General features: G+C 38.7%; 52 protein-coding genes and 1 riboswitch (2 of these 53 only partly in view). Of the genes, 16 read left to right on the top strand and 36 right to left on the bottom strand.

Annotated elements, in window-relative coordinates; genetic code table 11:
• The 11 genes from AC04QZ_RS12815 to AC04QZ_RS12765 all read left to right on the top strand — a co-directional run.
• Positions 1 to 1074, top strand: partial view of an ATP-grasp domain-containing protein gene (locus tag AC04QZ_RS12815; RefSeq protein WP_478358061.1) — the 3' portion only. 21 nt of this gene lie to the left of the window's left edge; only the last 1074 of its 1095 coding nucleotides appear in the window; its start codon lies beyond the left edge, outside the window; it ends in the stop codon at positions 1072 to 1074.
• 29 nt (positions 1075 to 1103) lie between these two features.
• Entirely contained in the window at positions 1104 to 2204 is a 1101-nt protein-coding gene (locus AC04QZ_RS12810; protein WP_029274724.1) for a carboxylate-amine ligase, read from the top strand.
• A 7-nt stretch (positions 2205 to 2211) separates the two neighbouring features.
• Complete coding sequence (locus AC04QZ_RS12805; protein ID WP_478358060.1) at positions 2212 to 3039, top strand: type 1 glutamine amidotransferase; 828 nt, start codon at positions 2212 to 2214, stop codon at positions 3037 to 3039.
• Positions 3040 to 3050: 11 nt separating this feature from the next.
• Complete coding sequence (locus AC04QZ_RS12800) at positions 3051 to 3737, top strand: hypothetical protein (protein ID WP_478358059.1); 687 nt, start codon at positions 3051 to 3053, stop codon at positions 3735 to 3737.
• 14 nt (positions 3738 to 3751) lie between these two features.
• Positions 3752 to 4939, top strand: a complete 1188-nt coding sequence (locus AC04QZ_RS12795; RefSeq protein WP_478358058.1) for a hypothetical protein — start codon at positions 3752 to 3754, stop codon at positions 4937 to 4939.
• A 213-nt stretch (positions 4940 to 5152) separates the two neighbouring features.
• A complete protein-coding gene (locus tag AC04QZ_RS12790; RefSeq protein WP_082458743.1) occupies positions 5153 to 5311 on the top strand; it encodes a FeoB-associated Cys-rich membrane protein in 159 nt (52 codons plus the stop codon).
• 12 nt (positions 5312 to 5323) lie between these two features.
• Positions 5324 to 5911: a Crp/Fnr family transcriptional regulator gene (locus AC04QZ_RS12785; RefSeq protein ID WP_086548890.1), complete on the top strand. Its 588-nt coding sequence runs from the start codon at positions 5324 to 5326 to the stop codon at positions 5909 to 5911.
• A 151-nt stretch (positions 5912 to 6062) separates the two neighbouring features.
• Positions 6063 to 6593 (top strand): YceI family protein, encoded by a 531-nt coding sequence (locus AC04QZ_RS12780; RefSeq protein WP_086548889.1) that lies wholly within the window; start codon positions 6063 to 6065, stop codon positions 6591 to 6593.
• 78 nt (positions 6594 to 6671) lie between these two features.
• Positions 6672 to 7541 carry a pirin family protein gene (locus AC04QZ_RS12775; RefSeq protein ID WP_478358057.1) on the top strand — a complete coding sequence of 290 codons (870 nt, stop codon included), beginning with the start codon at positions 6672 to 6674 and terminating at the stop codon, positions 7539 to 7541.
• 902 nt (positions 7542 to 8443) lie between these two features.
• The gene (locus tag AC04QZ_RS12770; protein WP_478358056.1) at positions 8444 to 11848 is read left to right on the top strand and encodes a trifunctional glycoside hydrolase family 18/polysaccharide deacetylase/glycosyltransferase family 2 protein; all 3405 of its coding nucleotides are present in this window, start codon (positions 8444 to 8446) and stop codon (positions 11846 to 11848) included.
• Positions 11849 to 12021: 173 nt separating this feature from the next.
• On the top strand, positions 12022 to 12480 hold the full coding sequence (locus AC04QZ_RS12765; protein WP_478358055.1) for a hypothetical protein: 459 nt from the start codon (positions 12022 to 12024) through the stop codon (positions 12478 to 12480).
• A 6-nt stretch (positions 12481 to 12486) separates the two neighbouring features.
• On the opposite strand, the gene ispF is transcribed toward AC04QZ_RS12765, so the two are convergent.
• Together ispF and porV are read right to left on the bottom strand one after the other, a co-directional pair.
• The gene (ispF, locus tag AC04QZ_RS12760) at positions 12487 to 12966 is read right to left on the bottom strand and encodes a 2-C-methyl-D-erythritol 2,4-cyclodiphosphate synthase (RefSeq protein ID WP_478358054.1); all 480 of its coding nucleotides are present in this window, start codon (positions 12964 to 12966) and stop codon (positions 12487 to 12489) included.
• Between the two features lie 22 nt (positions 12967 to 12988).
• On the bottom strand, positions 12989 to 14176 hold the full coding sequence (gene porV, locus AC04QZ_RS12755) for a type IX secretion system outer membrane channel protein PorV (RefSeq protein WP_086548885.1): 1188 nt from the start codon (positions 14174 to 14176) through the stop codon (positions 12989 to 12991).
• A gap of 637 nt (positions 14177 to 14813) precedes the next feature.
• Between porV and AC04QZ_RS12750 the strand changes: the two genes are divergently transcribed.
• Entirely contained in the window at positions 14814 to 16496 is a 1683-nt protein-coding gene (locus tag AC04QZ_RS12750; RefSeq protein ID WP_478358053.1) for an SUMF1/EgtB/PvdO family nonheme iron enzyme, read from the top strand.
• A gap of 185 nt (positions 16497 to 16681) precedes the next feature.
• On the opposite strand, the gene AC04QZ_RS12745 is transcribed toward AC04QZ_RS12750, so the two are convergent.
• The 28 genes from AC04QZ_RS12745 to pckA all read right to left on the bottom strand — a co-directional run bounded on the left by AC04QZ_RS12745 (position 16682) and on the right by pckA (position 42885).
• Positions 16682 to 17182: an acyl-CoA carboxylase biotin carboxyl carrier protein subunit gene (locus AC04QZ_RS12745; protein ID WP_478358052.1), complete on the bottom strand. Its 501-nt coding sequence runs from the start codon at positions 17180 to 17182 to the stop codon at positions 16682 to 16684.
• Between the two features lie 3 nt (positions 17183 to 17185).
• Entirely contained in the window at positions 17186 to 17770 is a 585-nt protein-coding gene (locus tag AC04QZ_RS12740; protein ID WP_478358348.1) for a DUF4159 domain-containing protein, read from the bottom strand.
• A gap of 125 nt (positions 17771 to 17895) precedes the next feature.
• On the bottom strand, positions 17896 to 18600 hold the full coding sequence (locus tag AC04QZ_RS12735; protein ID WP_478358051.1) for a 16S rRNA (uracil(1498)-N(3))-methyltransferase: 705 nt from the start codon (positions 18598 to 18600) through the stop codon (positions 17896 to 17898).
• An 8-nt stretch (positions 18601 to 18608) separates the two neighbouring features.
• On the bottom strand, positions 18609 to 20033 hold the full coding sequence (locus tag AC04QZ_RS12730; protein WP_478358050.1) for a hemolysin family protein: 1425 nt from the start codon (positions 20031 to 20033) through the stop codon (positions 18609 to 18611).
• Positions 20033 to 20584, bottom strand: a complete 552-nt coding sequence (locus AC04QZ_RS12725) for an inorganic diphosphatase (protein ID WP_025146339.1) — start codon at positions 20582 to 20584, stop codon at positions 20033 to 20035. The genes AC04QZ_RS12730 and AC04QZ_RS12725 overlap by 1 nt, the downstream gene beginning before the upstream one ends.
• Before the next feature lie 2 nt (positions 20585 to 20586).
• Positions 20587 to 21246, bottom strand: coding sequence for a DedA family protein (locus tag AC04QZ_RS12720; protein ID WP_478358049.1), 660 nt, complete (start codon positions 21244 to 21246; stop codon positions 20587 to 20589).
• A 47-nt stretch (positions 21247 to 21293) separates the two neighbouring features.
• Positions 21294 to 22664, bottom strand: coding sequence for an NADH-quinone oxidoreductase subunit N (locus AC04QZ_RS12715; RefSeq protein WP_478358048.1), 1371 nt, complete (start codon positions 22662 to 22664; stop codon positions 21294 to 21296).
• Positions 22665 to 22667: 3 nt separating this feature from the next.
• Complete coding sequence (locus tag AC04QZ_RS12710; RefSeq protein WP_478358047.1) at positions 22668 to 24131, bottom strand: complex I subunit 4 family protein; 1464 nt, start codon at positions 24129 to 24131, stop codon at positions 22668 to 22670.
• Positions 24132 to 24151: 20 nt separating this feature from the next.
• Complete coding sequence (gene nuoL, locus AC04QZ_RS12705; protein ID WP_478358046.1) at positions 24152 to 26056, bottom strand: NADH-quinone oxidoreductase subunit L; 1905 nt, start codon at positions 26054 to 26056, stop codon at positions 24152 to 24154.
• 13 nt (positions 26057 to 26069) lie between these two features.
• A complete protein-coding gene (gene nuoK, locus AC04QZ_RS12700; protein ID WP_086548877.1) occupies positions 26070 to 26399 on the bottom strand; it encodes an NADH-quinone oxidoreductase subunit NuoK in 330 nt (109 codons plus the stop codon).
• Complete coding sequence (locus tag AC04QZ_RS12695) at positions 26399 to 26902, bottom strand: NADH-quinone oxidoreductase subunit J family protein (RefSeq protein WP_478358045.1); 504 nt, start codon at positions 26900 to 26902, stop codon at positions 26399 to 26401. Before AC04QZ_RS12695 ends, nuoK begins: the two co-directional genes overlap by 1 nt.
• Positions 26903 to 27062: 160 nt before the next feature.
• On the bottom strand, positions 27063 to 27566 hold the full coding sequence (locus AC04QZ_RS12690) for a NuoI/complex I 23 kDa subunit family protein (RefSeq protein WP_047800899.1): 504 nt from the start codon (positions 27564 to 27566) through the stop codon (positions 27063 to 27065).
• Positions 27567 to 27568: 2 nt separating this feature from the next.
• Positions 27569 to 28606 (bottom strand): NADH-quinone oxidoreductase subunit NuoH, encoded by a 1038-nt coding sequence (gene nuoH / locus AC04QZ_RS12685; protein ID WP_478358044.1) that lies wholly within the window; start codon positions 28604 to 28606, stop codon positions 27569 to 27571.
• Positions 28606 to 29616, bottom strand: coding sequence for an NADH-quinone oxidoreductase subunit G (locus AC04QZ_RS12680; RefSeq protein ID WP_029274750.1), 1011 nt, complete (start codon positions 29614 to 29616; stop codon positions 28606 to 28608). Before AC04QZ_RS12680 ends, nuoH begins: the two co-directional genes overlap by 1 nt.
• A 72-nt stretch (positions 29617 to 29688) precedes the next feature.
• The gene (locus AC04QZ_RS12675; protein WP_478358043.1) at positions 29689 to 30228 is read right to left on the bottom strand and encodes an ORF6N domain-containing protein; all 540 of its coding nucleotides are present in this window, start codon (positions 30226 to 30228) and stop codon (positions 29689 to 29691) included.
• A gap of 60 nt (positions 30229 to 30288) precedes the next feature.
• Positions 30289 to 31656: an NADH-quinone oxidoreductase subunit NuoF gene (gene nuoF / locus AC04QZ_RS12670; RefSeq protein ID WP_029274753.1), complete on the bottom strand. Its 1368-nt coding sequence runs from the start codon at positions 31654 to 31656 to the stop codon at positions 30289 to 30291.
• Between the two features lie 75 nt (positions 31657 to 31731).
• Positions 31732 to 32247, bottom strand: a complete 516-nt coding sequence (locus AC04QZ_RS12665; protein WP_086548873.1) for an NADH-quinone oxidoreductase subunit NuoE family protein — start codon at positions 32245 to 32247, stop codon at positions 31732 to 31734.
• On the bottom strand, positions 32240 to 33454 hold the full coding sequence (locus tag AC04QZ_RS12660; RefSeq protein WP_057931425.1) for an NADH-quinone oxidoreductase subunit D: 1215 nt from the start codon (positions 33452 to 33454) through the stop codon (positions 32240 to 32242). The genes AC04QZ_RS12665 and AC04QZ_RS12660 overlap by 8 nt, the downstream gene beginning before the upstream one ends.
• A 3-nt stretch (positions 33455 to 33457) precedes the next feature.
• Positions 33458 to 33958, bottom strand: a complete 501-nt coding sequence (locus AC04QZ_RS12655) for an NADH-quinone oxidoreductase subunit C (RefSeq protein WP_478358042.1) — start codon at positions 33956 to 33958, stop codon at positions 33458 to 33460.
• Positions 33958 to 34500, bottom strand: a complete 543-nt coding sequence (locus AC04QZ_RS12650) for an NADH-quinone oxidoreductase subunit B (RefSeq protein WP_057931427.1) — start codon at positions 34498 to 34500, stop codon at positions 33958 to 33960. The genes AC04QZ_RS12655 and AC04QZ_RS12650 overlap by 1 nt, the downstream gene beginning before the upstream one ends.
• A gap of 226 nt (positions 34501 to 34726) precedes the next feature.
• Positions 34727 to 35098, bottom strand: a complete 372-nt coding sequence (locus AC04QZ_RS12645; RefSeq protein WP_029274758.1) for an NADH-quinone oxidoreductase subunit A — start codon at positions 35096 to 35098, stop codon at positions 34727 to 34729.
• An 82-nt stretch (positions 35099 to 35180) separates the two neighbouring features.
• The gene (locus tag AC04QZ_RS12640) at positions 35181 to 36896 is read right to left on the bottom strand and encodes a tetratricopeptide repeat protein (protein ID WP_086548871.1); all 1716 of its coding nucleotides are present in this window, start codon (positions 36894 to 36896) and stop codon (positions 35181 to 35183) included.
• A 79-nt stretch (positions 36897 to 36975) separates the two neighbouring features.
• On the bottom strand, positions 36976 to 37878 hold the full coding sequence (locus tag AC04QZ_RS12635; RefSeq protein ID WP_478358041.1) for a PstS family phosphate ABC transporter substrate-binding protein: 903 nt from the start codon (positions 37876 to 37878) through the stop codon (positions 36976 to 36978).
• 237 nt (positions 37879 to 38115) lie between these two features.
• Positions 38116 to 38934 carry an energy transducer TonB gene (locus AC04QZ_RS12630; RefSeq protein ID WP_086548868.1) on the bottom strand — a complete coding sequence of 273 codons (819 nt, stop codon included), beginning with the start codon at positions 38932 to 38934 and terminating at the stop codon, positions 38116 to 38118.
• Positions 38935 to 38953: 19 nt separating this feature from the next.
• Positions 38954 to 39460 (bottom strand): ExbD/TolR family protein, encoded by a 507-nt coding sequence (locus tag AC04QZ_RS12625; protein ID WP_086548867.1) that lies wholly within the window; start codon positions 39458 to 39460, stop codon positions 38954 to 38956.
• 3 nt (positions 39461 to 39463) lie between these two features.
• Positions 39464 to 40078: a biopolymer transporter ExbD gene (locus AC04QZ_RS12620; protein WP_086548866.1), complete on the bottom strand. Its 615-nt coding sequence runs from the start codon at positions 40076 to 40078 to the stop codon at positions 39464 to 39466.
• A 79-nt stretch (positions 40079 to 40157) separates the two neighbouring features.
• The gene (locus AC04QZ_RS12615; protein WP_086548865.1) at positions 40158 to 40988 is read right to left on the bottom strand and encodes a MotA/TolQ/ExbB proton channel family protein; all 831 of its coding nucleotides are present in this window, start codon (positions 40986 to 40988) and stop codon (positions 40158 to 40160) included.
• A gap of 298 nt (positions 40989 to 41286) precedes the next feature.
• A complete protein-coding gene (pckA, locus tag AC04QZ_RS12610; RefSeq protein ID WP_478358040.1) occupies positions 41287 to 42885 on the bottom strand; it encodes a phosphoenolpyruvate carboxykinase (ATP) in 1599 nt (532 codons plus the stop codon).
• 318 nt (positions 42886 to 43203) lie between these two features.
• Here pckA and AC04QZ_RS12605 point away from each other — a divergent pair, with 318 nt between their 5' ends.
• The 4 genes from AC04QZ_RS12605 to thrC all read left to right on the top strand — a co-directional run bounded on the left by AC04QZ_RS12605 (position 43204) and on the right by thrC (position 49153).
• Positions 43204 to 43419 (top strand): hypothetical protein, encoded by a 216-nt coding sequence (locus AC04QZ_RS12605; RefSeq protein ID WP_478358039.1) that lies wholly within the window; start codon positions 43204 to 43206, stop codon positions 43417 to 43419.
• 936 nt (positions 43420 to 44355) lie between these two features.
• Positions 44356 to 46809 (top strand): bifunctional aspartate kinase/homoserine dehydrogenase I, encoded by a 2454-nt coding sequence (gene thrA / locus AC04QZ_RS12600; protein WP_478358038.1) that lies wholly within the window; start codon positions 44356 to 44358, stop codon positions 46807 to 46809.
• Positions 46810 to 46824: 15 nt separating this feature from the next.
• Entirely contained in the window at positions 46825 to 47757 is a 933-nt protein-coding gene (locus AC04QZ_RS12595; protein WP_478358037.1) for a homoserine kinase, read from the top strand.
• Positions 47758 to 47845: 88 nt separating this feature from the next.
• Positions 47846 to 49153 carry a threonine synthase gene (thrC, locus tag AC04QZ_RS12590; protein ID WP_478358036.1) on the top strand — a complete coding sequence of 436 codons (1308 nt, stop codon included), beginning with the start codon at positions 47846 to 47848 and terminating at the stop codon, positions 49151 to 49153.
• A gap of 347 nt (positions 49154 to 49500) precedes the next feature.
• Here the strand turns inward: thrC and AC04QZ_RS12585 are convergent, their stop codons facing one another.
• The 6 genes from AC04QZ_RS12585 to AC04QZ_RS12560 all read right to left on the bottom strand — a co-directional run.
• A complete protein-coding gene (locus tag AC04QZ_RS12585; protein WP_478358035.1) occupies positions 49501 to 49914 on the bottom strand; it encodes a tail fiber domain-containing protein in 414 nt (137 codons plus the stop codon).
• Between the two features lie 78 nt (positions 49915 to 49992).
• The gene (locus AC04QZ_RS12580) at positions 49993 to 50295 is read right to left on the bottom strand and encodes a hypothetical protein (RefSeq protein ID WP_478358034.1); all 303 of its coding nucleotides are present in this window, start codon (positions 50293 to 50295) and stop codon (positions 49993 to 49995) included.
• Between the two features lie 45 nt (positions 50296 to 50340).
• Positions 50341 to 51732 carry a pyridoxal phosphate-dependent decarboxylase family protein gene (locus AC04QZ_RS12575; protein ID WP_478358033.1) on the bottom strand — a complete coding sequence of 464 codons (1392 nt, stop codon included), beginning with the start codon at positions 51730 to 51732 and terminating at the stop codon, positions 50341 to 50343.
• A 126-nt stretch (positions 51733 to 51858) separates the two neighbouring features.
• Positions 51859 to 52812 carry a methylenetetrahydrofolate reductase [NAD(P)H] gene (metF, locus tag AC04QZ_RS12570; protein WP_025146299.1) on the bottom strand — a complete coding sequence of 318 codons (954 nt, stop codon included), beginning with the start codon at positions 52810 to 52812 and terminating at the stop codon, positions 51859 to 51861.
• 73 nt (positions 52813 to 52885) lie between these two features.
• Positions 52886 to 56602: a methionine synthase gene (gene metH / locus AC04QZ_RS12565; RefSeq protein WP_478358032.1), complete on the bottom strand. Its 3717-nt coding sequence runs from the start codon at positions 56600 to 56602 to the stop codon at positions 52886 to 52888.
• A 121-nt stretch (positions 56603 to 56723) separates the two neighbouring features.
• Positions 56724 to 56828: riboswitch (SAM riboswitch) on the bottom strand.
• Positions 56829 to 56944: 116 nt separating this feature from the next.
• Positions 56945 to 57671, bottom strand: the 3' portion of a protein-coding gene (locus tag AC04QZ_RS12560; RefSeq protein WP_086548854.1) for a Bax inhibitor-1/YccA family protein. The gene runs 29 nt beyond the window's last position; the window shows 727 of its 756 coding nt (coding positions 30–756); its start codon lies beyond the right edge, outside the window — the gene reads right to left on this strand; it ends in the stop codon at positions 56945 to 56947.

The following is a 57671-nucleotide window of genomic DNA, read 5'->3' as shown; positions in this document are numbered from 1 at the left end:
TTTGGACAGGAACGCTCTTTTCCTGAAGCCGTAATCGAAAGAATCAATCAAAAAGCAGAAAAAGGCATTACTGCCGAAGCTGTTAAAATCGACAAAATATTTCAGAATGCACCATTAGGTTATTCGGTCATTATCGATCGCATTTCGCAGGATGTACCATTCTACCGTGCATCATTAAAAAATGCCGCAATTACCGGAACTGCCGTAATCAACAATCCATTTTGGTGGAGTGCTGATGAGAAATTTTTCAATAATGCACTGGCTGAGCAAATTGGTGTACCCGTACCCAAAACTGCTTTAATCCCATCACGGGAACACCCTACAGGAACCACTGGAGAATCTTTCTCGAACTTAACCATGCCTTTAGATTGGAATGCCATTTTTGAATACACTGGCTTTCCTGCCTATATGAAGCCTTACGATGGTGGGGGCTGGAGAGATGTTTATAAACTGCATGATAAAGAAGATTTTTTTGATAAACATAGCGGCACACAACAACTGGTGATGCTTTTGCAGGAAGAAATTATTTTCGAAGAATATTTCAGGTGTTATTGCATAGGTGGAAAATACGTGCGTATTATGCAGTACGATCCACGGAACCCACATCATTTGCGCTATGCAACAGAAGGTAAATCGCCAGATCCAAAACTGCTTAAAACCGTAGAAGAATACACCTTAAAACTATGTAAATATTTAGGATACGATTTCAATACGGTTGAATTCGCTGTTCGGGATGGCGTGCCTATTGCGATTGATTTCTGTAACCCCGCACCAGATGCCGACATTAAAAGCGTTGGTCAGGAAAATTTTGACTGGGTAGTAGAAGCCACAGCCAATTATGCCATTGAAAGGGCTAAAGCGCAAAAAGACGGACAAGATAACTTAACCTGGGGCGAATACATTAAATCGTCGGTTGGTGGTAAACCGCTAATGGCTAAGGCTGCACCAAAGGTGGCTAAAGCGGCAGCGCCAAAGAAAGTTACTGTTACGGAAAAGGCTAAAGCTACACCAAAGAAACCGGCAACAGCAGAAAAAGCACCAGCAAAGCCTAAAAAAGCTGCACAAAAAAAATAATTGGGATTTAAATTTTAATCAATATCAGGATGAACGAGTTTACGCTGGGCATAGAAGAAGAATACATGGTAATTGATCCCGTTACCAGAGAGCTTACTTCTCACGACCAAAAAATTGTAGAGGCTGCACAAAAAATCCACAAAGACCAGGTTAAGGCCGAAATGCACCAAGCTGTAGTAGAAGTTGGAACTGGCATTTGCAAAACAACCACCGAGGCACGTAAAGAGATTTCTCAGCTACGTTATACCGTATCACAACTCGCTGGCGAACAGGGCTTAAGAATTGGCGCTGCTGGCACTCACCCCTTTTCGCACTGGGAAAAACAGTTAATTACTGAACATCCACGCTATAATGAGATTGTAAACGAACTGCAGGAAGCCGCACGCTCTAACCTCATTTTTGGCCTGCATGTACATGTAGGTTTCCAGTCTCGTGAACTGGCCATTCATATTGCCAACCAGGTGAGGTATTTTTTACCGCACGTTTTTGCTTTATCAACCAATTCTCCTTTTTGGGAATCACGAAATACAGGTTACAAATCTTTCCGCACTAAAATTTTCGATAAATTTCCCCGCACCGGTATTCCGGATATTTTTAACAGCATCGAGGATTATGATAATTATGTAAAACTGCTCATCAAAACCAATTGCATGGACAATGCAAAAAAAATCTGGTGGGATATTCGTGTCCATCCGTTTTTTGATACCGTTGAATTCCGCATTTGCGATTGCCCGATGTTAATTGATGAAACCATGGCTTTTACTGCATTATTTCAGGCTTTATGTGCCAAACTGTACAAATTACGGTTGCAGAACATGGAATTTATCAGTTATTCGAGAGCATTAATTAACGAGAATAAATGGCGGGCTGCACGCTATGGAATTGACGGAAATCTAATCGATTTTGGAAAAGAAATGGAAGTAAACTGCCGCAATCTTATTTTAGAATTACTGGATTTTGTGGATGATGTAGTAGATGATTTAGGCTGCCGTGATGATATTAATTATGTGCATAAAATCCTCGAACATGGCACAGGCGCAGACCGGCAGTTGGCAGTTTACCAACAAACTGGTAACTTTGAGGCGGTGGTAGATTATATTACTACTCAAACACTTATAGGCGCAAAGTAATTTTATAATGGATAAAAGTAGCTTAAAGGTGGCCGTTATTGACATGAATAACGGTGCACCTAATCAGGGTATGCGGGGGATTCAGGAAATTTTATCCCGTTTTAAAAACGAAAACAATATCGATTTAAGCTTTGATATTTTTGATTTAAGGCAAAAAGGAGAAATACCAGGCATCGGATATGATGCTTATATTTCTAGTGGCGGGCCAGGAAGTCCGGTTGAAAGTAAGGGTGAACAATGGGAAAATGATTTCTTTCACCTCCTAGATCAGATAGAAGCTTTTAACCATAAAAACGACGAAAGAAAAAAGTATGCCTTTTTGATCTGCCATTCCTTCCAGTTGGCTTGCAGAAAATATGAATTGGGCAATGTAACCGAAAGGCGCTCGAATGCTTTTGGTATTTTCCCCATCACCTTAACAGAAGATGGAGAAAAAGACGAAATTTTTAATGGCATCACCAACCCTTTCTTTTCAGTCGATAGCAGAGACTGGCAGGTTATCGAACCAGATTTTGCTGCTTTCGAGAAAAAAGGCGCTAAATTATTGGCCATCGAAAAAGAACGTAAACATGTCGATTTAGAACGCTGTATGATGTCGATCCGCTTCTCTGATGAAATTATCGGCACACAGTTCCATCCAGAAGCTGATCCGGTAGGCATGAAAATGTATTTGCTTCAGGAGGAAAAGAAAAAGGCTATTGTTGATATGCATGGCGAACAAAAATACCTGGATATGTTAAACAGTTTAGACGATCCGGCAAGGATTGTGCTGACGCAAAGTGTTATTTTACCTAATTTCTTACAAAAAGCAATTGGGAATTTACAAGAGGCATAGAACTAACACTCATGAAAGCGGTAGAAGACTATAAGCTACAAGATATCGAATTACGGGATGTAGAAGATACACTAGGCTACATAGCAAAAGCTTTTGAACTCAATTTGTCATCTGATGCTTTTTCAGAAACAAAAACATTTGGAGATATCTGCCAGGTTTTCCAAGATAACATTGCTTATCAGAATGAAGAAAGTTGTACCTCTCAACAAGCCTTTTATAAGATCCGAAGTGCCATCGCTGTTTCACAAAAAATTGATAGAGAAAGTATTACCCCTAGGACTCGCCTTGATGAAGTTTTTCCTAGGATTGGTCGTAGGAAGAAAATAAAAGCATTTCAAAAAGAACTAGGTATACCAGTTAATTTTTTAACAATGAAAACTTGGCTAATATTTTTAATTATTGGTGGTTTTATAATCTCATTGGTAGCTTTTTTCTTTAATTGGAAATTTGCTTTGACAGGGATTTTGACTTGTTTGATTTTTAACTGGATAGCAATGAAGCTCCGTCAGGAGATTGAATATATCTCAATTGGTAAACTCACTATGAAAATTACAAGAGATCATTATATGCAAGTGAGAAGAAATCCTAACACCATCAATAGAAATGAAATAGTAAAAATAATTCAATGCAGTTTTATGTCAGATTTGGATTTAAAACTGACGGAACTACATAAGGACGCACTACTTGGCAAAATCTAAACAACACATTATACATGATACCTTCACAACGCCAAAAATATAACCAGCAGTTTACCGAAGAGAAGTATCAAAACTTCCTTGCCGAATTGCAAAATGGCTATCCACCAATTCCATTTCGTGTGGCAGAAACGCCAGTTTTTTTACCTAAAGCGTTAAAAGAAAAACTGATTGCAGCGGGTGAAGAAATCATAAAATTAATAAAGCAACCTAACTTTAAGGAACTCACGCAAAAATCAATTCCTGTAAGCTGGAATGTGCCCAATGAAAATGAACAGCCTCACTTTTTAACCTTCGATTTTGGCATATGTAAAAATGAAGGGGGAGAACTTGTTCCCATGTTAATCGAAATGCAGGGATTTCCTTCCTTATATGGCTTTCAGCATCATCTGGCCAAAACGTTTCAAAGCAGTTTCGAAATTGACCATTCGGTTAATTATTTTTTAAACGGATTTACCGAAGAAAAGTACATCAACCTGCTTAAAGAGGTTATTATTGGTAAGCATCAGCCAGAAGAAGTGGCCTTAATGGATGTAGATGCACTTAACCAGAAAACGGCTATCGATTTTTTGGTTACCCAAAACATGCTTGGTATTAAAATTTTGGCACTGGAAGACATTAAAAAAGCAGGCAAACAACTCTTTTACGAAGAAGATGGCAAAAAGATCCTGTTAAAAAGGATTTATAACCGCCTGATTTTTGATGAAGTGGCCGACAATACTGAAATTTTCAAAAACAGTTTCGATCCGCGTGAGGAGCTGGACGTGGAATGGGTAACGCACCCCAACTGGTTTTACCGCATCAGCAAGTACACCATGCCATTTCTAAAAAGCGAATTTGTACCTGAAACACGTTTTTTAAATGAGTTAAATACAATCCCTAAAGATTTAGAAAACTACGTACTTAAGCCTTTATTCTCTTTTGCTGGCATGGGCGTAATTATCGATGTTAGCGAAACAGACATTAGCAATATAAAAGATCCCGAAAACTGGATTTTACAAAGAAAAGTAAATTACGAGCCAGCCGTACAGGCGCCTGATGGTGGTGTAAAGGCAGAAGTAAGAATGATGTACTTATGGCCCGATGGAGGTGAGCCTCAGCTTTGCATCAATCTGGCCAGGTTAAGCAAAGGCAAAATGATTGGCGTTCGTTACAATGCAGATTTCGACTGGGTTGGCGGTACTGTTGGCTTTTTGGAAGAATAGTTCTTGTTTTCTTAACCACAGAGATTACACAGATATGCTCCTTCCGTGATTCCGTGGCAAACAAAAAAGTTCGTAGATACATGAATTATAACGAAAGGAATAATAATTCATCTATTCAAGATAAAAAACCCGGTTGCCGCGGTGATAAAACCGTATCTCAATAATTTACATTCATCTGAACACCGTACTCCTAAAAGCACTTATATTTGCATTATGGATATTCAAACGATTTTAGTCTTTTTACTTTTTGCGGTAGCATTGGTATATGTTGGCCGTTTGGTTTTTAAATCTCTACAGGTAAAAAAAGATGGATGTGGTGGTAATTGCAAATGTGGTGTAGATTTTTCCGATATTAAGCCCGTAAAAAAATAACATCCCACCTTTATGATTCATCAGTTCCAAAAATACTTACAGGAAAAAATAGAAATAACTGATGAACAGTTCGAAAGCATATCATCTGTTTTAAAGGTTAAAAAATTCGAGAAAAACGAAATATTGCAATATACCGGCGATAATTTCAAACACGGATATTTTGTAGGCAAAGGTTTGTTGCGTGCGTATTCAATTGACGCGAAAGGCAAAGAACACATTCTCCAGTTCGCCCCCGAAAACTGGTTGGTTTCTGACCGCAACAACATGAACAATGAGCCATCAATATTTTTTATCGATGCCATTGAAGCAACCGAAGCGGTGTTAATGCCCAACAATTTTATGGAAGAAGCAGCCAGACAAGTACCCTGCTTACAGCCCATGCAAATTAAATTGCTCAACAATTCGATCCGCTTTATGCAGAAAAGAATCAACATGTTATTAAGTGCAACGGCGGAAGAAAGATACCTCGATTTTATTAAACTTTATCCTAACCTTACGCTCCGTGTGCCGCAATGGATGATCGCATCTTATCTGGGCATTACGCCTGAATCGTTAAGCCGTGTAAGAAAGGAGCTGGCTAATAAACACTTCAGACCATAGATTGAATGTTTTTGTTAAATCCTAACATTCAATCCTTCCCTCAATAACGCAATCATTTCATCTGTCATTACTTACCATACATCAATCTGTAGTCGAAACCTGCGCTGTACTTTTGTGTTGTAAATATTAAACATCTCAAAAAACAAAAGATATGGCAACTACAAAATGGACATTAGATCCAACCCACAGCGAATTACAATTTAAAGTAAAACACTTAATGATTACTACTGTAACCGGTAGTTTAAAATCTTTCTCAGCAGAATTATCATCTGAAGGTGATGAATTTGAAAATGCAGAAATTTCTTTCAAAGGCGACATCAATTCAATCGATACCGGAAATACTGACCGTGATAATCACTTAAAAAGTGGAGATTTTTTCGACGCTGAAAAATTTGCACACATCGAATTTAAATCTAGTTCAGTAGAAAAAGATGGCGGCGACTATATTGTTAAAGGCGATTTAACCATTAAAGGCGAAACCAAACCAGTAAAATTAACTGCAGAATTTGGTGGTATTGCTACCGATCCATGGGGAAATACCAAAGCAGGTTTTACTTTAAGCGGAAAAATTAACCGTTCCGAATTCGGTTTAACCTGGAATGCTGCATTAGAAACTGGTGGCGTAATGGTAAGTGAAGAAGTTCGCATTTTAGGCGAATTACAGTTTGTAAAAAGTGTATAAGCATAGCGCAAAGGGAAATTAAGCATGGGGTTATAGCTCCATGCCCTATGCACCATGCCTTATTTAAATTTGAAGGTCGTGGAAACAAAACAAATAGAAAAAGTACTAAAAGCGCCAGCGCCACATATGGTTGGCGATGGCTTTAGGGTACATAATTTTTTCCCAAGCGGATATAAAATCAATATGAGCCCGTTTTTCTTAATGGATTATGGCTCAAAGATCGAATTTTCTGCAAGGAAGGAACCCAGGGGCGTAGGTGTTCATCCACATCGGGGTTTCGAAACCGTAACAATAGCTTATCATGGTGCGGTTGCGCATCACGATAGTTCCGGAAACAGCGGTGTGATTTACCCGGGTGATGTACAATGGATGACTGCTGCAAGTGGTATATTACATAAAGAATATCACGAAGCACAATACAGCTTAGCCGGCGGTCCATTTCAAATGGTGCAGCTTTGGGTTAACCTGCCAGCCAAAGATAAAATGGGCAAACCCGGCTATCAGGAAATTAAACAGGCTGATATGGCTCATCTTGACCTTCCCGAAAATGGAGGAAAAATTGAAATTATAGCCGGTAACTATCAAGGCATAAAAGGTAATGCAAAAACCTTTACCCCTATTGAACTCTATAATGCCAGACTGAATAAAGGTGGTGAAACTACTTTTAACTTTCCTGAGCATTTTAACACCGGATTTATGGTGATTGAAGGCTCGATTATAATAAACGGATCGGAAACCGTGGTAGCCGATCAATTTGTCTACTTCAAAAATAAAGGTGAGGAGATTAAGGTCAATGCTTTAGAAAACAGTGTGATTTTGATTTTAAGCGGTGAACCTATAAATGAACCCATTGCTCAATACGGACCGTTTTTAATGAACACCCAGGATGAAATTCACCAGGCCATTGAAGATTATAACCAGGGTCGATTCGGTTATTTAGAAGAATAAAAAGAAAATCGTCCATCCATCATATAGATAAAAAAGCCAGCAAATTTTAAAAAATGCTGGCTTTTTTTTGTAGATATATTTTGAAGGATAACTCAATTTCATTAAGTAAGCATAAATGTTGTTAGTCTGAGCCTGTCCGAGACCTCTAATAGTTGAAAACAAAAAACATTTATCCATCGACTGGCTACCAATGACAGATCCTCTGCACGCTGCTATCCGGCATAGCAGATTTTCGCAGGAAAAAGCACGGAAATCTTTGCTTCCACTTTCATCCCATCACAGCCCAAGGCAGAATCAAGCGAGTGTTGTGGGATGAGTGAGGCCAGAGCCTAGAGGCTGCCGTAATAAAGATTTTCGTAGGTTTTTACAAGAAATTGCGCAGCAATCTTTTATACCTATAAAAGCAACATTATCAGATAAAAAACGATGCAAGCCTTTCAGTTATGCCTTTGTAGTTGTTGTTTTTAAGGCAGGCATGCTTTCGCTGCGCTCAGGTTTGTTACTTTTTCATCAAGGAAAAAGTAAGAGCCATTTGGTGGCTAACCGACGCAAGACTGAGCAGAGGGCAAACTTATAGCAAGCACTTTAAGATTACCAATGGCGATTTTACGAAAAACCAGTCATCCCAACTCCCTTATTTTCCTAAAGCTGACCTCTCAGAATGACCATGCTTTTTTCGTTTTCCTCATGTCTCCGTTTCAATTTATGCAAGATAACCTTACTACCTTAAATTCGTAATGATGTAAAGATCCAGAAGACATCCTATTGCCTTGATAAATAGAGAGATAAAATCAGTATTTCAAAACAAGCCAAACGATCAATCATCTTAACCATTCCAATTTAGCATTCATACAATCTTCATATTCGTTAGTGACATTTGATTAATAAATCAGAAAAGAAAAATGTCCGGAAAACAAATATTTCAAACTGAGACTAAAAGACGCTGGCACACCTTTACCTGGGTAAGCCGCACATTTTTTTTAGTTTTCATAGGCGCAATTATCTGCGTGGTGTATACCTTATCATCGGTACAGGCACCAAATTTGCCTTTTATAAATACCAATACACCCTTAACAGAAAAACAATTAGAGAAGTTAAAAAAATCGCAACAGTATCGGGATTTCACGATCGAAAAGTCGAAGCTTCAAAAAATTAAAAGAGACCGGGAGCATCGTATTCTAACCCATCGCGGTAACAGCAAACGCATAAATATGGCTTTTTATGTGAGCTGGGCTTCCACAGTGGGCAAATCATTACCTGATCTTAAAAGGAACATCGGCCATTTGGATATGGTGGCTACAGAATCTTTCTTTTTAAACGGCGATTCTATTGTTGATAAAGCAGATACTGCTGCCTTGAAAGTAATCCATAAAGCCAAAAAGTCGGCTATTGCAGTGGTTTCAAACTACAATAAAGATCATTGGGATGGTGCAGCGGTAAGGCGGTTATTAAATGATCAGCCCGCGCAGCAAAAGCTCATCTATGATTTGATTGCCATTACCAAAAAATATGGTTACAGAGGAATTAATATCGATTTTGAAGAACTGAACCTCGAGAACAGCGACAGTTTTAATGCTTTCATGAAAAACCTTTATAGCCAGTTTCATGCAGAAAAACTGATTGTTTCTCAGGATATTTCACCAGAAAACGATGATTATAAACCCGAAATTCTTCAAAAATATAACGATTATATTGTATTGATGGCTTATGATCAGCATACCGAGCAAAGTAATGCGGGCGATATTTCTCATCAGGAATGGGTGGAAGAAAAACTGGATGACATTTGCAGTAAAGTTGATGCCAGCAAAGTAATCCTGGCCCTGGCTTGCTATGGTTACGACTGGCCAAAAAATAGTGTGGGTAAATCAGTAACCTACGAAGATGCCATGACCAGTGCTGTTAATTATAAAAGTAAAATAAACTACGATCCGGCTTCTGCCAACTTAAACTATACTTATAACGATGGCAGTGGAATAAAACATGAGGTTTACTTTACTGATGCGGCAACCTATTTCAATTTAATCCGCAAGGCTGATGACTGGGATATTGCTGGCATAGCCTTATGGCGTTTAGGCTCTGAAGACAAACGTTTATGGTCTTTTATTTCTAATGACCTTAGTCTGGATACATTAAAGAAAAAACCATTCGATTTACGCAAAATTGCCTCATTAAACATGGGAGGCATCTCCTACTTGGGCGATGGCGAAATTCTGGATCTGATTTCTACCCCCACACCAGGCAGTGTGAAATTCACTTTAAATAAAGACAATTTCTCTATTGCCGATCAAAAATATACCCGACTACCAGAGCAATACGTAATTAAAAGGTTTGGAGAGGCCGATAAGAAAATTGCCTTAACCTTTGATGATGGTCCCGATCCGGTTTACACACCACAAATATTAAATATTTTAAGGCAGGAGAAAGTGCCTGGCTGTTTCTTCGTCGTTGGCATTATGGCTGAACAGAACATGGAATTGTTGAGACAGGAATATAATGATGGTTATGAGATTGGGAACCATACATTCTTCCACCCTGATATGTCGGCCATCGGACCAAGACGGGTAAAGTTCGAGCTCAATGCTACCCGCAGGTTAATTGAAGCCGTTACCGGCCACAGTACAATTCTGTTCCGGGCACCATTTAACGCCGATGCCGAACCCCAAAACATTTCCGAAATTTTGCCGGTTGCCCAGAGCCGTAAAGAGAATTACATCAATATTGGTGAATATATCGATCCTGAAGATTGGGAACCTGGAAAAACTGCTGATCAGATATTTAATGAAGTAGTGAAGCAGCAGGACAATGGCAATATTCTTTTATTGCACGATGCAGGCGGAAATCGCGAAGCAACTGTTGCCGCTTTACCCCGGATTATAAAATTCTTCAAAGCCAAGGGTTATACTTTTACAACAGTTGGCGATTTAATGGGTAAAAAAAGATCAGAGCTCATGCCTGCAGTAAAATCTACCGCAAATAGTGGTTTTTCAGGCTCCGGTGATTATTTTTTCATCAATTTCTTTTACTACGGCAACATGATTTTAAACATCATCTTTTCTGTGGCCATTGTACTTGCCATTTTGAGGACCATTTTTATTGCTTATCTGGCGATCAGGCAGCGAAAAAGGGCAAAACAGCATGCCGGCAAGTTGATAGCAAATCCATCAGCAAAAGTGAGTATCATCATTCCAGCTTACAATGAAGAGGTTACTGCTGTGCAAACCATTAATAGTCTTTTAAAAACCACATATCCCGATTTTGAACTGATTTTTGTAGATGATGGTTCAAAAGACAAAACCTTTGAAATTATTGATCAACATTTTGGTAACCACCCGCAAGTAAAGGTGTTTCGCAAGGCAAACGGTGGTAAAGCCTCGGCTTTAAATTATGGCATATCAAAGGCCAGTACTGACTTTGTAGTGTGTATTGATGCCGATACCCAGCTAAAAGATGATGCAGTAACCGAACTGATGCGTTATTTTTATAGCGACCAAATTGCGGCAGTAGCTGGCACGGTGAAAGTTGGAAATGCCAACAACATCATTACCAAATGGCAGTCTATTGAATATATCACTGCACAGAATATGGATAGGCGTGCTTTCGACTTATTAAATACCATTACGGTTGTACCAGGAGCAATTGGCGCTTTCAGAAAAAATGTAATCGTAGAAATCGGCGGATTTACCATTGATACCCTGGCCGAAGACTGCGATTTAACCATGCGTATTTTGAAAGCAGGTTACCGCGTAAAAAACTGTGATACTGCAATTGCTTATACTGAAGCACCCGAAACGATAAACATGTTGCTTAAACAACGTTTTCGCTGGAGTTTTGGTGTAATGCAAAGCTTCTGGAAAAACAGAAAAACACTACTGAATAAGAAATATGGTTATTTTGGAATGGTAGGCATGCCAAATATTTTGATCTATCAGATCATTTTACCATTATTTTCGCCATTGGCCGATCTATTCATGTTTATCTCCTTAATCAGTGGTCTGTTTTCGTTAAGTGCCATCAATAATTTAACGCTAACCGGGTTTTCAGGAATTTTAAGCCTGCATAACGGTTTTGGTCAAGTGCTTTTCTATTACATTATCTTTATTGTTGTAGATATGATTTTTGCAGCTATCGCCTTCCGCATGGAAAAAGAGAAGTATACGAATTTACTTTACATCTTCCCGCAACGGTTTTTCTGGCGACAGTTAATGTATGTTGTACTATTCCGCTCGTTCAGAAAAGCCATAAAAGGTGAGCTGGAAACCTGGGGAACGCTAAAGCGGACCGGGAATGTAAAAGACCAGTTAGCGTAATATTTATCGCTGCGTCACCCTGAATTTATTTCAGGGTCTTAATGGAAAGACTATTTAAAAAGAAGCCAAGTTTTTTGAAACTTGGCTTCTTTGTTCGCTATCTACCCCTCACCCCAACAAAAAACATAAACAATTCATAACAAGCTATTTAAAAAAAAACATTATTATTGTTAATGGAAAAATCTAACCAAATGCCATTTTCATTTAAAAAGGTTTTATTGATTGCACTTATTGCCGGAACATTAGATGGATTGGCAGCAGTTATATTTTTAGGAAAGATGAATTTTATGGGTGTATTTCAATACATCGCCAGTGCTATTCTGGGACCAGCAGCTTTTAGCGGAGGAATTAAAACAGCCCTTATTGGCCTGGCACTCCATTACTTTATTGCTTTTAGTTTTGCCTTAGTTTATACCATAGCATCAACAAAAACCACTGTTTTAAGAAAGAATATCATCCTATCAGGAATAATCTATGGCATTATTGTTTGGACGATCATGACGCTATTGATTGTTCCGCTAACCAAAATCCCAGCGGCACCATTTCATTACGAACGGGCAATTTTAAATGTGGTGATTCTGATTTTCTGTATAGGCTTACCGATTTCTTACTTAAGTGCCCGAAAATTCTAGTGTAGGTTAAGGTTTTTCTATCAGACAGACCGCATAAGAAACAACACCTTCTTCCCTGCCGATAAAGCCCATTTGCTCATTGGTAGTTGCTTTTATCGAAATATCGTCAGTAGATATCCCAATGGCTTCGGCAATATTTTGTTGCATTGCAGGAATATGAGGGTTAATTTTTGGTGCTTCTAAACAAAGCATTGCATCGATATTGCCAATTTGCCATCCTTTTTCGGCCAGTAATTTAACCGTTTCCTTTAATAAGATGATGCTACTGATGCCTTTCCATCGATCATCGGTATTTTTAAAATGGAAACCAATATCACGAAGATTGGCTGCACCTAAAAGTGCGTCGCAAATGGCATGAAGCAAAACATCAGCATCCGAATGCCCAAAAGCACCTTTATGATGATCTAATGTAACCCCACCAACAACAAAAGGATGCTGATCTTTTAACTGATGTACATCGAATCCGAAACCTACTCTAATTTTCATCTATATTTTGCTTTAGTCTTTTTTATCTTTTGCTTTTATTCTCGCCAAAGTTAAACAATAGACCAAAACGTAAGGTATTTGCAAGCGGACTAGTTTGTGCATTTGCAATTAAATAAGAGAAATCGATATTAAAAACATTGTATTTTAACCCAACGCCCAAGGTAAAGTAACGGCTATCGCCTTTCATTGGGCTTTGGTAGTTGTAACCGGCCCTAACCGCAAACTGCTGGTTGTACCAATATTCCAATCCTGTAGAAATTCCAACTTCTTTTAATTCTTCACTAAAACCACCAGGGGCATCAGTAAATGACCCAAAAATACCTGCTGGAACGGAGCGGTTTGGATCTTTTCCGCTGACAATGTTATTGTTCGAATCGTATATGGGTTGTGTTGGCACCAACAATTTATTAAAATCGAGTGCAAAGGTTAGGGTACTAAAATCGTCCATCGTGAAGGTGGACGCCCCTCCCAGTTTAAAATTGGTTGGTAAAAAGAAATTCTCTCCACCATCAGAATAGCTCATTTTCGTTCCGATGTTGGAAATATTGGCACCGGCAGAAAGAACAGCCTGTTTGCCAAATAACGTTGTAGTCGTTTTATACAATCCTGACACATCAACTGCTACCGCATTTCCGCTGTGCACTTGTCCGGAAGATGCAAACTGACCCGAAACTAAATTTGAATAGATATATCTTAATGAGGTTCCCAAGGAGAACTCTTTACCAAAATTACGGGCGAAAGAAACATCAAAAGCCAACTCATTTGGATTGGAAATGCCCAGGTCCTGTTGGTTGATATCAGTCAGCTGGATTGAGCCTAAAGAAAAATATCTTAAAGATGCACCAATGGTATTGCGGTCATCCAGTTTGTAAAAACCACTTAAATAAGCCAGATTAATATCAGGCACCAAACTTTTTAACCACGGGCTATATGAAACTGAAAAACCATAAGGTTTATCTAAAAAAGCAAGTTTAGAGGCATTAATACTGGCCGAGTTTACATCACCTGCAACGGCCACGCCAGCATCGCCCATTGCACCGGCACGGGCATCGGGTGTGATCAGCAGAAATGGAACTGCTGTTACTATATTGTTTGCCTCGCTACCATTTGTTTGGGTATTGCCTATGGTTACTTGAGCATTTGTTTTACCAAACACCAAGGCCATTGAGAGTGCAGAAAAAGCAAGTTTACTGATGTACTTGAAATTCATCCTTTAAAGGTACGTAATTTTAGATTTTGGTATTTAGCAATAACTGGAGAATATATTCTGTAACGCAAAACCAAAACTTATATTTCACCAAATTACGAATTCTATGATTATTTACTAATTAAACCTACGATTTTTACATACCTGCGTGACTACACAAAATATAAACCTATAATTAATAAGCACTTAGCATTGTAATTCAGGTGTTTTATTTTTTTCTGTAAAAAAATATTAATTCAATTTATCAATTTGATCTTCGCAATTTTTCAATCAAATATGGATTAATTTATTTACAACACTATAAATTTGTACGCTACTCTTTTATGTGCTAGTGATCCCAAAATGTAGAAATATTAATCATTCATATGGGCTGAACCTTAATAAATGTAATTATATCTATAAGTTTATAGCTTATTTACTCCAAGCTCTGATGACCAATTTATCTTTTTATCTTGCTTATTTATAATTATTTAGCCTAAATTTAACTTAAAAAGTAAACAGACACAATACGCTTTAAAATAATACGTTATCACTCAAAAATATAATCGATATTTTATTATCACATTATTTATATATTCATTTAAAATTGTTTAATTTTATCGGTTGAATCCCCATGGGGACGATATTCCCAACGAATTATATGAAAAAACTATTACTATATTCTTTTACTTGTTTGTCATTAGCCGCCCTACTTACGAGCTGTAGCTCAAAAGGAGGGAATAGTTCCAGCAAAACAGGTATTCCTTATGCCGATAGGAAAAGCAAAAATAACCAATCTGGTGCTTTTGCTGTAGCTACTCAATATAAGAGGGCTCCGGGGCCTGGCTTAATTCCAATCGAAGGTGGAGTTTTAGTTGTTGGTGGTAGTGCCATCGAGGTTGCAGGTGTTGAACCAAACATTTACAACTACAAAAGACAGGTTACGGTACCATCTTTTTACATGGATGAAACTGAAGTATCGAATACCGATTGGTTAGAATACTTACACTGGATCAGATATAACTATCCTGAAGATCGTGAGTTTTATTATAATGAGCTTCCTGATACTTTAGTATGGCGCCGTGCATTATCTTATAACGAGCCTTATGTGGATAATTATTTAAGACACCCGGCTTATCGTGATTACCCTGTTGTAGGTGTTTCATGGGAGCAGGCATCGCGTTATTGCGAGTGGAGAACTTCGAGAGCTAACGAATTTATTCTACGTGAAAAAGGAATTTTAACTGATTATAAAACTTTAGCCGGCAATGGAAAAAGCAATACTGCTACTACAGCAGCGGCCACTCCAAAACCAGACAAACCTTTCAATACTGATGCCTATTTAAATGGCCAGTATGATGATAAAGGTAAAAATGCACCAATCGATTACAATACAAAATCTGGTGCTGCTACAACTACAGCTGGAGGAACGGCAGCTGCAGGTACTGGAAGAAACAACCAGCCTAGAAGAAATGCAACACTTGAAGATGGTGTAATTATGCAGCCGTACCGTTTACCAACAGAAGCAGAGTGGGAATATGCTGCTTTGGGTTTAATTGGTAATACAGAATACGAAAACATCAATCAGAATAAAATTTACCCCTGGAATGGTTTAGGTGTTAGTTCGGCCAAAAAGAAAACCAGAGGTATGATCCAGGCCAACTTTAAAAGAGCACCTGGCGATTATATGGGTGTTGGCGGTTCGTTAAATGATAAAGGAGATTTAACTGTTCCGGTTATTCAATATACTCCAAACGACTTCGGCTTATACAACATGGCTGGAAACGTGAATGAGTGGGTTAATGATGTTTACAGAACAGGTACATTTACCGATGCAGATGCATTTAACCCTTACCGTGGTAACTACTTCACCAATAAAAAATTAGAGGATTCGCAAAGCGGAAAAATTGCATTGGATAAATATGGCAATCCGATTAAGGAAAATGCTTATGCCGGAAGAAAACAAACCTGGGCAGAAAAACAAGCGCAGGCGAAACGTTCTGATTCGATTTCAAAATCGACTGATCCGCAATCTCCGGTAGCATCAACCAGCTATCAGGCCGATCAAAGAGGCTATCGTGACAGACAAAACACTTTGTTAAATGAAGAAGGTGTAACATTGGTAAACGATAAATCAAGAGTTTACAAAGGTGGATCCTGGAATGATATGGCTTACTGGTTAAATCCGGCAACTCGTCGTTTTATGCAACAAGATGAATCATCAGCAGAAGTTGGTTTCCGTTGTGCCATGACGATGCTTGGCGCTCCCGAAATTAGCACTGCAGGCAAAAGAAATTTTAAAAACCCTCCTCAAAAACCTTACCGGGTTAGCAGAGGTAAATAAAAAAGAAAAGTCCCGACATTAAATCGGGACTTTTTTTTACAGTTATATTTTGGTATATCTAACTTGAATAATTCAACCGAAATTCGTCATCTCGACTGAAACGCAGTGGAATGGAGAGATCTATCTAAACAGATTTCTCGACTTCGTTTCACTCCGCTCGAAATGACGTACTTCAGAGGCAAAAATTATTTAAACTGAACCAAGATCTGATTCTTCTCCACCTTATCGCCCTGCTTAATCAAAACTTTCTTCACCACGCCATCAGTTGATGATTTTAGGATGTTGTCCATTTTCATGGCTTCCAGCACCAGTAAATTATCCCCTTTCTTTACCTCAGCATTTTCTTCAACCAAAACCTTTAGTACCAAACCAGGCATCGGGGCTTTAATTTCTGAAACTTTATTAGCCGTTAAATTATCGAGGCCGAGTTGTTTTAACAAAACATCAAACTGGTCTTCGATGCTAATCTGGTAGATATTACCGTTTACTTTTACTTTACAGGTTTTATCTGCTTTGTTCAGCTCAACGATTTCGGTATTGAAAGATTTATTCTGATATAAAACATGAGTACTGCGATTACTCATCGTACTTAAATTAAGCTGAACCGGATATCCATTTACCAGCAAGGCCGATTCGTTATGTTCAATTTCGAATAAAAACTGGTCGTTTACTTTTACTTTATACATTCGCTACTGAGTTAAAGCGTACTGAACTAAATTTGCGCCCATTTTTAGCGCCTTTGTCCTTGTTTCCTGCGTATCTTCAGGATAAGTACCAAAGTCTTCCCAACCGTTCCCTAAATCGCACTCAAAGGTGTAATAACAAACTACTCTTCCCTTATATATCAATGCAAATCCCTGCGGTCGTTTATTATCATGCTCATGAATTTTGGGCAAGCCTCCCGGAAACTTAAATTTCTGGTTATACACAGCATGGTTGGCAGGCAATTCAACAAAACTAAGTTCTGGGAATACTTTTTTCATTTGCGGACGGATAAATTTATCCAATCCATAATTATCGTCTATATGAAGAAAACCACCGCCGGTAAGGTATTGCCTTAAATTTTTAATTTCCTGATCGTTAAAAACGACGTTTCCGTGGCCAGTCATATAAACAAAGGGGTAATTAAAAATTTCTTTTGAGCCTACTTCAACGATGCTTTCTTCTGCATAAAAATTAGTTTTCAGATTGGCATTACAGTAGGCAATTAAATTAGGTAAGGCTGTTCGATCGGCATACCAATCGCCACCACCATTATACTTTAATTTGGCCATCCGGTAGGTTGGCGGTAACGAACTAAAAGCAGACAGCACAAAGCAAAAAGCTAAAAGGCCAAGGCCAAAAGCAATAAACCTGAATTTCGGAAACTGAAAACTAAAAACTGAAAACTTCAAATTGATTATCGGTTAAGGTAATTGATTTCAAAACAAACAGATAAAGCAGCCGTTTCTGTGCGCAACCTGTTATCACCTAAAGTTAATGCTTTAAAGCCTTTGTTCAAAGCTAAATTAACTTCATCAGGTGTGAAATCTCCTTCCGGACCGATAAGAATTAAATATTTTTGATGTGGAGCTACCAATTTGGATATATATTCTTTCTCTCCGTTATCGATACAATGCGCTATTAGTTTTTCACCATCAAATGATTCTTTTAAAAAAGCATCATAAGAAATAGCATCATTTAATTTGGGATGATAAGCTTTAATTGATTGTTTTACAGCAGAAGTGATTACCTTATTGAGGCGGTCTTCTTTAACTACCCTGCGCTCCGATCGATCGGTAATAATTGGTGTAATTTCATCAATCCCCAGCTCTGTTGCTTTCTCTAAAAACCATTCGATACGGTCGATATTTTTAGTTGGTGCAACAGCAATATGCAGGTAATGGTTTCTTTTATGAAACTCCGTTTCTACTTTTAAAATGCTTAAAGAAACCTTTTTTGGATTATCGGAAGTGATTTCAGCTGTATAAAAACCACCTTTCCCATCAACCAGGTTAACAATCGAGCCTACGGTCAGGCGAAGCACTCTCACGCAGTGTTTGCTCTCTTCTTCGTTAAGTGTGTAGGTATTTTGGGTTATATCTGGTGTATAAAAAATATGCATAGTTGAAATTAATGATTATCAACCATATCTGCTTTATTGATCACCAATTCTAACTTGATTGTTTCGATATTCTGCTCTGTCTTCTTAAGGATAGTAAACAGATAACCATATGATTCGTTGCTTTCGCCGACCTCAGGAATACGTTCAAAAACGTGAGAAACCAATCCGCCAATGGTATCGAAATCTTCATCCTCTGGTAAATCGTGAGGCAAATGTTCATTTACATCATACACTGTTGCAAATGCATTTACGATAAATTCATTGTCAGACACTTTTTCTACCAGTGGTTTTTCCTCATCGTATTCATCCTGGATTTCTCCTACAAGTTCTTCAACTATATCTTCTAAGGTAACCATACCTGCTGTACCGCCAAACTCGTCCAATACAATAGCAATCTGTATGCGGTTACTTTGCAGTTCGCTCATCAGATCGTTGATTTTTTTGGTTTCTGTAACGAAATATGGTTTTCTGATGATATCGTTTAAAGTCCAGTGCTGGTTACCTGCGGCAACCAATGGTAAGATATCTTTTGCATGGATAATTCCTACAATTTTATCCATAATATCATCGTAAACCGGCAAGCGGGAATAGCCCTCTTTAATAATCGTATCAATCACTTCTTCTTTTGGAGAAGTTAATTCAATACCCGAAATCTTAGTCCGGGGAACCATGATATTCTTCACCACGCGCTCATTAAAATCGAATACGTTTTTAATCAGCTCATGTTCGTTATTATCTAATGCACCACTTTCTTTACCCTGGTCTAATAAATACTGAAGTTCTTCGGTACTATGCAGCGATTCGTGTCCGCTGGAAGTGTCAATTCCGAATGGTTTAAGGATAATAGCAGCAAGGCTATTTAGCGTCCAAATGAATGGTCTAAATACCACATAAAATAACTGAAGTGGTATTGAAACAAATAACGTTGTCGCTACAGGTCTTTGGATGGCGAAAGATTTTGGTGCCAATTCACCAAATACAATGTGCATAATCGTAATGAGCGAGAAAGCAACAATGGTAGATGCGGTATGGATGGAAGCATCGCTCAATCCCCATTCCAAACTATCGAAAAGATTTTTGAAAATGGTATGCATAACGCCTTCACCTACCCAACCTAAGCCAAGCGATGCAAGCGTTATACCTAGCTGTGTGGCGGCCAGATATCCATCGAGATTATGAATAATCCCTTTGGCCATTTTGCCTACCCGACTGCCCGTTTTTGCTTTAATTTCAATTTGTGATGCCCGAACTTTTACAATTGCAAACTCTGCTGCAACAAAAAATCCGTTAAGTAACACCAAAAATAATGCAAAGAATAATCGCCAGCCTACAGAAGTGGTATCAGGTTCCTGTAAAGCAACCAAAACTACGTTTGTGGGCAGGATTGCACTTAGCTCTAAATTTAAAAACAAACAGACCGTGGGTAAATCCATTAAGCTAATTCTCTAAATGTTGTGTTATAAAGTTCTATGCTTTCTTTAATTACTTTATGCGCATAACGAACACCAAGTAAATGTTCGATAGTTACATTTTTATCTTCTAATGCTTTATAATCCTGAAAGAAACGAACAATCTCTTTCATTTGGTGTGGAGGCAACTCATCTAAATCGTTGATGTAGTTTACAGACATATCGTGAGCAGCTACAGCAATGATTTTATCATCCTGTTCGCCATTATCAACCATATGCATTACACCTACTACTTTAGCTTCAATCAATGTCATTGGGTAAACATCTACCGAACAAAGTACTAAAATATCTAATGGATCTTTATCATCGCAATAAGTTTGCGGAATAAAACCATAGTTTGCAGGATACATTACTGATGAAAAAAGAACCCTGTCTAACTTAATTAAGCCAGATTCTTTATCTATTTCGTATTTTGCTTTTGAACCTTTTGGAATTTCAATAATTGCGTTTACAATTTCTGGAACGTTATGTCCAGGAGATACGCTATGCCACGCGTGATGATCGTCTTTTGCCATTTTTAATTTAAATCTGTTTTATCCTCTTCAGGACCACTCACTACTTTACTTTTTACAAAGGTAATTAATAATGGTATAGTTGTAATAAGGATAAAGCCAATAATAATATATAATAAATAATCGTTAATTTCTTTTTCAAATCTTTTGCCCAAAAAATAACCGAGCAAAGTTAAGGAACAGATCCAAAGTACTCCACCCACAACATTATATAAAGCAAATTTTTTAAAGTCTAGTTTTACTACCCCTGCAAAAATCGGTGCAAAAGTTCTAACAATAGGTACAAATCGGCCCATTATTAACGCAAAGGCACCTTGTTTATGATAATAATCTTCTGCGGCTTTTAAATATCTCTTTTTAAAAAAGAAACTGTCTTTTCTGGTGTACAATACCGGACCAGTTTTACGTCCGAACCAATAACCGGTAAAATTCCCGGAAATGGCTGCAATACATAAACCTGCCAGGAGTACCGCAATGTTCACATCCAGCTTACCTGTTGCCACAAACATTCCCGCTAAAAACAATAAATAATCACCGGGAAGAAAAAAACCAAAAAACAGGCCTGTTTCTGCATAGATAACGAATACGACTAGATAGAATCCACCCTCCCTCAATACTTTCTCGGGGTCAAGTAGCTGATGCAGGTTATTCCAAAAATCGTGCATATTCAATTATTCGTAAAACTACAAATAATTATTAAACAACAGCATACCTATATCAGGTTTAAAATAATTGCAGGATAAATACCTAAAATTAGTGTAATTGCCACAGAAACCAATAATACAACTTTGTATTGTACTGGGGTTGAAAGCGCTGTTTCTGCGCCGTCTTTAAACCACATGGCCACAATTACTCTCAAATAATAATAGAAGCCAACCAATGCATTTAAAATCGCAAATGCAACCAGTAAGGTTTTATATTCGGTCATTACGTTCAGGAACATTAAATATTTCCCGATAAAACCAGCTGTTAACGGAATACCTGCTAATGAAAGCATGGCTACAGTTAAACATAATGCAACTAGCGGATTACGTTTAGCCAAACCATTAAAACTTTCGAAGCTATCGCTACCCGTTTTTTGTTTCACTAATATTAATACCGCAAAAGCGATAATTGATGCGAAGGTATAAGCTGCCGCATAAACCAATACGTTGTTTCCAGAGTTTTTGGTTAACACGATAAGCGAAAATAACAGGTAACCAGCATGCGAGATACTCGAGTAAGCCAGCATGCGTTTGAAGTTCTTCTGGAATAGCGCAGTTACGTTTCCGATGAATAAGGTTAAACACACAATCACCATCAGGGGTGCAACCCAAAAATCGTGAAGTGGAGCAAGTGCACCAGCAAATAATCTTAGGAAAGCAGCAAAACCTGCAGTTTTAACCACCGTACTCATGAAGGTGGTAATTAAAGATGGAGCACCTTCGTATACATCTGGAGTCCAGAAATGGAAAGGGGCAGCGCCAACCTTAAAGCTTAAACCAATCATCATCAGGATAACACCTGGATAAAATATTGGTGAAATGGCCTGACTATTTACCAGATAAGCCTGTATTTTGTCTAGATCAAATGACCCTGTAGCGCCATAAATCAAAGTGATACCAAATAATAAGAAGCCTGTTGAGAAAGCACCCATTAAGAAATACTTTAAGGAAGCTTCGTTAGAGGCAAAATCCTTTTTACGGATACCTGCCAAAATGTATAAACTCACCGACATGATTTCTAAGCCTACAAATAGCATGGCCATATTTTTATACGATACCATCATGATCATTCCAGCCAGTGCGAAAAGAATCAGGGTATAATATTCGGCTATGTTATCGCTTTTAGCGTGGAAATAGTTCTGTGTTAATAAAAAGATCAAAAGTGTACCGATAATACAGATTCCGGAAAACGCCAGGGCGAAATTATCCGTCTGCATCATGCCGAAATGAACAGCATTGCTATTCCATGCACAAAAAGTAAATCCCAGTGCAGTAAGTAAGCCAACAACGGTAAGTGGTAATAACGCTTTATTTGCCTTAAACAAACCTGCATAAAGCACTATAAAAGCTGTTATACTAATGGTTATAATAATATTCATTGCTTAATTTACTGTGTTTAATTTTTGATTTACCTGTTCTAATAAATGTTGTACAGATGCCTCTGTTAAATGCAAAACCGGTTTTGGATAAATGCCCAAAACAATAATTAATGCACATATAGTATAAAGAACCAATTTTTCAGTTCCTTTAATATCGGTGAAGGTGATGGTTAAGCTGTTGGTTTCGCCGAGCATTACATTTTGGTACATGCGTAACATATAAACTGCACCAAAAATAATGGTTAAACCTGCGATAGCTGCAGCCCAAATGCCGTAGTTGTAAACGCCCATCAGCAATAAAAATTCGCCAATAAATCCGTTTGTTCCCGGCAGTGCTACAGTGCCTAATACAATGATCAGAAAAGTAAGGGCTAACTGAGGTGCTACTTTAGCAATTCCGCCCAACTCTTCAATTTTATTTGTTTTAACACGAGAAAAGATAATATCTAAAACGAAGAATAAACCTACTACGTTAATACCGTGACTCAACATCTGCACCATTGCACCTTGCATCCCCTGCTGGTTGAAAGCAAAGATACCCGCTGATATTAATCCAACGTGGGCGATAGATGAATAAGCGACCAAACGTTTTGCATCTTTTTGTGTAAAAGCAATTATCGAAGCATAAACGATACCGATGATAGACAAAACAATCGCTACTTGTCCCCAATCGTGAACGCCTGCGGGAACAATTGGCAACAACCACCTAATTACACCATAGATACCCATTTTTAACATGATACCTGATAATAACATCGTTCCCTGTGTAGGAGCCGCGGTGTATGTATCAGGCTGCCAGGTATGGAAAGGAAAAATTGGCATCTTAATGGCAAAGGCAATAAAGAAAGCCCAGAAAATCCATCCCTGTTGTGCACTATCTAAGTTTAAAGCGTAAAAAGCCTGAATATCAAAATTGTGTGCCGGGTTTTGAAGGTATAGGTAAATAATACCCATCAACATAAATAACGAACCTGCAATGGTATACACGAAAAATTTCATGTTGATACTTATGCGGTCTTTTCCTCCCCAGATGGCACAGATAAAATAGATTGGAATTAATGCCGCTTCCCATCCGATATAAAACAAGAACGCATCTAATGCCGTAAACACCAATAACAGGCCACATTGCATAAATAAAATCAAGGCATAAAATGCAGCCGGATTTTTATACTCGTGATTGTAGCTCGATAAAATAATGATCGGCACCAATAAATTAGTTAGCAATACCACAAGCATGCTAATGCCATCGATACCAGCGTGGAAATTGATACCCAAATTTGCAATCCATGGCAAATTAACCTCAAACTGGGTACTTGCATTTGGAATGAAATTACAGGCGATAACCAAAGCTAAACCTAAAGAAACAACCGAAAATACGGTCGAAACTATTTTAGCCGATTTACCCGCAAATGCAGTAACGATTGCACCTACAAGCGGAAGAAATATAAGTAGTAAAAGTTGTTCCATTATTTAATTTTGAACCCTTTTTATAATATGTAACTAAATGTATATAATAGTAATGCGATGATACCGAATACCATCATAAATATATAGAAACCTACGTTTCCACTTTGCAACAAACGGATGCCTTTACTGGCTTCGTTTGTGCTCCATCCCAGTCCGTTCACAATTCCATCAATAAACTTGTTATCGATAATCCTGTAAAAGAATTTCGAAAGTGCATCTAATGGCTTAGTGATCAGTAAATCGTAAATCTCATCCAAATAGAATTTATTGTATGATAATTTTGCCAATGCCGAACGCGGCGCTTCATCAGCAACCGGAACATGTGCACCTTTTACATATCGGGTATAAGCATATAGTAAAGCAATTACCGCGGCGGCTACCGAAACGCCCATTAAAGTATATTCTGTAGCATGGCTTAGATCTAATTCATGTTGTGCAACACCTGCTCCTGCTAACCAATGTGCCAGCCACTCGTTTCCACCAAAAACGTGCGGAAGATTGATTGCTCCACCAATTGCAGCAAGAATAGCTAAAATGATTAACGGTAAAGTCATCGCTGTTGGCGATTCGTGGATGTGGCTTTCTGCATGGTGTGTACCACGGTATTTTCCGTAGAAAGTCAGGAACATCATCCTGAACATATAGAATGCCGTTAAGAATGCGGTTAAAACTCCGATTCCCCAAAGTATTGGACTAGCCTGGAAAGCGTGTGCCAAAATTTCGTCCTTCGAGAAGAAACCAGAGAATGGTGGTAAACCTGCAATAGCAATCGTACCGATCATCATGGTGGCAAAAGTAGTTTTAAGTTTTCCTTTCAATCCACCCATGTGGCGCATATCCTGCTCATGGTGCATGGCATGAATAACTGAACCTGCCCCTAAGAATAATAATGCTTTAAAGAATGCATGCGTTAAAACATGGAAGAATGAACCTGTATAAGCGCCAACGCCCAGACCTAAAAACATATATCCCAATTGAGATACGGTTGAATAAGCCAATACCTTTTTAATATCAGTCTGTGTTAAGGCAATAATTGCAGCAACTAATGCTGTAGCTGCACCGACAATAGCAATAATGTGCTGGGTAAGCGGTGCAAGATCGAACAATATGCTCGAGCGGGCAATCATATAAATACCAGCAGTTACCATCGTTGCGGCGTGGATCAAAGCCGAAACTGGTGTTGGTCCGGCCATTGCATCTGGTAACCAGGTAAATAATGGCAACTGTGCCGATTTACCGCAGGCACCAATAAATAATAAAATGGTGATTAAAACCAAAGTATCATTACCTGGCAACATATTCGCAGCCTGAGGGAAAACTTTAGCAAACTCTACACTACCAAAAGTGGTGAAGATTAAGAATACCCCTAATAAAAAGCCTAAATCGCCGATACGGTTCATTACGAAAGCTTTTTTAGCAGCTGATGCATAAGCGCTGTTTGTATACCAGAAACCGATTAACAGGTAAGAGCATAAACCTACACCCTCCCAACCGATAAACATCACGATGTAGTTTGAACCCAATACCAATAAAAGCATGAAGAATACAAATAGGTTCAGGTAAGCGAAAAATTTACCGAATCCCGCATCATCATGCATGTAGCTGGTCGAATATAAATGGATCAGGAAACCGATTCCGGTGATAATCAAAAGCATGATTGAGCTTAAAGGATCAACCAGGAAAGATAATGGAATGTGTAAAGTACCCGCGCTAATCCAATCAAATAAAAATACTTCGTGAGATTTTTGTGTATCGCCTTGTAAACTAAAGAAAATAACTACGCTGATGATAAAGGAGGCTAAAATCACGCCGCTTCCGATGATACCAACAAGTCCTTTAGATAAAGAGTTTCTGCCCAGTCCATTAATTACAAACCCTAAAAAAGGAAGTAACGGAACCAACCAAATCAATTGTTCTATTGTCATTCTTATTATATATTTACCACTTAAGGCGATTTAAAACATTAATATCTACTGATTTCGTATTCCGGTAAACCATTACAATAATTGCCAGGCCTACTGCAACTTCTGCAGCTGCCAAAGCCATAATGAAGAATACGAAAACCTGCCCTGATGGGTCATTATTATGAACTGAAAATGCTGTTAAAAGTAAGTTAACCGCATTAAGCATCAGCTCAACCGACATAAAAATTACAATGGCATTTCTGCGTGTAAGTACACCTACTACGCCAATAGAAAAAATAATGGCACTTAAATAGATGTAATGGTTTAGCGGAACGCCTGCTGCTTGTGTGAATAAATTTTCCATTATGCTTCTACCTCATCTCTTTTAGATAATAAAACGGCTCCAACCATTGCTGCCAATAGTAATAGAGATGACAATTCGAATGGTAATAAGAATGGGCCAAAAAGCTCCTTACCCAGATTTTCTACTAATCCTAATCCTGGATTTTTCAAAATCAAAGGACTGGTAATACTGGCTGATTTTAAAGAACCAATTAAGGTTACAACTAAACAACCGCCGGCAATTACACCCACGATTTTGATCAGCGGCGATTTACTCGGTTCGGTTTCTTTGTTCAGGTTAAGCAGCATCAGTACAAAAAGGAACAAAACCATTATCGCCCCCATGTAAACAATAAAGTTTACCACCGCTAAAAACTGTGCATTTAATAACACATAGTGCACGGTGAAGGTAAAAAAGGTAAGGATTAAGTACAATACACTGTGGATCGGATTTTTTGCAAAAATCACCATCAGCGAAAAGACGATACTTAATGTGGCTACGAAATAGAATACTTGTGTACTCATTAATTGTTTATTTATTTATTTGTTTTTACCATCATTACGGTGGTACTGTTATCCCAATTATTGGGAGGGCAATTTTATTTATGTCTTCGTCATCCTGAATTTATTTCAGGATCTGGCTTGATAGATACTGAAATGAGTTCAGCATGACGATTCTATCTTATTATTTTTTCATTTCCAATGGCGCCTCTACCAGCTTGTCTTTTCCGTAAATGAAATCTTTACGTAAATAATCAGCAGGTACAATCGGTCCATCTAAGTAAATTGCTTCTTTTGGGCAAGCCTCTTCACACAATCCACAGAAAATGCAGCGCAACATATTGATTTCGTAAGTTGCAGCATATTTTTCTTCGCGGTATAAATCTTTCTCCTCAGGTTTACGCTCTGCAGCAATCATGGTAATGGCTTCAGCCGGACAAGACAGAGCACATAAACCGCAGGCAGTACAACGCTCTTTACCATTCTCATCACGTTTTAGCGAGTGCATCCCCCTAAAGTTGGTGGAGAATTCGCGTTCTACCTCAGGATATCTTACAGTAGCCTCTTTCTTAAATAAGTGACTGATGGTGATGCCCATGCCCTTGGCAATTGCCGGCAGGTACATCCGCTCCATAAAGCTCAATGGCTTTTGTTCCAGTACTTTTTTCTTATTACTTAATGATTCCATAATTAAAACTTCTCAATAATCGCAATCACAACACCTGTTATTATAATATTGGCAATAGCCAAAGGTATTAAACCTTTCCAACCTAAATTCATCAATTGATCGTAACGGAAACGAGGGATGGTCCAACGTACCCACATAAAGAAAAAGATGAAAGCACATATTTTACCGAAGAAAACTGCTGTACCAAAAAGCGGTGCCCAGGTTGGCCCTAACCATATAGCCATTGAGTCCATACCAGGATAATTATAACCGCCCCAGTATAAAGCCGCCATTACCGCAGATGATACGAACATATTGATATACTCTGCAAACAGGTAAAATCCTAATTTCATTGACGAATATTCAGTATGGTAACCACCAATTAATTCCGTTTCACATTCCGGTAAATCGAATGGTGCACGGTTGGTTTCGGCAAATGAACAAACCATAAAGATTAAAAATCCAAGTGGCTGATATAAGACATTCCATCTCCATCCATGTTGCTGATCAACGATTTCTTTTAAGCTTAGTGTATTTGTCATTAAAAGCAAAGCGATGATCGATAATCCCATTGCAATTTCATAACTGATGTTCTGAGAAGCTGCACGAATGGCACTTAACAAAGAGTATTTATTGTTCGAAGCCCAACCACCAATCATCACACCATAAACACCTAAAGATACTACGCCGAAAATGTATAAAACACCAACATTGATATCTGAAACCTGTAAAGGAATAGTTTTGCCGGCAATTAAAACAGGACTACCCCATGGAATAACGGCAGTACCGATACAAGCACAAAGCAAAGCCAGGCCCGGACCAGCGATAAATAAAAATCTGTTTGATGTTGTAGGAATAATTTCTTCCTTCATAAACATTTTGATACCATCAGCCAGTGGTTGTAAAATACCAAAGGGGCCAGCTCTATCTGGTCCTAAACGATCTTGTAAAAATGCAGCAACCTTGCGTTCTGCATAAGTAGAATACATGGCAATAACTAAACTGATGCCGAAAATTACAGCTACCAGGATAAATTTTTCTATAACAAAAGCGCTATCCATTAGTATTTAACTGTTTTATGTAATTCAATTTCATTTGCAGCTTGTAACGCCTCATTTGGCTGAATAACATGCAAAGGTTTTAATGTTTCGTAGTGGTTTGATGCAATTACCGAAGTATCATCAATGTGTGTTGGGTGTTCAATTACCCAATCAGCAGTTGCTTTTTTATCGAAGCGACAAGTATTGCAAATAAATTCTTCTACTTCTCCAAACTGATCTTTACGTGCAGTAACACGTAAAACATCTGCTCCTTTATACCAAAGGGTTACTTTACCATTGCATTTTTCGTGATCGCAATCGCGGTGTGCATCAACTGGTTTGGTAAACCAAACACGGTTTTTAAAACGGAAAGTTTTATCGGTTAAAGCACCTACCGGGCAAACATCGATTACGTTTCCTGAGAAATCGTTATCAACCGCCTGGGTGATGTAAGTAGAAATTTCGGAGTGATCGCCACGGTTTAAAATACCATGTACACGTTTGTTGGTAATCTGATCTGCTGTGAAAACACAACGGTAGCACAAAATACAACGGTTCATGTGCAACTGGATTTTATCACCAATATCGATGCGCTCAAAAGTACGGCGCTCAAACTCATAACGTGTTTTTTGCAAACCATGTTCGTAGCCCAAATTCTGTAAATCGCACTCGCCTGCCTGATCGCAAACAGGGCAATCTAAAGGGTGGTTAATCAATAAGATCTCTACAACACCTGCACGTGCTTCCAAAACTTCTGGTGAAGTAATGTTAAGCACTTCCATCCCATCCATTACGGTTGTGCGGCAAGAAGCCACCAACTTAGGCATTGGCCGAGGATCTTTCTCTGAACCTTTAGTCACTTTTACAATACAGGTACGGCATTTACCGCCACTGCCTTGTAATTTAGAATAATAGCACATTGCTGGCGGAACAATATCCCCTCCGATTTGCCTTGCAGCATTCAGAATGGTTGTTCCGTTATCAACCTCTACTGTTATCCCATCTATCGTAACCTTAACTTTTTCACTCATGGTTAATGATATTCTTTTTATTTTTTCTACTTCCACCATCATTGCGAGGCAAGAAGCAATCTTTTTTATTTATTATTTCTCTTTCGAGATTTTGTAGCCAATTTGCTTTCTTGGCTGTGCTTTCTGCTCCAATAGTTCATCAAAATATCTGAAGATCACTTCAATGTTTTTATCTTGATTATCGACCTTCTTTTTAATCTTTTCTAATTCCAGCCTTATTTCTGTATTGCTTAAAACCATCGTTCTAAGTTGTACAAACACATCAATAATTTTAATACTTACTTCTACTGCCCTACTGCTTTTCAAAACGTTCGACAGTTGCAAAATACCATGTTCGCTAAATGCGAACGGAAGGTACTTTGAGTGTTGTCCATGTCTTAAGGTCACAAATTGTGACCTTAAGACATCGTTTTCTTCTTTTGTTAGCTCAAACATAAAGTGCTCCGGAAAACGCTCTATATTTCTTCTAACTTGTTGTTTTAACTTCTTAGTCTCAACGCCAAAGAGGTCTGCCAAATCAGAATCTAACATCACCTTAACTCCTCTAAAAAGATATATTTTATTAACTATTACTTCGTTGGGGATGATTTCGGGTGATATCGGTTCTTTCATTTACATATACTCATTGTGTTAAGTTATTTTTCTAAGGTCGCAAAATGTGACCTTAAGATTTTATTTCTCTTCTGTTACCGGAGCTTTTTCAATCGGTGTTGCATAATTTGCGATACCGTAATTTTGGCTCTGGCTCTTAACAGGTTCTTTAATGTGCCATTCAAATTCATCCCTGAAGTGACGGATGGCACTGGCTACCGGCCAGGCTGCTGCATCACCCAACGGACAGATGGTATTCCCTTCAATTTTACGTTGAATATCCCACAATAAATCAACATCTTCCATGCTGCCATGACCATGTTCGATTTTATGTAGCACTTTTTCCATCCATCCAGTACCTTCACGACAAGGTGAACACTGTCCACAGCTTTCGTGGTGATAAAAACGTGAAAAATTCCATGTATTTCTAACGATACACTGATCTTCATCAAAGGCAATAAAACCGCCTGAACCCATCATGGTTCCTGTAGCAAATCCACCTTCTGATAACGATTCGTAACTCATTAAACGAGGCTCGCCGTTAGCATATTTCAAGGTTAAATTAGCAGGCAAAATAGGCACAGATGATCCACCCGCAACCGTTGCCTTTAATCGTTTACCATTGGCAATACCGCCACAATACTCATCAGAATAGATGAATTCTTCTACCGGTAAACCCAATTCGATTTCATAAACACCTGGTTTTACTAAATTACCAGATGCCGATATTAATTTTGTGCCTGTACTTCTACCGATACCAATTTTTGCATATTCATCGCCACCATCGTTGATAATCGGTACCACTGCAGCAATCGATTCAACATTGTTCACCACTGTAGGGCAACCATATAAACCTGCAATTGCCGGAAATGGTGGTTTAATACGTGGGTTACCTCTTTTGCCTTCGAGCGATTCTAACAAAGCAGTTTCTTCGCCACAAATGTAAGCACCACCACCTGGCTGAACATATAATTCTAAATCGTAACCAGTTCCTAAAATGTTTTTACCCAACCATCCGGCTGCTTTAGCTTCAGCAATTGCTTTTTCTAAAATGCGGATCTGAGGCATCATCTCGCCACGTACATAGATGTAAGAAACCTTGGCACCTAATGCGAAACTTGATACAATCATTCCCTCAATTAAAGCATGGGGAATGTAGGTCATTAAATAACGGTCTTTAAAAGTTCCAGGCTCAGATTCATCAGCATTACATACCAAATAACGTGCAACACCTTCTGGTTTAGCTAAAAAGCTCCATTTCATCCCGGTTGGGAAACCCGCACCTCCGCGACCGCGTAAGCCTGATTTCTTAACTTCTTCAACAATCTCTTCAGGCGTTAAAGTTTTAAGGGCTTTTTCCACAGCACGGTACCCGCCTTTTTGGCGATAGACCTCAAGTGTATTGATGCCTGGTACGTTTATATGCTCAAGTAACAGTTTTCGAGACATTTTAATTAGTCTATAGTCTATAGTCTGTAGTCCATAGTCATGAGTCAAAACGACTCTCGACTTAAGACTTTCGACTTAGGACTTATTTTTCAAATCTTCAATCAATTTATCTACACTGGCTTCGGTAAGGTTTTCGTAGAAAGTATATTCCGGACTTATTTGCAATACCGGGCCAAAACCACAGGCGGCTAAACATTCAACGCCTCTAAAGCTGAATAAACCATCAGCAGTAACTTCACCTTCCTTAACACCTAACTTGTTTTCCAAGTGGCTTAATATTTTTTCGGCACCAACCAGACAACAAGGACCAGTACGACAAACCTCTAAGGCATATTTACCTTGTGGTTTTAAAAAGTACATGGTATAAAATGTTGCGACCTCATAAACTTCAATTGGCTGAATATTTAAATATTCGGCTACTTTATCCATGGCTGGTGTACTCACCCAAAGGTATTCGGCCTGTACCAAGTGTAATAATGGCAACAAAGCTGATTTGTGCTTACCTTCAGGATAACGGCTTTTTACCTCATCAAATTTGGCCAGCAATTCTGATGAAAACACTACAGGTGTTTGTTCTTCTACTTTAAGCATCTAATTCTCCTGCAATAATATTCATACTACTCATGTTGATAATGGCATCAGACAATAACATGCCCTCGCTCATTGGTGCAAACATCTGGTAGTTTATAAAACTTGGTCTGCGGAAGTGTAAACGATATGGTGTACGGCCTCCATCATTAATCAGATAGAATCCTAATTCACCATTTCCGCCTTCTACAGCGTGATAAACTTCTGCTTTTGGTGCATCAATCTCACCCATCACAATTTTAAAGTGATAGATCAATGCTTCCATATTGTTGTAAACTTCTTGTTTTGGAGGAAGATAAAATTCAGGAACATCGGCATGGAAAATACCTTTTGGTTCTGTTTTTAACTTCACCAGCGCTTGTTCGATAATGCGAACACTTTGCCACATTTCTTCGTTACGCACTAAATATCTGTCGTAAATATCGCCGCTTGTACCAACGGGCACTTCAAAGTCGAAATCCTGATAAGAAGAATATGGATCACTTACACGAACATCATAATCTACACCGGTAGCACGCAATAACGGGCCGGTCCAGCTGTATTCTAAAGCAGTTTCCTTTGTTACTTCTGCAACACCAGCCGTTCTATCAATAAAAATACGGTTACGTGTTAACAGATTTTCAAACTCTTTTAACGCTTTAGGGAATTCTTTTAAAAACTTATCAATTTTGGCAAAGGCAATATCATTGAAATCTCTTTCGAAACCACCAATACGGCCAATATTTGTGGTTAAACGTGCGCCACAAACTTCTTCGAAGATTTCGTAAATGTGCTCACGAAACTGAAAAAGATATAAGAAAGTGGTGGTTGCTCCGGTATCCTGACCAATAATCGTGTTACAGATAATGTGATCGGCAATACGCGAAAGTTCCATGATGATTACCCGAAGATAATCTACACGTTTCGGCATCTGAATATTTAACAACTTCTCAACCGTCATATGCCAGCCCATGTTGTTAATAGGCGATGAGCAATAGTTTAAACGGTCGGTAAGTGGTGTAATTTGATAGAACGGGCGATGTTCGGCAATCTTTTCGAATGCACGGTGAATGTACCCAATGGTAGAAACGCCGCTTACAATACGTTCGCCATCTAATTGCAAAACGTTTTGAAAAACGCCGTGTGTTGCAGGGTGTGTTGGGCCTAAATTTAGGGTTACCAGCTCACTTTGCGGGTCGTTATCTGTAAATACCGGATGGTTATGATTCATAGTTTACCTTCCAAAAAATTCGTCTTTTTTATCTACTCTGTTCGGATCTTCCAATGGATATTGTTTCAACATTGGGTGAACACCTAAATCGTCCATATTTAAAATACGGCGTAAATCCGGGTGACCTTCAAATTTAACCCCGAAAAGATCATAAGTTTCGCGTTCCATCCAGTTGGCACCTTTCCAAACGGTTGTTGCCGTAGGGATAGTTGGATTTTGTTCTGAGATGAAAACCTTAATCCTAATCCTAACTTTCTCCACCATGTTGTGCAAATGGTAAACCACTGCAATACCATGATCTTTACCAGGATAATGAACTGCGGTAATATCGGTTAAGAAATTAAAACTTAAATCGTTTTTAAGGAACGATAATACATTGATGATAAAATCTTTGGTGGTTGCAAAAGTCAATAAACCATAAGGTTCAGAAACTCCGGTTACCTTTTCGCCAAACTTATCGCTAAGCTTTGCCAGAATATTATTATTTAGCGTCGTTTCTTCCATTATTTAATGCCGTATTGACCTAAAAGTTCTTTGTAATAATCAGAATTTCTTCTTCTACCCGATTCACTTTTCACTAAATCCTGAATACGCTGGAAACCATCTAAAATAGCTTCAGGTCTTGGCGGGCAACCCGGAACGTAAACATCCACAGGAATAACCTCATCAATACCTTGCAATACGGAATAAGTATCGAAAATACCACCACTGCTTGCGCAAGCACCAACTGCCATCACCCAACGTGGCTCTGCCATTTGGATATAAACCTGTTTTAATACCGGGGCCATCTTTTTAGCGATGGTACCCATAACCATTAAAACATCTGCCTGACGTGGAGAAAAGCTTAAGCGTTCGGCACCGAAACGACCTAAATCGTAGTGAGAACCCATGGTTGCCATAAACTCGATTCCACAACAAGAGGTTGCGAAAGGTAAAGGCCATAATGAATTTGAGCGGGCCAAACCAATCACTTTATCAAGAGAAGTGGCAAAAAAGCCAGATCCTTCTATTCCTGGAGGCGCATCAACTATATTAATTTCACTCATGTTTATAAACAAAAAATGCTCATCCCTTTGCAGAATGAGCAACAAATTTACAATATTTTAAAGGCAAACAAACTAGCTTTACTCGATTTAGAACCTTTCTAAATAAAAAAATTGCGATGAGTTAGTGTAAGTGATACACATTTCAGTTTGCAGTTGCCATTTAGCAGTTACCAGTTCTAAAATTGAACTAAAAACTGCCTGTTGTGAACTGAAAATTGCTAACTGATTAGTTCCAGTCTAAAACTTTTTTCTTGATCACGTAGATGAAACCTAGCAATAATGTCCCCATGAAAATGAACATTTCGATCATTCCATCCATCCGTAAGGTACGGAAATTAACCGCCCATGGATACATAAAGATAACCTCTACATCAAACAGTACAAATAAGATGGCTACTACGAAATATTTAATAGAGAAAGGCTGACGTGCGTTACCTACTGATTTAATACCAGCCTCAAAAGTTTCTAATTTATCGCTCGTTTTACGTTTTGGACCTAAAAAGTGGGTAGCAACCAGCGTGGTTACCACAAAACCTAAAGCAACAATTACTTGAAATATAATTGGTAAAAAATCTATAGCCGAACTTTGCGCTTGCATATTATTTATTTTATGATGCAAAAGTAAAAGAAAAAGGCAGAGTAACCAAACTCTGCCTTTTCTAAATTATTTAACTTTTTAATTATTTGCCTTTACCTTTTGGGGCTGGAGCTGCTAATTCTTTTAGTTTAGCTGCTGCGAAAGTTCCAGTAGGATATACAGCTACGCTTTTGTTAAAATATTCTTTAGCTTTTTCTTTGTCTTTATAGTAGTAAAAACCACCAATAGTATCATAAGCTTCAGAAAGTTTTTTAGCATTTGCGGTAGCTAATTCTGGTTTTTCAGTTATCTTTTTAATGTATTCTTCATAGAAAGGAAGCATCAGGCCTTTAGGCTCTTTTTCATCATCCAATAAGCTATTAATACGTGCTCTTGTTAAGTATGCATCATAAGTTTCAGGAGCTAGTTGCGTTACTTTAGCAATTGAAGAATCGGCTCTTACTAAAATATCTTTTGAAGGATTTTGTTTTGCAGTTAATTTTGCTGCATAGTCAAAATAATTCGCCATTGCATTATAGTAATAGTTATATAAAGCTCCTTTTCCGTTAGGATTAGCCTTTATAGCTTTCTCATAAATTTCAGATGATTTAGCATATTTTTTAGCATCGTAAAAACTTTTAGCAACTTCAGCTAATGCATCAGCATTCGTTGAATCTTTTTCTACAGCCTTAGTGATGTTGATTAATGCTAAACTATCTTGACCAGCTTTTAATTGAGCTTTACCTAAATATAAATAATCAAATCCAAGAATTTTGTTTGGATCTTTCTCTTTAGCAAAAAAATCACTCATGCTTGTAAGTGCAGCTGGATAATTTTTATTCTCATATGCTGCCCAACCTTTCATCCTAGATACAATAGCACTCTTAGGATCATTAGCAGGTGCTTGTATCGCCGATGCTACTTGCTCCAAAGTTGGAAAGTCTTTTGCGTAAAATAAGAATTGCGCATAACGTAATTGAGATTCTAAAGATTTATCTGTTAAATCCATGTATTTTTTGTAATTCTCAATCGCTTTTTTTGCTTTTTCCTTATCTGTACCAAAGCTACTCCATTGTAAGTATAATTCACCTAACTCGCGATAAGCAGGGCCATAGTTTGCATCAGCAGCTATTACATCTTGTAATTCTTTTTCGCCTTCAGGAAAAGCCCTAGACTCCTTATACATTTTACCAATCTGCGTTTTAGCTCTTCTGTTGTTAGGATCAACATCACCAACACGCATATACGGACCTAATGCCTCAGAGTTTTTCTTTTGTAAAGCATAGGCATCACCTTGTGCCAGGAAAACCTCTGCATCTTTATCTTTTGAGTCTAATTCATCTGCTTTGGTAATGTTAGCCAAAGCATTAGTGAAATCAGGTTTAGATACATCATCACTAGGTTTATCCTGCGCTAAATAGGCTTTACCGATATACAAATAAGTTTTGTAATCTTTAGGCGCCAAAGCTACTGCCTTGTCGAAATTAGTTTTAGCAGAACTTGGGTTATTAGACAACATATCTGCTTCACCTAAACCGATTAAGTTTAAGTTGTTTTTCGGATCAGCGGTAACACCTTTGGTAAATACGGCTCTAGCTGAGTCGATATAACCAGTTTTCAAGTAAACCAAACCAAGATTGTAATAGTTATTACCATCTGATGCTTTTGAGCTCACCAACGATTTAAGCATTGATGATGCTTTTTGATACTGCTCCGCGTCGATGGCTTTTTTCGCGTCATTTAAATCTTGAGCAAAAACTGCAGAACCCATCAACACCAAACCTACATTTAAGGTTATTGCTTTCTTTAAAATTTTCATCGGATATTCTGTTTTTTTATTTAATAAAAATGAAGTGTCTCTTTAGATTTACTTCGTGGTTCAATTTATAATTTTTAATTTAATTTCCTTTTGTCAGGTTAATTTGTCTTGGCATTAATTTATGCGGGCCAAGTCCAGATTTAAGTACAATCAATTGTCCCCTCTGACTTCTTAACCATGTTGCAAATCCTGTGCCTAAACCATCTCTTCCTTCGCAATCTATAATATTTATATTTCTTAGGAAAGGATAAACACCATTGATTAAGTTATCTTGAGTTGGTTTATAGTACTGATCGTCTCCTACCTTGCCTTTTACATTCTTTACCCCCAACACTTTTATCTGAGAAAGGTATTCACTCATCTCCGTATCTTTGCCCGTGATCCAATTCACGCCCAAAATACCAATAAAATTTTTATCTTCTGCAATAAGTTTAATTACTTCTTTGCTAGAATTTTTGGAGTAAACACCTGAGGCTGGAAATTGGCTGATATGGGCCAACTCTTTAAAATATTGAAAGGTACTTGAATAAGCGTTATCAAAGACCAATTTTTTATCTGATTTCTTCCCCTGTAATATATCAATCACATCTTTAACGTTAATTGTACTATCGATATTGCCCTGATTTGTAATTAAAGCAATACCATCTACAGCAAAACGTGAGGTGTTTATTTTTATACTTCGCTGGTTATAATATTTTTCTTCGGCCTTGGTTAATAACCTTGGCAACACAATTACCCTTACACTATCGTTTAAAAATGCAGGTAAAAGTTTTTCCTCTGGCTTTACTGTGGTTTCGAATTTTGCCTGTGGATAGTCCAGACTAAAAATATCAATCTGATCTTGCACAATAGGGCCAACGCTTTCATCAACCAGCATTTTAAGTGTACCGCTGGTGCGGGTTTCCTTAACTGCTTCGCTTTTGTTTTTACGTTTACAGCTTACAAGGGCCAGGATTAAGAATATAAAAAGGAAATTTCTCATGGATTAGTCTCGCCTGCTTAGGCTTAATAGTCTTACAAAAGCATAAATAATTAAGAAGATTCCAATTGCGATCCTACCCCAGTGCGGGATAGAGCTTAAGCGTAACGCTATGGGTTCCCAAAAGATAAATGCAAGCCCCAATACCACATAAAAGACAAACATGATAAGGCCTAAAATGAGCAAAAACCGCTGTTTAGGCGATTTTTGCTTAAAGATATCAAAATTTAACATCTACTATTAGTTCAATGTAAAGTTAACGTTGATGTTGTATTTTACCCTTACCGGCTTACCATTTTGGATACCTGGGTTCCAACGTGGACTTGCTTTTAATACACGGATGGCTTCTTCATCAGTTCCGCTACCCAAACCACGGGTAACTGTGATATCAGTTAATTTACCATCTTTTTCCACAACGAAAGATAAAAACACTTTACCTTGAACGTTGTTTTCTTGTGCCATTGGCGGGTACTTAATTGCTTTACTTAAGTATCCATAAAACTTAGAAATACCTCCAGGGAATTCTGGTTGTTTTTCGATACTAACAAAGTCGTAAACTTTATTATCATCAACCGCAACGGCAGCTTCTCTTTTTGGTCCTTCACCTACTGGTTCAGCGATAACAATATCAGCTGTTGGATCACCTTTGATATCTCTCTGACCTGGATCAGCTTCCTTCAACTTTTCAACTGTAGGTGGTTCATCACGAACCTCAATATCAGGTTTTACAATTGGAGGTGGCATTTTCACCTGGTCTACTTTCGGTGGAGGTGGCTCTACCGGTGGTGGAGGTGGTGTTTTAGGATCTACTGGTGGTGGTGGCGCTAAAATTACTTCCTGTGCTTTTAACTGCTCATCTTCATGGTCCATTGAGCCTTTAATCAGGCTATAGATTTTAGGTGAGAAAAATAACACTAGAAATATTGCAGAGCCAATAATTAATGCTCTTGTGGTGTTTGCACCATTGGTTTTACGCAATTGGTACGCACCGTAGCTTTTGTTTTTATCCGCAAAAACCACTTCAAGCCATTCTTTTCTGAATATATCTAACTTCGACATAACTATTGGTTTTTATTGATTATAAAATTCCTTGTTCCTTCATGGCCTGCTTCTCGTTATCAAGGATATTATCATCATCAATCTGACGAACCTTAACTTTAAGAATTTCCAATTCGTCCATAATATCAACGAAGTTCTGGAAAGTAGATCCTGAGGTTGGTTTTACCAACACAACAAAGTCTCCCGGAACACCTGAAGCATCAGCTGTTTTTCTATTTTTAACAATAGATTCCCCAACTTGTGATACAGATTCGATATTTGGTGCAGTTTCACCTGCTACGCCCATGTACCAAGCTACCTTATCTTTTTTACCCAATAAGATGGTCATGGTTTTACTTGCTTTCAGTTCTAATCTGTTTTCAGGTAACTTTTCGTTTTTATCTGGTTTTGCAATATCCATCGCCTGTGGTGTAGATATTGATGTTGTTAAGATAAAGAAGGTTACCAAAAGAAACATTAGATCCACCATTGGAGTCATATCAACCCTTGGTGTGGCTTTCTTCCCGCCTGTATTTAATTCTGCCATTTCTTATTTCTTTTTAGCTTCAGAGTTAGTAACCAATAAAAATTTGTTTACACTTTGCTTCTGAAGCACATCAATAATCTTTTTCACAACTGGATATTCTTCTTTAGCATCACCTTTGATACTAACGCGCATGTCTACGTTGTTGATCTCTTTAGTTGCTTTACGAGCATTTAACACCCATGCATTTAACTGATTGTCTGTAGAATCGGTAGGAATACCTCTTTGTACTCCTGGTTTCATACGGTCAGATCCGTTCATGGCTATAAAACCTTTTAAGTTTGCAAAAGGCACACCGAAAGTTGAGATTACTGAGAAACGTTGAATTTCTTCAGGTGTAAACTTCACGCTGTACTGCTCGCCCATTAGTTCTAATGTTCTTGCTCTTACTCTATTTCCTGCTACCTCGAAGAATACCTTACCTTGTCCGATTGTTAAAATCGCATTGTTTTCTACCGGTACTTTAAACTCATATGTAGATGAGGGTGTAGAAACGGCTAGAGGTTCTGGTTGCCTTGCTGTAGCAGTTAAGATGAAGAAAGTAAGTAACAATGATGCCACATCACACATGGCAGTCATATCTGTTACTGTACTTGTTCTTTTAACTTTAATTCTAGGCATAATATTTTTTACTAGTTTTTAATAATGATGATCTTTTTTCCGGTTTTCCATAAAGCCGGTAAAAATTTTTTCAAAATTCTTATTTATGCGAACTAGCGTATGTTTGAACGATGCTGAAACCAGCCTCATCGATAGCGTAAGTTAACTTGTCGATTTTAGAAGTTAATACGTTATACATGATAATTGCCACAGTAGAAACCAAGATACCTGTCGCAGTGTTGATCAATGCCTCAGAGATACCTACCGCTAATGCTGACTGATCTGGTGCTCCAGAGTTTGCTAAACCGGCGAATGCACGGATCATACCTGTTACTGTACCCAATAAACCTACTAATGTACCGATTGATACCAAAGTTGCAATTACCGTTAAGTTTTGCTCTAACATTGGCATTTCTAAAGCTGTAGCTTCTTCTACTTCTTTTTGGATAGCAACGATTGATTGCTCTACATCCATATTAGTATCTGCTTCAACTTCGCTGTATTTTTTCAAACCAGATTTAATTACGTTAGCAACTGAACCTTGTTGTTTATCACACTCAGCTTTTGCAGCTTCGATGTTACCTGCGCTTAATAAACCTTGTACTTTGCGAATGAAAGTATCTAAGCTAGATTTTCCACTTGCTTTACCAATAACGATGAAACGTTCGATAGAGAATACAATTACTACTAATAGTAATCCAACTAAGATCGCTACGATAGGACCTCCTTTGTAAGCTGTTCCAAGATAGTTACCAGGTAATGGTAATTTTTCTCTGTCACCATCGATAAAGTTACTTCCTTCTCCGAATACGAATCTCCAAACACAGAATCCAATGATAATACAAATTGGAATAACGAATGTTGCAAATACATTTGAAGCACTAGAAGAGCTCTCTTTTTTAACAGTTGTTGGTTTTGGTGCGTTTGCCATTTTTTTTGAAATTTTAGTTTTAGTTCTTGTTTTTAATTTTTAGCTGTTTTTTTCTTTTGTAATACACTCAACGTTTCATATCCGAAATTGTTGCGAAAAACAAATTTATAAATTGATTTTAAATTACAAATTAATAAATCAATAAGCAATTAAATCGTTACTTAGAATTTAGTTTCGGTAAATCACCAAGGGTGTATAACAAAAAAATTGCCCCAGCCGAGGCAATTCTTTCACAATAAAAACTAAAAAAAAATCGAATTGCAAATTTTTCGCTCAAAAAATGCATTTTAAAGTGCATTTAACATAATTTTAACGCTTCGTGTCTGCTTTTTGGTACTTTTGTCAGTTCAAATTGCTTGAAATTCTCGGCGAAGGCATCAGACAGTTCGTAGGCTTTTAAAAAGTATTCCTCCTGATTGCTCCATGTTTTAGAGGGGTCTAAAATTTCGTTTGGTACTCCCGGACAATTTAATGGCATCATCAATTTAAATACATGGTGCTGCTTATATTTATTATGATCTAAATCTCCGTTTAAGGCAGCTGTAATCATTGCCCGGGTATAACTTAATTTCATCCTTTTACCTACGCCATAGGCCCCGCCACTCCAACCTGTATTTACCAACCATACGTTTACCTGGTGTTTTTCCATCTTTTCACCTAATAACGCGGCGTATTTAGATGGATGCAAGGGTAAAAATGCCTTACCAAAACAAGCTGAAAACGTTAACTGAGGCTCTGTTACCCCTGTTTCTGTTCCAGCAACCTTGGCGGTATAACCACTCATAAAGTGGAACATGGCCTGTTCTACATTTAATTTTGAAATGGGCGGCAATACCCCAAACGCATCTGCCGTTAAGAAAAAGATATTTTTCGGAACAGCCGCTATTGATGGTAAAATGGCATTGTCAATATAATCTATAGGATAGGCCACACGGGTATTTTCCGTTTTACTGATATTAGTATAATCAACCTCCTGCGTACCTGGGAAAAAATTAATGTTTTCTAGCAAGGAGCCAAATTTGATCGCCTTAAAGATTTGAGGTTCTTTCTCTTCAGTTAAATCTACACATTTTGCATAACAACCGCCTTCAAAGTTAAATACCGAATCTTTGCCCCAGCCATGTTCATCATCGCCTATTAATCCTCTTTCGGGATCGGCTGATAAGGTCGTTTTTCCTGTGCCTGACAAACCGAAGAATATAGCGGTATCGCCATTTTTACCCACATTGGCCGAGCAGTGCATGGAAAGGGTATTCTTATATACTGGCAGGATAAAGTTTAAAACAGAAAAAATTCCCTTTTTAATTTCGCCGGTATAACCTGTTCCTCCAATCAAAATCATTTTCCTGGTAAAATTAATGATGGAGAAGTTTTCCTGCCTGGTTCCATCAATAGCCGGATCGGCCAGGAAACCTGGTGCAGCAATAATAGTCCACTCTGGTGGTGTTATACCCAAATGATCTTCATCCGGGCGAATAAACAAATGATGAGCAAAAAGATTCTGATAAGCCGTTTCTGTAATTACCCTGATCGATATTGAATAATCCGGATTGGCACAGGCCGAAGAATCGCGGACATAAATTTGCTTATCTTCAAGGTAATTGGTTAGCTTATAAAACAGCTGATCGAATTTCTCCGGAGAAATTTTAATGTTGACATCGCCCCACCAAACCTGATCTTCGGTTACTTCGTCGCATACAATAAAACGGTCTTTAGGAGAACGTCCGGTAAACTTTCCGGTATCAACCGCCAGCGCTCCTGAAGCGGCCAGCGTACCCTCTTTATTTAATAAGGCATCATCAATTAATTCCGCTGGAGATAATTGGTACTTTACAGCAATGTTTCCACCTAGATTTAAATAGCTTAAATCTGGCGTTTGCAGTTTCTTTTTGCTCATAACAATAAGTTAGTTAGTACAGCAAAGGTAAATACTTATCTTCCACAAAAACTAGTTTTGAAGCGTAATTTTTTACATATTGTAGCAAATACACTATTATGTAAACATTTTATTTACAGATATTTACAAGCCATTTTACAAGGTAAAAAAAATTAAAAAATTACACTAAGTAAAATCTGCTAAAACGGTTTTGCTGGTTTAAACTTTTAATTGATAAGGGTTTAAGTACTCACAATCTTTAATAACAGTTTTAAAAGATTAACATAATATTTGGAAATGAATTAAAGATTATATTTTTATGCAGTAACATGATCATTAATGAACTGGGAACTGCTTAGAAAAAAGATATATTATATTGATGGCTCCTCAAGGGATATCTATGTTAAAGATACAAGCATGGAAGATTGGGAAAAATGGATAGATCTCGTCAATACCAAATATGAAGTGAAATTTTATAATGTGCTTTCGTGTGAAATTGAAAGCCAGACAGATCATCCTATTGAAAGTAAAAATATCGAATATCAAAAAAAATGACAGGCAATAATAGCTTAAAAAGCTTATCGATTATCTCATTAACAATCTTATTCCTGCTATTAATCTGGAATATAGTCCCAATAATACAGATTAGAATGCAGTTGGTTAGTGATTTTATCCCTAACGACATTATTTATGAAGTAGCCAAACCTTATATCTACATCAGTTCGGTTTTGGTTTTTGCTAACATTATAGCATTTATATTATTCTTTCTCAAGAAATATTTACCAGTGGTTATTATGGGTAGTATTGCCTTTTGTATTCATGGAGTATATATTTTTTTGAATTAATTATACTTACTCATTTACCACCCCGCCCTGCGGGCACCCCTCCAAAGAAGGGGAATGAATATGCGCCAGAACGGTAACAAACCTAAATAACACCTCAACCCAAATTTAACTAAACCTGATAAAAGCGGCAGCTCCCGATTTCTCCATCGATGAAAAGCATTGCCATCGGGACTATAGTGGTTAGCAGGGCTGCCATTACCGAAGCATTACCAAAGCACCTTTTCTAAAGATTTTAAAACTACTTATAAACTGCCTTACTGACACTTCCCAGGAAGGGGAATGATTCGGTTTCGGGTTCAAAAAATACAGCTATTTCATCTGTTTAAACGTTTCGATAGAAATTTCGAAATAAAATTCAAAAAACATTTGCATTTTAAAAAAATAATCTTCTACTTTACGGTGTACAAAGTACACCAAGACGAGATGAATTTTAACACTTCAATTATTACAACAATTATTATTACCACCGGTATAAACCAGCGGGGCTAATTTGTTGTAAATTGAAAAAACATAAAACACAGAGAGCGTCCCGATGAAAATCGGGACGCTTTTTTTTTAACCCATGCTGAATGAAACCTGCACAAGCAACAATACAAACGATGAAATAATTTGCGCAGTACCAAACAGTTAAAACCAATATAAACTAATGAAAGTACTTAAATTCGGCGGCACATCCGTAGGTTCGGCCGAGAACATTAAAACCCTCTTACGCCTGGTTGGCGAAGAAAAACAGAAGAACAGCCCGGTAGTTGTATTATCGGCAATGAGTGGTGTAACCAATTTACTGACCGAAATGGCCGAGATGGCTGAGCGTGATGAAGATTACGATACTCATTTAAAAGAAATCGAAGCAAAACACTTTGCTGTCATCCGCTCGCTTTTACCTGCGGCTGCACAAAACCCTGTGTTTACGCGATTAAAAATCTTTTTTAACGAGCTGGAAGATCTGTTACAGGCAGTGGCCAATCTGCGCGAACTGAGCTTGCAGACCAAAGATCAGATTCTGAGCTACGGTGAGCGCTGTTCTACCTTTATGATCAGCCATATTGCCTCGAAAAACATCGGCGATTCACTTTATGTTAATGGATCTGACCTGATTAAAACCGACAGTAATTTTGGGCAAGCGAAAGTTGAAACTGAGCTGACCGAAATGCTGATCAACAATTTTTACCAGGAAAATAAAGACAAAGTACTTTTTGTTACTGGTTTTATAGCGAGCAATGCTGCCGGCAGGGTAACAACTTTAGGCCGAGGCGGCTCTGATTATACCGCAGCGGTTTGGGGTGCAGCCTTAAATGCAGAAGAGATCGAAATATGGACGGATGTAAACGGCATGATGACTGCTGATCCGCGCATGGTGAAAAAGGCTTTTTCTTTACCCGAGCTGAGTTATACGGAAGCCATGGAACTGAGTTATTTCGGCGCAAAGGTGATCTATCCACCAACCATGATCCCTGCTTTTATGAAAAAGATTCCGATTGTGATCAAAAATACTTTCGAACCTGATTTCGCAGGAACTTATATTAAAAGCGATGTAAAAGCATCCAGTTTACCCATAAAAGGAATTTCTTCTATCGATCATATCAGCATCATCAACCTAACCGGAAGTGGCATGGTGGGTAAAGCAGGCTTTAGCGGGAGGTTATTCTCACTGCTTTCGCGCGAACAGATCAACGTCGTATTGATTACGCAATCTTCCTCAGAACACAGCATTACTTTCGCGGTTAAACCAACAGATGCTTCGCAGGCCATTTCTTTAATCAAAAAAGAATTTGAACTGGAGTTGGATGCTAAAAAACTAGAACTGCCGGAAGTAGAGAATAATTTAGCGGTATTAGCCATTGTGGGTGAAAACATGAAACGTACCCCAGGCATGAGCGGACGTTTGTTTAATGCGCTTGGCCGTAACGGTATCAACGTAAGGGCTATTGCTCAGGGTTCGTCAGAATATAACATCTCGGTAATTATCAGCAAAGATGACCTATCGAAAGCAGTAAATGCAGTACATGATGCCTTTTTTACCGACCTGAAAAGAACATTGAACGTTTTCTGTTTAGGTACCGGAAATATTGGCAAAACCTTGTTCAACCAGTTAAAGGAGCAGATGCCATTCCTGGCAGCCAATAACGATTTACAAGTTAAGGTAACGGGCATTAGCAATACACGCAAAATGATTTTCAGTGCCGATGGTCTTTCGTTAGAAAACTGGGAAACTGAACTGAATACAAAGGGTGAACCCGCAGATTTAGCAGGTTTTGTGGCAAAAATGAAAGCCCTAAACTTACCGAACTGTGTATTTGTCGACAATACCGCTGCAGAATCGCCAATTGAATTTTATCAAGGCATATTCGAGAGCAGTATCTCAGTGGTAACCTGTAATAAAAAGGGAAACTCAGCAGATTATGCCCAGTATAAATCATTTAAAGATACGGCCCGTAAATTCGGTGTTGATTTTTATTATGAAACCAATGTAGGTGCAGGTTTGCCTATTATCCGTACGCTGCGCGAACTGATGATGAGCGGTGATAAGGTAGCGCGGATTGAAGCCATTTTATCCGGTACGATTTCTTACATCTTCAATAATTTCAAAGGCGAGGCCGGTTTTTATGAAACCGTAAAAGAAGCGCAGGAACTGGGTTATACCGAGCCAGATCCACGCGACGACTTAAATGGAAAAGATTTTATGCGTAAAATGCTGATCCTTGCCCGCGATGCCGGTTATCCATTAGAAGCCAGTGATGTGAAAATCGATAACATTTTGCCAGAAGCTTGTTTAAATGCATCTTCAGTAGAAGATTTCTATTCAGAATTACAGGCTAATGCCGCTTATTTTGAGAACCTGAAACAAACAGCCGCTAAAGATGGAAAAGTTTTACGCTACATCGGCAAACTGGAAGATGGTAATGTAGAAATCAGTCTGCAAATGGTTGATGACAGTCATCCTTTTTATATGTTATCTGGAAGTGATAATATTATCTCTTTTACTACAGACCGGTATAAATCGCGTCCATTGGTGGTAAAAGGCCCGGGTGCAGGTGCGGAAGTGACCGCGGCAGGCGTTTTTGCAGATATCATCAATGTAGGTACATTAAATAAATAGTTAAGGCAATTAATAATGAAAAATAGTATAAAAGTTTTTGCCCCGGCAACCGTTGCCAACGTAGTTTGTGGTTTCGATGTATTGGGTTTCGCTGTAAATGAACCTGGTGATGAAGTTGAAATGCGATTTACTGATACCCCAGGGGTAGTAATCAAAAGAATTACCGGCGATGATGGCCGATTGCCTTTAGATGCAGCGAAAAATACCGTAAGTGCGAGTGTACAACATTACTTAAAGCATATCAACCGTTTAGATGTAGGCGTAGAAATTGAATTGCATAAGAAAATGCCGATTGGCAGCGGCCTGGGCTCAAGTTCGGCCAGTACGGTTGCCGGCTTATTTGCCATTAACAAATTAATGGGCGATTTATTAAGCACTAAAGAGCTGGTTCCTTTCGCGATGAAAGGCGAGGAACTTGCCTGTGGTTATGGTCATGCCGACAATGTTGCCCCTGCTTTGTTAGGTGGTTTTGTACTGGTAAGAAGTTACGATCCACTTGATGTAATCTCTTTACCTACTCCTGCCGGCATGTATGCCGCAATTGTTTACCCTGAAGTAGATGTACCGACTAAAGATGCACGACAAATGATCCGCAGCAAAGTGGCCTTAAAAGATGCCGTTACGCAGTGGGGAAATGTTGCAGGTTTAGTGAGTGGACTATTTATGAATGATTTTGATCTGATTGGCAGAAGCATGAAAGATGTTCTGGTAGAGCCAACACGTTCGATCTTGATACCAGGTTTTGAAGAAATGAGAAAACTGGCAATGGAAAACGGCGCAATCGGTTTCGGAATCTCAGGTTCTGGGCCATCTGTCTTCTCATTAACCAAAGACGAAGAAACGGCCAGAAAAATAACCAAATCGCAACAGCAACATTTACACAAAATAAATATTAACAGCAAAGCTTTTGTTTCTCCGGTTAATGCCGAAGGACCAAAAGTGATGTAAATAAGGCCTAAGGTGTAAGGTTTAGGGCATAGGGTTGTACTCGACGCCATAACCCTAAACCTTACACCCCTAAACCCTATACCTCAAAATGAAACTATACTCAACCAACAATAAAGATTTACGTGTTTCTTTCAAAGAAGCCGTTTTTAACAGCATGCCGCAGGATAAAGGCCTATACATGCCTGTTGAAATCCCTCAATTGGATTATGCATTTATCCAGCATATTGAACAACACACTTTACCTGAAATTGCTTACACAATAGCTTCAACCCTATTAAAAGATGAAATTCCAGCTGAAGATATAAAAGCTTTAATTGATGATGCCATTAATTTTGAAGCACCAGCGGTTAAATTAGATGACAAAACCTACGTTCTCGAGTTGTTCCATGGTCCATCTTTAGCGTTTAAAGATTTTGGTGCCCGCTTTATGAGTCGCGTGATGGCTTATTTCTTAAAAGATGGCGAACAACTTTTAGATGTCCTGGTTGCTACTTCCGGCGATACTGGTGGCGCAGTAGCCTTAGGTTTCCTGGGTGTACCCAATACCAGGGTAACCATACTTTACCCGGAAGGGAAAGTGAGTCCGATACAGGAACTGCAGCTAACTACCAACGGCGAAAATATCAGGGCTGTTGAAGTAAAAGGAACTTTTGATGATTGCCAGGCTTTAGTGAAACAGGCTTTTGCTGATGATGAGCTGAATGCTAAATTTAGATTGACTTCAGCTAATTCGATCAACATTTCGAGATTGATTCCACAAACATTTTATTATTTCAATACTTATGCCCAACTGAAAAAGCAAGGTTTTAAAAACGTGGTATTTTCGGTACCCAGTGGAAATTTCGGGAATATTGGCGCAGGTTTATTGGCATACAAACTAGGATTGCCTGTTAAACAGTTTATAGCAGCTACCAATGTTAACGATACCGTTCCACGCTTTTTAGAAAGTGGTGTTTATGAAACTAAGCCATCGACCCAAACCTACTCGAATGCCATGGATGTTGGCGCGCCAAGCAATTGGGTGCGCATTATGGATCTGTTTCATCAGGATGTGGAAGCCATAAAAAAAGTGGTTACTGCTTACCGTTTTACTGATGATGAAACATTAGCAGGCATTAAAGAAATAAACAGCAAATTAAACTATGTGGCTTGTCCGCATACCGCGATTGCTTATTTGGCAGTTGAAAAATACAGAAGGGAAAACCCAACCGACGAAAGTGCAGCTGTTTTCTTATCTACGGCACACGCCTGTAAATTCCCTGATATTTTCCCTGCAGATATCGCCGCTAAAATAGAAATCCCTGAGCAGGTAAAAGCCTTAGAAAGCAAACCGAAACATGCTGATCAGTTAGGAGTAGATTTTGAAGGATTTAAAAAGTATTTGCTTAAAGGGTAGTAAGTAAAATATAATCTATTTCGAAAGTTCGTCATTCCCAACTTGATTGGGAATCCTAATGCAGGTAACAGGCATTAAGATTCCCGCCTACGCGGGAATGACGTACTATAAGATTAGTATGCCTATTTCATACTCACTGCTAGTCGGGATTTGCAATCCCATCCACAGAGCTAAGGATTTTTAATCCTTAATAAAAAACCAATGTTAAAGCTTAAATCGGATTATAAATCAGAAGGACAAAGGTCCGGATTACAAATCCGGACCAACTTCTGAACGAAATCTAAAGAGATAGATCTCTCTCCCGAACGTTCGGGACTGCGCTTGAGTCGAGATGACGACTCATTTTATTATTTAGCACTTTGCGATTTTAATGTTTTCAGCTCGCGTTGCAATGCTTCAATCTGTAACTGTTGTTCCTTTATACTGGCCACTAAAAGCGGCACTAAACTTTCATAATCTACCTTGGTAATGGTGGCGCTTTTAAAAGCATTTTTTCCGGAACTGTAATCTTTTGATTGCACCGAAACGATCCCCGGAACGGCTGCCTTTGCATCGGCACCAACAAAACCATACTGTGGTTTAGCAGATAACTTCAACTTCTCAGCCCAGGCTTTATCATAGGTAAAACTTACCGGCTCGAGTTTAGTAACCAGGCCTAAGGCATTTTCTACCGGTTTAACATTGTTCTGCACCACTTCTTGTGCACTGATTTTTAAAGAGGCAGCGATTAACAGCACTGCAAATGAAATTGCTCGTTTCATATATATTAGGTTGTAATTTTTGAAATAGAAAATTGGTTCCGCGTTTGCGAAACAGAAAATAAACTTAAAAAGATGGGTTTATACGGAAGGCGGCGGTGTTAAAACCTCCGGAAAGTAAGCCAGCTGAAACGAATGATCAGGAATAACTACCTTTTTTGAAGTTTGAAGGGTAAAATTCATATCGCCGTGAAACAGGATCTGTGGAATGGCATATTCGGGTTCCACTTTCTTTTCTTCTTTCTCTGTTGCGTCGTCATTTGTAGACAAAAGTTCAACATTGTCGGCAGAATAGCTTAAATACGAAACCACATGGCTCACTTTCAAGAAAAAAGCTAGTGCTATGCAGCTAATGAGGATGTATTTAAGGACATAAAACTTCATTCCTGCAAATATAAGTCCTAAGCCTTAAAAACAATAATTTTAAGGTTAAAGTTCTGTAAGAATTTCGAGCATTGTGGCAATGGCCAGCTCCACATCAGCAGCTGACGTTCTCCAGTTTACAAACGCAGCACGGATTCCTTTCTTCCCATTATAAAAGGTAGGAGTCATAAATACTTTCCCGCTTTCATTTAATTTATTCAGGAATGTTGCCACTAAACTTTCATCGGTTAACGAAAAACAAACGGTATTCAAGCGTACTGGTGCCAACAACCCGAAGTTTGGATTTTCATTAATGAAATCGCCAAACTGTAAAGCCACTTCAACATTACTTTCTACAATTTCCTGATAGCCTTGTTTTCCGTAGCTGGTCAGTGTAAACCATGCAGGTAAAGCTTTTAGGCGGCGGGAGTTTTCAGGCAGGAAATTTAAATAACTAAAATTTTCCATCGGATTGCCCAAATAGGCTGCATTAGAATTCTGAAAAGTTTCTACCTGCAGCAACTGGTGTTTTTCTTTCACCAAAAACACAGCGCTTTCGTAGGGTACATTTAACCACTTGTGGCAATCTACGGTAATGCTATCGGCATTTTCCCAGCCTTTAAGCAGATGACTATATTTAGGCGAACAAGCGGCAAAACCACCAAAAGCGGCATCAATATGCCACCAAAAATTATATTTTTCTTTTAAGATATTGATGGCTTCAAAATCATCAAAATCTACTGTATTTACAGTTCCGGCGCTAGAAATTAAGATAAAAGGTTCTCCTTTTAGTTCCTGTATTTTAAGTTCCAGATCGTCAACATCCAGGGCTTCGCGGTTGCCCTGCATGACGTTTACCTGAATAAAATTGCCGCTTCCCAAACCCAGCATCGATAAAGATTTAATGGCTGATGAATGTGGTGTGGCAGATAACACTTTTACATTGCCCGACAAGCCTTCTCTGGCGAAATCTTTCCCAAATTGTTTGCCAATCCATTGTCTGGCAACAGCCAGACAGGTAAAATTAGAAAGTGTAGCACCTGTTACAAAACCACCGAAAAAATCTTTAGGCAGGTTAAATAAAGAAAGTAATAACTGAATGGTTTCCAGTTCGATAATCGCCGAAACATCGCCATTACCTTTGGCACTTTGCGTATTCTGATCATATATCGTTGATAACCAATCGCCGGCGATGGCCGCAGGTGTTGTTCCACCGGTTACAAAGCCCCAATATCTGGGACCGGATGAGGCCACCATAATAGGTTCAAAACGTTGGTTAAACTGCTTCAGTGCTTCGATGCCACCAGATCCCTGCTCGCTTAAATCGCGGATGATTTCAACTTTTGTATTACCGGCTGTTGGCCGTTGATGAATATGATTTAAATAATCTATGCCCTGTTGTTTAACCGCTGTTAAGATGGCATCAAGGTTTTGTTGGTCGGTATTTAAATTATTCATGATGATAATGTTTATGGAATAAAGAAAAATACGTCATTGCGAGGCACGAAGCAATCCTACAACGATCGCTAATTAACCCAGCGCTTTAAGATTGCTTCGTGCCTCGCAATGACTATGCTTTTTAGGCTAAAAAATAGCCTTTGCAATCTTTTTCGTCTGCTCAGGGCGACCCATGGTATAAAAGTGTAATACCGGAGCGCCAAAATCAATCAGTTCTTTACATTGTTTAATCATCGCTTCTGTACCAATTTCTTTTGCCTCGTTATTGTTTTTAGCATGCGATAGCGCATCGGTCAACTCATCAGGTAAGTCGATATGAAAAATCTTAGGCAACACATTCAACTGCGACAAGGTACTGATGGGTTTCAATCCTGGTATAATGGGTACATTGATATCGTTTTCCCTGCATTTCTTTACGAAATCGAAATATTTCTGATTATCAAAAAACATCTGCGTCACAATAAATTCAGCTCCTGCCTCTACCTTCTTTTTCAGGTATTTAAAATCGGTACTCATATTAGGTGCCTCGAAATGCTTTTCAGGATAACCGGCAACGCCAATACAGAAATCGCTTTTAAAGGTTTCAACATCTTCGTGCAAAAATTTACCTTCATTATGGTTTTTAATGTGTTCGATCAGATCTGTCGCATAACAGTGCCCGCCTGGTGTAGGAACAAAATTTCCATCTGCCTTACGTGCATCGCCTCGTAAGGCCAGCACATTATCGATACCCAAAAACTGTAAATCGATCAATGCATTTTCGGTTTCTTCTTTAGTAAACCCACCACAAATCAGGTGTGGAACAGCATCAACCTTATATTTATGGATAATGGCTGCACAAATGGCAATGGTACCCGGACGCTTACGGTAAGATACCTTTTGCAACAAACCGTTGGCCTGTTCTTTATAAATGTAATCTTCACGGAGTGAAGTCACATCAATAAATGGTGGATTAAACTCCAATAGTGGTTCAATCGCATCATAAATCCATTGTATGCTTTGTCCTTTTACAGGCGGTAATAATTCAAAAGAGAATAAGGTTTTACCCTTTGCGTTTTTTATATGGTCTGTAATCTTCATAACCCTAATCCCGAATAATAGGGACTTTAAATTTTAATTTGTATACAATTCCCTTCCCTGTCGGGGCTGGGGGTTAATAAGCTAAATTCGGACTTAACCACCGTTCCACTTCTTCAACCGGCATATTCTTTCTGATGGCGTAATCTTCAATCTGATCTTTGGTGATTTTCCCTAAACCGAAATACCTCGAATCGGGATGCGCGAAATAAAATCCGCTTACCGCCGCTGTTGGATACATGGCATAACTTTCGGTTAAGTGCAATCCGATTTTATTCTCCGCATCAAGTAACTGGAATAAAGTTCCTTTTTCAGTATGCTCCGGGCAGGCAGGATAACCAGGCGCCGGACGGATACCTGCATATTCTTCCTTAATCAATTCCTGGTTGCTCAAATTTTCATCCTGTGCATAACCCCAATATTCTTTACGGACACGTTCGTGCATACGTTCTGCGAAAGCCTCAGCTAAACGATCGGCCAGTGCTTTGGCCATAATGCTGTTGTAATCATCGTAATTCGATTCGAACTCATTGACCAGTTCATCAATCCCGATACCTGCCGTTACTGCAAAACCACCAAAATAATCCTGAATGCCACTTTCCTTCGGCGCAATAAAATCAGACAAAGCATAATATGGCTGTCCATCTACTTTTTCGGCCTGCTGGCGGAGGGTGTGAATAGTTACCAGTCTTGAGTCCTCAGTCTTCAGTCCTGAGTCGACAGGCAGACTTCCGACTTCGGACTCCGGACTCCGGACTTCCAAAACAATATCATCTCCTACTGTATTTGCTGGCCAGAAACCGATTACAGCTCTTGCTGTTAACAGTTTCTCGTCGAGGATGCGTTTTAACAAAGTCTGTGCATCATCAAAAAGCTTCTTCGCTTCGTCGCCTACATTTTTATCGTCGAAAATTTTCGGATAACTGCCACGAAGTTCCCAGGTATGGAAAAATGGTGTCCAGTCGATATAAGGAACCAGTTCTTCTAAAGGATAATTATCGAAAACCCTTGTTCCTGTAAATTCCGGAACAGGTAAGTTGGGTTGAAAATCGATCTTAAACTTATTTTCGCGGGCTTCTTCCAGTGTTTTAAAACGTTTATCCGATCGTTTATTTAAATGCGCTTCACGTGCCTTATCATATTCAGCCCTGATGCCTGCTACATATTCATCTTTTGTTTCCGGATTCATCAAGGTGCTGCAAACGGTAACACTCCTGGAAGCATCTAACACGTGGATAGCAGGTCCTGAATAATTTGGTGCTACTTTTACTGCAGCGTGGATTCTTGAGGTTGTGGCACCACCTATAATTAATGGAATGGTAAAACCTTCGCGCTCCATTTCTTTGGCAAAGTGAACCATTTCATCTAGTGATGGCGTAATCAATCCACTTAATCCAATAATATCGGCATTTATTTCTTTGGCTTTTTTAATGATTTCCTGTGCCGGAACCATCACGCCCATATCAACAATCTCGAAGTTATTACAAGCCAGTACTACGCCCACAATATTTTTCCCAATATCGTGCACATCACCTTTTACAGTCGCCATTAATACTCTTCCTGCTGACGAATTCTGATCCTGATCCGGATTATCTAATTTCTCCTGTTCGATAAACGGCAATAAATAAGCTACGGCTTTTTTCATTACCCTTGCCGATTTTACCACCTGAGGCAAGAACATTTTTCCCGCACCGAATAAATCACCTACAATGTTCATCCCGTCCATCAATGGTCCTTCGATCACCTGGATCGGGCGGGCATATTTTTGTCTGGCTTCTTCCACATCATCATCCAGGTATTCTACAATTCCCTTTACCAAGGAATGAGATAATCTTTCTTCAACAGAACCTTTCCGCCACTCTTCATCTTTAACCACCTCTTTACCTTTCGATTTTACGGTATCGGCATATTCTACCAAACGCTCCGTGGCATCGTCTCTGCGGTTTAAGAGCACATCTTCTACCCTTTCTAACAATTCGGGTGGAATTTCCTGATAAACCTCCAACATTCCGGCGTTCACAATCCCCATATCTAAACCAGCCTGGATGGCGTGATAAAGAAATGCAGAGTGCATCGCTTCGCGAACGGTATTATTTCCCCTGAAAGAGAAAGAAATGTTAGAAACCCCTCCGCTCACTTTAGCATGAGGCAGGTTTTCTTTGATCCAACGGGTGGCATTTATAAAATCGACGGCATAATTGTTATGCTCTTCGAGTCCTGTTGCTACGGTTAAGATGTTCGGATCGAAAATAATATCTTCTGCCGGGAAACCAATTTCGTTTACCAGGATATCGTAACTTCTTTTACAGATTTCTTTCCTGCGCTCATAATTATCGGCCTGACCTTGCTCATCAAAAGCCATAACTACCACTGCAGCGCCATATTGCATAATTTTGCGGGCGCTTTCGCGGAATTTATCTTCACCCTCTTTTAATGAGATGGAGTTTACGATTCCTTTTCCCTGCAAACATTTTAAGCCATTTTCGATAACCGACCATTTAGATGAATCGACCATGATTGGCAATTTGGCAATATCCGGTTCAGAAGCAATGAGGTTTAAAAACTTAGTCATCGCGGCTTCTGAATCCAACATCCCTTCATCCATGTTCACATCAATTACCTGCGCACCGCCTTCAACCTGCTGCAAAGCAACAGCCAGTGCAGCTTCGTAATCGCCACCCAAAATCAGTTTAGAGAATTTAGGAGATCCTGTAATATTGGTTCTTTCACCAATATTCACGAAAATGCTTTCCGGAGTAATGGTTACAGGCTCCAATCCGCTTAAACGCATGTAAGGCTCCAATACCGGGATTTTGCGGGGTTCCGCTTTCCTTGCATTTTTCGCAATACAGCCAATATGCTCTGGTGTAGTACCACAACAGCCTCCCACGATGTTCACAAAACCTGATGCAATAAAGTCATCAACCAAATGTGCCGTTTCGTGCGGTTGTTCATCATAAGCACCAAATTCGTTTGGTAAACCTGCATTTGGATAGGCCGAAACATAACAGCCTGCTTTTGCAGCGAGTTCCTCGATATGCGGACGCATTTCTTTAGCACCCAAAGCACAGTTAAAACCAATACTTAATGGTTTTGCATGCATGACAGAGTTTAAGAAAGCTTCGGCAGTTTGACCTGAAAGTGTCCTTCCGGAGGCATCGGTAATGGTGCCGGAAATCATGATCTCCAGTTTACGGCCAATTACCTCTTCATATTTTTTAATGGCTACAATGGCCACTTTAGCATTTAAAGTATCGAAAATGGTTTCGATTAATAATACATCCGAACCACCATCAACCAAACCACGTACCTGCTCGTAATAAGCGGCTTCCAGCTCATCAAAATAAACCGCCCTAAAACCAGGGTCGTTTACATTAGGCGACATGGAAAGGGTACGGTTTGTTGGGCCTATAGCACCAGCCACAAAACATTTACGGTCTGGATTTGCAGCCATGAACTCGTTTACGGCTTCTTTTGCCACTCGCGCGCCTTCGAAACTCATTTCGTAAGAAAGGTCTTCCATCTGGTAATCGGCCATGGAAATGCGCTGTGTACTAAACGTGTTGGTTTCGATAATATCGGCACCAGACGCCAGGTACTCCAGGTGTATTGTTTTAATAATATCCGGACGTGTGATGTTGAGCAAATCGTTATTGCCTTTTACATCACAGGGATGGTTTTTAAATCGCTCCCCTCTAAAATCTTCTTCGGTTAAGGTATATCGCTGAATCATGGTACCCATTGCACCATCAATCACCAAAATACGTTTTTCTAATTCTTCTCTTATACCCATTTGTTGTGTAAAATGTGGGATGGAAAATGGCAAATGGCAAGACATATCATACATCTTCCATTATACATTATTACATCCTAAAAGGCTTATTTAAAAAGTTGGTACGTGAATCGTAATCCTAAACTTATCTGTTTCCGCTATTTGCAGAATAGAATTTAGCACCTTGTATGGTTACAGGTTGCTAAGACTTCGTTGGGTCTAATCCCTCCGTCTTTCTTAATAAGCATACAAAAATGCAACAAAGCAACATCAATTCCAAAAATTATCGCTTCGCTACCAAATAAAATTACAAAGGCCACGCAAAACTGCGCAGCCTTAAGAATATTGTTCTGTTATTTAGGTTTATCTTCTGTTACCGAAAATGCGTAACAGCGACAAAAACAAGTTGATAAAAGTGATATAAAGCGACAACGCACCCATAATTGCTAGCTTTTTGCTCTCATTTACACCTAAAGTGTTTCCGTTTTCATCTAATCCTTCACCAATTCTTTTAAGCTCCTGAACTTTGTACGCAGTTAATGCAGTAAAAATCGCCACTCCGATAAAACCCATAATGTAACCCAATGTTGAGCTACCTAAAAACATATTGATTATGCTGATGATCACCAAACCAATTACACCTGCAAATAATATAGGGCCAAATTTACTTAGATCGGTATCTGTGGTATATCCCATTATTGCCATTACCGCAAATATCGCAGCAGCCGCAGCAAAACTAATTACAACTGATGGCAAGGAGTAAGTTAACAAGATAAAGCTGAGCATTACTCCTGTTAATATAGAATAAAGCAAAAACACACCAATTAATGCCTGATAAGACATTCTTTGCATACCAGCACCCATTAAGAATACTAACCCTAGAGGAGCAAATATTGCGATGTACCCTAAAACGGTAAAGCCGCCCTTACCTGTTTGTGGGTTATAGGATAAAAGATAATCCAATACCGCCGGTGTACTGGCGATAAAATAAGCTGCAACTGTAGAAACAGCTAGTGCGACGAACATCCATAAGAAAACATTTCCGAAGAAACGTTTAGATGCAGATTTTTCCTGTACAAAAACACTGTTG

The sequence above is a fragment of the Pedobacter folensis genome (assembly GCF_056490665.1).
The sequence above is the reverse complement of the archived record's forward strand: the minus strand, read 5'-3'. Positions and strand labels throughout refer to the sequence as shown.

Coding starts and splice junctions, on each gene's coding strand:
- AC04QZ_RS12740 (WP_478358348.1), bottom strand. CDS start 17,770: ATGGCCAAATTAAAGTATAATGGTGGTGGCGATTGGTATGCCGATCGA.
- AC04QZ_RS12605 (WP_478358039.1), top strand. CDS start 43,204: ATGAACTGGGAACTGCTTAGAAAAAAGATATATTATATTGATGGCTCC.
- AC04QZ_RS12800 (WP_478358059.1), top strand. CDS start 3,051: ATGAAAGCGGTAGAAGACTATAAGCTACAAGATATCGAATTACGGGAT.
- AC04QZ_RS12730 (WP_478358050.1), bottom strand. CDS start 20,033: ATGGATTTACCCACGGTCTGTTTGTTTTTAAATTTAGAGCTAAGTGCA.
- AC04QZ_RS12655 (WP_478358042.1), bottom strand. CDS start 33,958: ATGGAAGAAACGACGCTAAATAATAATATTCTGGCAAAGCTTAGCGAT.
- AC04QZ_RS12625 (WP_086548867.1), bottom strand. CDS start 39,460: ATGGCAGAATTAAATACAGGCGGGAAGAAAGCCACACCAAGGGTTGAT.
- thrA (WP_478358038.1), top strand. CDS start 44,356: ATGAAAGTACTTAAATTCGGCGGCACATCCGTAGGTTCGGCCGAGAAC.
- AC04QZ_RS12785 (WP_086548890.1), top strand. CDS start 5,324: ATGATTCATCAGTTCCAAAAATACTTACAGGAAAAAATAGAAATAACT.
- AC04QZ_RS12710 (WP_478358047.1), bottom strand. CDS start 24,131: ATGGAACAACTTTTACTACTTATATTTCTTCCGCTTGTAGGTGCAATC.
- AC04QZ_RS12635 (WP_478358041.1), bottom strand. CDS start 37,878: ATGAGAAATTTCCTTTTTATATTCTTAATCCTGGCCCTTGTAAGCTGT.
- AC04QZ_RS12725 (WP_025146339.1), bottom strand. CDS start 20,584: ATGGCAAAAGACGATCATCACGCGTGGCATAGCGTATCTCCTGGACAT.
- AC04QZ_RS12665 (WP_086548873.1), bottom strand. CDS start 32,247: ATGCTTAAAGTAGAAGAACAAACACCTGTAGTGTTTTCATCAGAATTG.
- ispF (WP_478358054.1), bottom strand. CDS start 12,966: ATGAAAATTAGAGTAGGTTTCGGATTCGATGTACATCAGTTAAAAGAT.
- AC04QZ_RS12675 (WP_478358043.1), bottom strand. CDS start 30,228: ATGAAAGAACCGATATCACCCGAAATCATCCCCAACGAAGTAATAGTT.
- nuoF (WP_029274753.1), bottom strand. CDS start 31,656: ATGTCTCGAAAACTGTTACTTGAGCATATAAACGTACCAGGCATCAAT.
- AC04QZ_RS12810 (WP_029274724.1), top strand. CDS start 1,104: ATGAACGAGTTTACGCTGGGCATAGAAGAAGAATACATGGTAATTGAT.
- AC04QZ_RS12575 (WP_478358033.1), bottom strand. CDS start 51,732: ATGAATAATTTAAATACCGACCAACAAAACCTTGATGCCATCTTAACA.
- metF (WP_025146299.1), bottom strand. CDS start 52,812: ATGAAGATTACAGACCATATAAAAAACGCAAAGGGTAAAACCTTATTC.
- AC04QZ_RS12805 (WP_478358060.1), top strand. CDS start 2,212: ATGGATAAAAGTAGCTTAAAGGTGGCCGTTATTGACATGAATAACGGT.
- AC04QZ_RS12615 (WP_086548865.1), bottom strand. CDS start 40,988: ATGGCAAACGCACCAAAACCAACAACTGTTAAAAAAGAGAGCTCTTCT.
- AC04QZ_RS12680 (WP_029274750.1), bottom strand. CDS start 29,616: ATGAGTGAAAAAGTTAAGGTTACGATAGATGGGATAACAGTAGAGGTT.
- AC04QZ_RS12640 (WP_086548871.1), bottom strand. CDS start 36,896: ATGAAAATTTTAAAGAAAGCAATAACCTTAAATGTAGGTTTGGTGTTG.
- AC04QZ_RS12745 (WP_478358052.1), bottom strand. CDS start 17,182: ATGTATAAAGTAAAAGTAAACGACCAGTTTTTATTCGAAATTGAACAT.
- AC04QZ_RS12795 (WP_478358058.1), top strand. CDS start 3,752: ATGATACCTTCACAACGCCAAAAATATAACCAGCAGTTTACCGAAGAG.
- AC04QZ_RS12780 (WP_086548889.1), top strand. CDS start 6,063: ATGGCAACTACAAAATGGACATTAGATCCAACCCACAGCGAATTACAA.
- nuoK (WP_086548877.1), bottom strand. CDS start 26,399: ATGGAAAATTTATTCACACAAGCAGCAGGCGTTCCGCTAAACCATTAC.
- AC04QZ_RS12585 (WP_478358035.1), bottom strand. CDS start 49,914: ATGAAACGAGCAATTTCATTTGCAGTGCTGTTAATCGCTGCCTCTTTA.
- AC04QZ_RS12715 (WP_478358048.1), bottom strand. CDS start 22,664: ATGAATATTATTATAACCATTAGTATAACAGCTTTTATAGTGCTTTAT.
- AC04QZ_RS12660 (WP_057931425.1), bottom strand. CDS start 33,454: ATGAATCATAACCATCCGGTATTTACAGATAACGACCCGCAAAGTGAG.
- AC04QZ_RS12645 (WP_029274758.1), bottom strand. CDS start 35,098: ATGCAAGCGCAAAGTTCGGCTATAGATTTTTTACCAATTATATTTCAA.
- AC04QZ_RS12695 (WP_478358045.1), bottom strand. CDS start 26,902: ATGAGTACACAAGTATTCTATTTCGTAGCCACATTAAGTATCGTCTTT.
- AC04QZ_RS12620 (WP_086548866.1), bottom strand. CDS start 40,078: ATGCCTAGAATTAAAGTTAAAAGAACAAGTACAGTAACAGATATGACT.
- nuoL (WP_478358046.1), bottom strand. CDS start 26,056: ATGACAATAGAACAATTGATTTGGTTGGTTCCGTTACTTCCTTTTTTA.
- AC04QZ_RS12720 (WP_478358049.1), bottom strand. CDS start 21,246: ATGCACGATTTTTGGAATAACCTGCATCAGCTACTTGACCCCGAGAAA.
- AC04QZ_RS12650 (WP_057931427.1), bottom strand. CDS start 34,500: ATGAGTGAAATTAATATAGTTGATGCGCCTCCAGGAATAGAAGGATCT.
- pckA (WP_478358040.1), bottom strand. CDS start 42,885: ATGAGCAAAAAGAAACTGCAAACGCCAGATTTAAGCTATTTAAATCTA.
- AC04QZ_RS12735 (WP_478358051.1), bottom strand. CDS start 18,600: ATGCATATTTTTTATACACCAGATATAACCCAAAATACCTACACACTT.
- AC04QZ_RS12630 (WP_086548868.1), bottom strand. CDS start 38,934: ATGTCGAAGTTAGATATATTCAGAAAAGAATGGCTTGAAGTGGTTTTT.
- AC04QZ_RS12690 (WP_047800899.1), bottom strand. CDS start 27,566: ATGGAATCATTAAGTAATAAGAAAAAAGTACTGGAACAAAAGCCATTG.
- thrC (WP_478358036.1), top strand. CDS start 47,846: ATGAAACTATACTCAACCAACAATAAAGATTTACGTGTTTCTTTCAAA.
- metH (WP_478358032.1), bottom strand. CDS start 56,602: ATGGGTATAAGAGAAGAATTAGAAAAACGTATTTTGGTGATTGATGGT.
- nuoH (WP_478358044.1), bottom strand. CDS start 28,606: ATGGATAGCGCTTTTGTTATAGAAAAATTTATCCTGGTAGCTGTAATT.
- AC04QZ_RS12770 (WP_478358056.1), top strand. CDS start 8,444: ATGTCCGGAAAACAAATATTTCAAACTGAGACTAAAAGACGCTGGCAC.
- AC04QZ_RS12595 (WP_478358037.1), top strand. CDS start 46,825: ATGAAAAATAGTATAAAAGTTTTTGCCCCGGCAACCGTTGCCAACGTA.
- porV (WP_086548885.1), bottom strand. CDS start 14,176: ATGAATTTCAAGTACATCAGTAAACTTGCTTTTTCTGCACTCTCAATG.
- AC04QZ_RS12765 (WP_478358055.1), top strand. CDS start 12,022: ATGGAAAAATCTAACCAAATGCCATTTTCATTTAAAAAGGTTTTATTG.
- AC04QZ_RS12750 (WP_478358053.1), top strand. CDS start 14,814: ATGAAAAAACTATTACTATATTCTTTTACTTGTTTGTCATTAGCCGCC.
- AC04QZ_RS12790 (WP_082458743.1), top strand. CDS start 5,153: ATGGATATTCAAACGATTTTAGTCTTTTTACTTTTTGCGGTAGCATTG.
- AC04QZ_RS12580 (WP_478358034.1), bottom strand. CDS start 50,295: ATGAAGTTTTATGTCCTTAAATACATCCTCATTAGCTGCATAGCACTA.